Source organism: Streptosporangium sp. NPDC049046, from assembly GCF_040649155.1.
In the GTDB taxonomy this organism is placed as follows: Bacteria; Actinomycetota; Actinomycetes; order Streptosporangiales; family Streptosporangiaceae; genus Streptosporangium.
This window is the reverse complement of the sequence record NZ_JBEZEZ010000008.1, coordinates 170286-227956: the sequence shown is the minus strand read 5'-3', so window position 1 is coordinate 227956 and position 57671 is coordinate 170286. Positions and strand designations below refer to the sequence as shown.

The window sequence follows — 57671 nt, the reverse complement described above, 5'->3', positions numbered from 1 at the left end:
GCTCGTCGGCGCGCTGCTGTCGGCCGCCGTCGGCTACACCGAAGGCGGGCGCCTGTCCCGCGACACCCCCGGCTGGAGGGTGATCTCCCACACCCTCGTCCTCGCCGCACCGCTGACCGTGCCGATCACCGTCGCGCTCGCGCTGGCCACCGATCCGCGCCCCACCACCGCCTCACTCGCCGGGTTCGCGTACGTCGGCCTGGTCTCGATGTTCCTCGGCTTCATCCCCTGGTACGCGGGCCTGGCCATGGGCGGCATCGCCCGCGCCGGGCAGACCCAGCTCGCCCAGCCGCTGCTGACGCTGCTGTGGGCCTGGCTGCTGCTCGGCGAGCTCTTCGGTCCCGTCACCATCGCGGCGGCGCTGGCCGTCCTCGCGTGCGTCGCCCTGACGCAGCGGGCCCGCTCCTGAGGCGTCCCTGACGGATGTGACGCACAGCCGCGAAAAGTGAGACGAAGCTGTCACAGTGGTGCGGCCATGGCGGACCCGACGATCCAGGAGGGCGGTTTCCGGGCGCTCCCGCCGTGCTTCCCGCACGATCATCGGGTCCTGGTGGAGCACGCCCGCGACGCGGGTCTCGCCAGGGAGGCGTCGTACCGGCTGCCCGCGAAGGCGAGAAGCCGGGTGAAACCGCTCTGAGCTGGGAAGATCCACCATGCGCGCACCCGCATGACCACGGAGGACGGCAGATGGCCGATCAGCCCCATGACCCACCGTGAGGGGGAGGACCCCTCGGTGCCACCCGCCGGCCCATCCCCCTCGCCCGCGTCCGACGCGCCTTCCGCGCCTGACACGCCCGACGCGCCTGACACGCCCGACGCGCCTTCCGCGTCCGACGTGCCTTCCGCGTCCGACGTGCCTTCCGCGTCCGACGTGCCTTCCGAATCCGTTTCGGCTCCCGCGTCCGGCGAGCCCGTTCCGGACCCCCTGCGCGGCCCGTCGTCCGCGCCCGTTCCGGCTTCCATGCGCGGTGGTGAGCCCGTTCCGGCGCGAACACCCGAGACGAGGTGCGTACAGCGGCGCGGCCATGCCGCTCTCGTGCTGCTGACGCTGGCGGCGGGGGCGATGGACGCGGTCGCCTTCCTCGGGCTCGGTGGTGTCTTCACCGCGAACATGACCGGCAACCTCATCCTCTTCGCCCTCGCCGGCCGCGAGGACTGGGTGCTCCACGCGTTGCGGTCCGGCCTCGCCTGCGCGGGGTTCTGCGCGGGGCTTCTCATCGGCTTCACGATGCCCGGGCGTCACGAGGGGAACGCGTTGTGGCCGTTGGCCGTCATCAGGCTTCTGTGGGCCGACCTGGCCCTCCAGAGCGCCTTTCTCGCCGGCTGGGCGCTCAGCGGGGGCGCACCCGGCCCGGCCGCGATCCTCGCGCTGATCGGGGTGGGATCCTGCGCCATGGGCATGCAGGCCGCGGCGGCCCGCCGGGTCGACCTCGCCGGTATCACGGCAACGTTCGTCACGGGCACCCTCACCTCGCTGTTCGAGAGCTCGGCGTCGGGCTGGTCCACCGACAACCGGCGTCGCGTCGCCATCGTCGTCGCCCTCGTCCTCGGTGCCCTCTGCGCGTCCCTGCTCCTGCGTTTCGCGCCGCCCTGGGCCGGTGTGGTCGCCCCGGCCTTCACGCTCCTCGCGCTCGCCGTCGCGCACCCGTACGGGTTCCGGGGACGACCGGACCGGGGGAGCCGGTGATGATCCGCCGTTTTCCGGTTTCCGGACGGGAAGAATGGATATTCCACGGTGGGTCGGTTGTGGGCCTGTCGCTCGAACGGTGAATCGCTTAGAAATGGGGTTGGGACTCCGACTCTCAGCCTCGCCGATCACGACGGCCGAGGTGAGCGGAGATCCTCCGGTGAACCTAAGGAGATGACTCGTGGGCATGGGCCTCGCGGTGGGAGATGTGGTCGAGGACTTCGAACTCCTCGACGAGACGGGCACGCCGAGGCGGCTCAGCGAGTTTCTGGCCAAGGGGCCGGTGGTGCTCTTCTTCTATCCGGCGGCGATGACCTCCGGGTGCACGCTCGAGAGCTGTCACTTCCGCGACCTGGCCGCCGAGTTCGCGGCCGAGGGAGCGACCAGGATCGGGATCAGTCGCGACCAGGTCGAGCGGCAGGCGAGGTTCGCCACGTCCAACCAGCTGGGCTTTCCCCTGCTCTCCGACCCCGATGGCACCGTCGCCCGTCGCCTCGGCGCCCGCCGTACCGTCGCGGTGGGACCGTTTCTCACCCGCCGGATGACCTTCGTCATCGACGTGGACCACCGCCTCCTGGAAGTGATCCACAGCGAGACCTCCATGGAGGCGCACGCCGACCACGCGCTCGAAGCCCTCCGCTCCCGCCCACGTCCCTGACCTTCACGGGTCCCGCGGTGCCCTCCCGCCGCGGTGGACGCGGCGGTCAGGGGTGCAGGGGGTGGGTGTACACGAGGCGGAAGCGGTCGCCGGGGATGACGATGTCGCTCGTCTCCACCGGGCGGTCCCCCGCCCAGTGGGTGCGTTCGACGTGCAGGACCTGGACGCCCGCGGGCAGGGCGAGGGCATCGCTCTCGGCCGGTTGCGGGACGCGGGTGTAGACCTGCTCGACGATCTCGGTGATCTTGACGCCGACCGCCGACAGGCGGGCGATCAGGCTTCGGGGGCCCTCCTCCGTGATCTCACCGAACTCGGCGGGCTCGTAGGAGGTGGCGAGCTGGATCGGCTTGCCGTCGCCGCGGAAGACGTAGTGGGTGCGGGTGACCGGGGCCGATTCGTCCAGCCGCAGGCGGTGGGCGATGTCGGGGGTGGCGTCGGCGGGTTCGGCCCGCCAGTCCCAGGTGGCCCGGGTGCCCTGTGACTGGATGTCGGCGCCGAAGGGGGTGGGGTGGTCGTGGAAACGCCATCGGTGCAGCGGGAGCAGCACCGGCTGCTCCCGTACGTAGTGGCCCGAGCCGACGCGGCCGACGATGAGGCCCTCGGCGGCGAGCACGCGCAGCGCGTGCCGGGCGGCCGTCTCGCCCACGCCGTATTTCCTGGTCAGCTGGGCGCGCGAGGGGATCGAGGTGCCGGGGGGAAGGGAGCCGTCGACGATCTGGCGCCGGATGTCGGCGACGACGCGCAGGTAGACAGGATCGGAGCTTGCCACGTGTCCATCCCTGGGGGTCTGGGGCGTTGCCCCATCCTGCCGTATTCGATACGCGACGCAGGGTAATGGACCCGATTTGGAGCTCCAACTTTACCGTTGTCCCCAGAGGGATCCAAAAATATCTCAGAGACCCTGTAACGCCCGCGTAAGGACCGCCGATTCAACGGTAGAGGTCGTCGATGTGTGTACCCCCGAGCACATATCGGCGGCCTCTTTCTCGTTCGGGGAAGTCCGTGTCGCCGCCAAAGTGGACAAAAGCCTTATTTGTCTATAAATGGGTCAAGAGTGTGGTTGCCGGGGTCCGCCGCCGTGACGGCGTATATCCACGTGTACGGTGTGCAGCGGGCACCTCGGGGGGATGTTCGCTCTTGGGCTCATCGGTGGACGGAGGTTAGGCGGGGTGGCGGGGTCCACCGTTTCAGCGGATCCGGGTAGCGTTCGGTCTATGGCAGCGCCAACTGGAACCTCCGACGCCCCCTTCGGCCGCATGCTGACCGCCATGGTCACACCGTTCACACGTGACGGAGCGGTCGACTACGAGACAGCGGGGCGCCTCGCCACCTACCTGGTTGACGAGCAGCGCAACGACGGCATCGTCGTGAGCGGTACGACGGGGGAGTCCCCGACGACCACCGACGACGAGAAGGAGCGTCTCCTGCGCGCCGTCGTCGAGGCGGTCGGTGATCGCGCCACGGTCGTCGCCGGAGCCGGGACCAACGACACCCACCACAGCGTGGAGCTCGCCAGGTCCGCCGAGCGCGCCGGGGCCCACGGTCTCCTGCTGGTGACGCCTTACTACAGCAAGCCTCCCCAGGAGGGGATCTACCGCCACTTCGTCACCGTGGCGGACGCGACGGCCCTGCCGGCCATGCTCTACGACATCCCCGGCCGCAGCGGCGTGCCGATCCTGAGCGAGACGCTCGCCAGGCTCGCCCGGCACGAGCGGATCGTCGCGGTGAAGGACGCCAAGGCCGATCTGTTCGAGGGGACGCAGGTCATCGCGTCCACCGGCCTCGCCTACTACTCGGGTGACGACACGCTCAACCTGCCGTGGCTGTCGGTGGGAGCCGTGGGGTGCGTCAGCGTGATCGGCCACGTCGCGGGCGCGGAGATCGCCACGATGATCGAGGCGTACCGCTCGGGGGATGTCGCGGGTGCGCTCGCCGTCCACCGCAGGCTGCTCCCCGTGGTCTCCGGGATCATGATGCAGGCCGGCGGCGCGATCATGGCGAAGGCGGCGCTCTCCCTGGTCGGACGGCCCGCGGGGCCGATGCGGCCACCCCTGGTGGAGGCGACCGGGGAGCAGCTCGCCAGGCTGCGCGAAGACTTGATCGCGGGCGGTGTGAAGCTGCCCGACGAAGTTGTGACGTGAGACAAGACACCGCGGCCCTCACCGGCCGCATCCGGGAGGAACGAGAGTTTGCGCGAGAGAAGACACAAGGGTCCGCTGGGGGACGGAGTGCTCGGCGAGGGAGTAGTCCTGCTGCCCACGAGGGCTTCCGTCGCATGTGAGACCTCTGAGAGAGGTGTGGCCGGATGAGTCACCCCCATCCCGAACTCGGGCTGCCGCCCGCGCTCGTCGACGGTGCCCTGCGCATCGTCGCGCTGGGCGGGCTCGGTGAGATCGGCCGCAACATGGCCGTGTTCGAGTACGAAGGCCGGTTGCTGATCGTCGACTGCGGGGTGCTCTTCCCCGAGCCCGACCAGCCCGGCATCGACCTGATCCTGCCCGACTTCGAGTACATCCGGGACCGCCTGGACGACGTCGAGGCCGTGGTCCTGACCCACGCGCACGAGGACCACATCGGTGCCGTGCCCTATCTGCTGCGCGAGCGCCGCGACATCCCGATCGTGGGATCGAAGCTGACGCTGGCGCTGATCGAGGCCAAGCTCACCGAGCACCGCATCCAGCCGACCAGACGTGAGGTCGTGGAGGGGGAGCGGCACAGGTTCGGGCCGTTCGAGTGCGAGTTCCTCGCCGTCAACCACTCCATTCCCGATGCGCTCGCCGTCGCGATCAGGACGCCCGCGGGCATCGTCCTGCACACCGGTGACTTCCGGATGGACCAGCTGCCCAGTGACGGGCGGCTGACCGACCTGGGCGGGTTCGCCAGGCTCGGCGCCGAGGGCGTCGACCTGCTGATGTCCGACTCGACCAACGCCGAGGTGCCGGGCTTCGTCACCAGTGAGCGGGAGATCGCACCGGTCATCGACGAGGTCATCCGCACCGCGAGCAAGCGGGTGATCGTGGCGAGCTTCGCCTCCCACATCCACCGCGTCCAGCAGGTCATCGACGCGGCGGAGAAGCACGGCCGCAAGGTCGCGCTGGTCGGCCGTTCGATGGTGCGCAACATGGGCGTCGCCCGCGACCTGGGATACCTGAGGGTCTCGCCCGGTTTGATCGTCGACGCCAAGGAGATCGAGGGCCGTCCGCCGGAGGACGTGGTGCTGATCTGCACCGGCTCCCAGGGCGAGCCGATGGCGGCGCTGTCACGCATGGCCAACCGCGACCACCCGATCCGGATCGCCGAAGGCGACACGGTCCTGCTGGCCTCCTCGCTGGTGCCGGGCAACGAGACCGCGGTGAACAACGTGATCAACGGGCTGTCCCGCTGGGGCGCCCGCGTGGTGCACAAGGGCAACGCGAAGGTGCACGTCTCCGGGCACGCCGCCGCGGGCGAACTGCTGTACGTGCTCAACCTGACGCGGCCGTCCAACTTCATGCCGGTGCACGGTGAATGGCGTCACCTGCGGGCACACGCCAAGCTCGCCGCGCTGACCGGGGTTCCCGACGACCACATCGTGATCGCCGAGGACGGCGTCGTGGTGGACCTGATCGACGGCCGGGCCAAGATCGTGGGTGCGGTTCCCGCCGGTTACGTCTACGTGGACGGCACCTCGGTGGGCGACGTCACCGACTTCGCGCTGAAGGACCGCCGCATCCTGGGCGAGGAGGGCTTCATCTCCATCGTCATCGTGGTCGACACCGCCACCGGCAAGCTCGCCGGGGGCCCGGAGATCCACGCCAGGGGATCCGGCATCGACCCGGCCATGTTCGACGACATCCTTCCGCAGGTCGAGAGGGCGCTGCAGGAGAACGCGGCCGACGGGGTGGTGGACATCCAGCAGGTCCGCCGCGTGGTCCGCAGGACCGTGGGGCGCTGGGTGAGCGACACCTACCGCCGTCGCCCGATGATCATTCCCGTGGTGGTCGAGGTCTGACCTTCGCCCCGTACGGCGGCCTCACCGGCCGCCGTACGGGCCCTGCCGGGGCATGGAAGACGCTTTCCGGCAGGCCAATGGGACATTCGTTGCCCTTCATTGCTTTTTGTGAAGTATCGACCGATATGGCGAAATGCGGCCGAGGGTCGATCGCTCCGGCGAGTCGGCGCGCAATCCACCACCCGTCTCGTTAACCTCCCTAGCATGGCCACCCGTACGTCTAAAGGATCCTCAGGAAAGCCCCCCGGGAAGGGGTCCTCCGGTCGTTCGGGCACCTCCCAGGCCCGTACGGCCTCCGCCAGGCGGCCGCCCGCCGCCCGGAAGAGGAGCACGAGCCAGGCCCGCAGGCCCTCGCCCCAGCACGACCCGATCAGCTGGGTGCTCATCATGATCGGCAAGCTGTTCATGGGCATCTGGATGCTCCTGGCGGGGGGCATCGGCAGCGCCGCGCGGGCACTGGGGCAGAACGCGCGTGAGCTCGACCCCGTCCACCGCCGCGACGGGCTCGGCCTGGCGGTGTTCGCCGGAGCGGTCGTGCTCGCCGCCATGACCTGGCGGAAGAACACCGGCACCGTCTCCACCGTGGTCGACGGCGTCATGCGCGGTGTCTTCGGTTCGCTGACCTGGGTGATCCCGATCCTGCTCGTGCTGCTGGCCTGGCGGCTGCTACGCCACCCCGACCAGAACGCCGACACCGGCCGGATGATCATCGGCTGGTCCGCCCTGACCATCGGCGTGCTCGGCGTCGTGCACGTGGTCCACAACACCCCGTACCCGTCCGGGGGAGAATCCGACGGCATGGACAAGGTCTCGGCCGCCGGAGGCATGGTCGGCTTCATCGTCTCCGCGCCCCCGGCGAGCATCCTGCCGTCCTTCATCACCATCCCGCTGCTGCTGATCCTGTCGGGCTTCGGCATCCTGGTGATCACCGCGACGCCGGTGCACCGGGTCCCCGAACGGCTGGCAGAGATCCGGCACATGCTCTTCAACCGGGATATGCCCCCCGCGCCGCGCGTGTCCAGGAAGAAGCCCTCCACCCGTAAGAAGCCGGAGTCCGAGGGCGACGAGCTCGGCGACCACGTCAAGCCCTACGACACGCCCCTGGTCGCCGAGACGCCCGGCGGGTCCCCGGAACACTCCCCGGAGATCGTGCCCGGCCTGGTGGAGGACGAGGCGGCGGAGGAGGCGGTGGTCAGGGCCGCGCCCCCCGAGCCGTCCCCGGCCCCGCGCAAGGTCGAGCAGCTCGTCCTGTCCTCCCAGGCCGGCCCGTACACCCTGCCCGAGCCGCAGCTCCTGCGTCCCGGCACCGCGCCCAAGCCGCAGACGAAGGCCAACACCGTCGTCGTCAACGCGCTGACCAGCGTGCTGGAGCAGTTCGCCATCGACGCCCAGGTGATCGGCTTCACCCGGGGGCCGACGGTGACGCGCTACGAGATCGAACTCGGCCCGGCGGTCAAGGTCGAGAAGGTCACCGCGCTCACCAAGAACATCGCGTACGCGGTCAAGTCGGCCGATGTCCGGATCCTTTCTCCGATCCCCGGGAAGTCGGCGATCGGGGTCGAGATCCCCAACACCGACAAGGACCTCGTCTCGCTGGGCGACATCCTGCGCTCCCCGGTGGCCCAGGCCGACCATCACCCGATGATCGTCGGACTCGGCAAGGACGTCGAGGGGCGCACGATAGTGGCCAACCTGGCGAAGATGCCGCACCTGCTCATCGCGGGCGCCACCGGCGCGGGCAAGTCGGTCTGCGTCAACGGACTGATCACCTCGATCCTGATGCGCGCCACCCCCGACGAGGTCCGCATGGTCCTCGTCGACCCCAAGCGGGTCGAGCTCAGCGTCTACGAGGGCATCCCGCACCTCATCACGCCGATCATCACCAACCCCAAGAAGGCCGCCGAAGCGCTGGAGTGGGTCGTCGGTGAGATGGACCGCCGCTACGACGACCTCGCCGCCAGCGGCTTCCGGCACGTCGACGACTTCAACAAGGCGGTCCGCACCGGCAAGCTGGTGGCGCCGCCGGGCAGCGAGCGCGTCTACCAGCCCTACCCGTACCTGCTGGTGATCGTCGACGAGCTCGCCGACCTGATGATGGTCGCCCCGCGCGACGTCGAGGACTCCATCGTCCGCATCACCCAGCTGGCCCGTGCCGCGGGCATCCACCTGGTCATCGCCACCCAGCGCCCCAGCGTGGACGTGGTCACCGGTCTGATCAAGGCCAACGTGCCCTCCCGGCTCGCCTTCGCCACCTCCTCACTGGCCGACTCCCGGGTCATCCTGGACCAGCCGGGTGCCGAGAAGCTCGTCGGGCAGGGCGACTCGCTCTTCCTGCCGATGGGTGCGAGCAAGCCCATGCGGCTGCAGAACGCCTTCGTCTCCGAGAAGGAGATCGGCGAGATCGTCGGGCACTGCAAGGCCCAGATGACGGTCGAGTACCGCGAGGACGTGTCCGTCGTGGCGACCGCGAAGAAGGAGATCGACGAGGACATCGGCGACGACCTCGACCTGCTGGTCCAGGCGGCCGAGCTCATCGTGACCACCCAGTTCGGCTCGACCTCGATGCTCCAGCGCAAGCTCAGGGTCGGCTTCGCCAAGGCGGGTCGCCTGATGGACCTGCTGGAGAGCAGAAACGTCGTCGGGCCCAGCGAGGGGTCGAAGGCGAGGGAGGTCATGGTCAAACCCGACGATCTGCCCGGCCTCCTGGCCGACCTGCGCGGGGGCTGACGGCACCGTACAGGGAACGGCACCCCCGCCGCACACCTTCCGCCCGGTTACTGATTGAATAGGTACCGCTACGCAACGTCGGGGGCTGGGAGGCGTGCGCCATGGGCATTGGAAGCGATCTGGCGGATGCCAGACGGTCGATGGGGATGACCGTCGGGCAGTTGAGCGCGCGGACACGCATTCGCGAGGTTCTCATCCAGGCGATCGAGAGGAACGACTTCTCGCAATGCGGGGGAGATTTCTACGCGCGAGGCCATATAAGAAACATCGCCAAGGTCGTCGATCTCGATCCCGAGACGCTGGTGCACCGCTACGACGAGCAGCACGGGGGCGTGCCGCTGCCGGTGCGGGCCTCCAGCGTCTTCCAGGCCGACATGCCCCTGAAGATCCGTGAGCGCCGCTCGCCCAACTGGACGACGGCGATGGCGGTGGCGCTGGGCATCGTGGTCATCTTCGGTGTGGTGCGGACCATGGGCGGGGGAGACACTCCCGTGGCGGATCTTCGTCCCATGCCGGTGCCCGCCGTACCGCCGCCCTCGGCGGGCTCGGGTCACGACTCACCGCGCCGGGCGGCGTCGCTGGCCGAGGGGAAGCGGCGCGACATGGTCGTCCTCCAGGTCAGGGCGAAGCGCACCTCCTGGCTCGACGTGCAGGACGCGGGCGGCCGGAGGATCTTCTCGGGGACGCTCGCGGCGGGCAAGACCTCGACCTGGAAGGCGAAGGTCGGCATGAGGGTCACTTTCGGTGACGGAGGAGCCGTCTCGCTGAAGGTGAACGGTAAGGACGTGGGTGCCCCCGGCCGCCGAGGACAGGTCGTCAACCGCTCCTACGAGGCTCCCGCGGCCAAGAAGCGCTAGGTCAGGCCATGGGGAACGCCTCACGCGCCGCGCGTCCGGGAAGGCCCGCGGAGCCCCGGGACCGCCCGCGACGGCGGCGTGCCCGGGGTGGGGCGGTGCCTGAACGGAGGCCTGGGCGGGGCCTCGATGGGGGCCTCAATGGGGGGAGGTGCATCGGGTAGTGGCCAACTCCCGATACCGTAGTGTTCACCATGTCATCCCGCCGAACCGCATCGCTGATCACGCTTGGTTGCGCACGCAACGAGGTCGACTCCGAGGAACTCGCCGCTCGCCTTGAGGCTGCCGGTTGGCAGCTGGGCGACGACGATCCCGACGTCGTCGTCGTCAACACGTGCGGCTTCATCGACTCGGCGAAAAAGGACTCCATCGACACGCTGCTCGCCGCGGCCGACTCCGGGGCCAAGGTGGTCGCCGCGGGCTGCATGGCGGAGCGATACGGCGACCAGCTCGCCGACGCGCTGCCCGAGGCCGCGGCCGTCATCTCCTTCGACGACTACACCGACATCGGCACGCGTCTCGACGATGTGCTGGAGGGCAGGCCGCTCGTCCCGCACAGTCCCCGCGACCGCAGGACCCTGCTGCCCATCTCCCCGGTGGAACGCGCCGCGGCCCCCAGGACCGGCATTCCGGGCCACGGCGAGCTGCCCGAGGGCCTGGCCCCCGCGAGCGGCCCCCGGCCGCTCCGCAAGCGCCTGGGTGACGGCCCGGTGGCGTCACTGAAACTCGCCTCCGGCTGCGACCGGCGCTGTACGTTCTGCGCCATCCCCGCCTTCCGCGGAGCCTACGTCTCGCGCGGTGCCGAGGAGCTCCTCGGCGAGGCCGCCTGGCTGGCCGAGCAGGGCGTGAAGGAGCTGGTGCTGGTCAGCGAGAACTCCACCTCCTACGGCAAGGATCTGGGCGATCTGAGGGCGCTGGAGAAGCTCCTGCCCTCCATCGCCGCGACCGAGGGCGTCGAGCGGGTGCGCGTCAGCTATCTGCAGCCCGCCGAGCTCCGCCCGGGACTGCTGGAGATCATCGCCTCGACCGAGGGTGTGGCCCCCTACTTCGACCTGTCCTTCCAGCACGCGAGTGGCCCGGTGCTGCGCCGGATGCGCCGCTTCGGTGACCCCCGGCGTTTCTTGGACCTCCTGGAGTCGATTCGTGCCCACGCGCCCGAGGCGGGTGTGCGCTCCAACTTCATCGTGGGTTTCCCCGGCGAGACCGAGGAGGAGTTCGGGGAGCTGGTGGGCTTCCTGGAGGAGGCCAGGCTCGACGTCATCGGCGTCTTCGGCTACTCCGACGAGGACGGCACCGAGGCGGCCTCGCTCCCCGGCAAGCTCGACCAGGAGATCGTCGACGCCCGGGTGTCCGCCCTCACCGAACTGGCCGAGGAGCTCATGGCTCAGCGGGCCGAGGAGCGGATCGGGACCGAGGTCGACGTCCTGATCGAGGAGGACCTGGGCGACGGCGGCTACGAGGGCCGCGCCGCTCACCAGGGGCCCGAGGTGGACGGATCCGTGACGGTCCAGGGCATCGGGCTGGTGCCGGGCCAGATCGTCCGGGCCGTCGTGGTCGACTCGGAGGGGGTCGACCTGATCGCCCGCATCAAGGCGGCCCCATGAGTGCGCCGCCGGGCCGGGAGAGCGTATGACCAACACGCCAGAGACCGGCACCGACTCGACAGCGGCATCCGCGCGCCCCAAGGTGAGCGCCTGGAACATCGCCAACGTCGTGACGGTGATACGGCTGGCGATGGTTCCGTTCTTCGCGGCCTGCCTCTTCCTCCCCGGAACCGGCTGGCGGGCCGCGGCGCTGGTGGTCTTTCTGGTGGCCTCGCTCACCGACCTGCTCGACGGCGAACTGGCCCGCCGTTACGGCCTGATCACCGACTTCGGGAAGATCGCCGACCCGATCGCCGACAAGGCCCTCATCGGCGCCGCCCTGGTCAGTCTCTCCATCCTGGGAGAGCTGCCCTGGTGGGTCACCGCCGTGATCCTGGGCAGGGAGTTGGGTGTCACCACGCTGAGGTTCGCGGTCATCCGGCACGGTGTCATCCCGGCCAGTTACGGCGGGAAGGTGAAGACCGTCCTGCAGATCGCCGCGATCGTCTCCTACATCTGGCCGGGCGTGCCCGACCTGATCCGCTGGGTTGTGATGGGCGCGGCGGCCCTCGTCACCGTCGTCACCGGCCTCGACTACGTGATCCGGGCGATCAAGCTGCGGCAGGTCGCGAAGCGGGCGCGGGCCAGATGAGGACGGGCGCCGAGTCTGTGAGGTGGGCCGGATGAGCCGACGCCCGCCCGTGACCGCCGAGATCCTCTCCCTTCTCGTCCGCAGGGGCGAGACGGTGGCGGTGGCCGAGTCGCTGACCGCCGGGCTGATCTGCGCGGCCCTCACCGGCCCTCCCGGGGCTTCGGCGGCCTTTTTGGGCGGGGTCGTCTCCTACGCCACCGAACTCAAGCACCGGCTGCTGAACGTTCCGGCGGACCTGCTCGCCCGTGAGGGGGCGGTGCACCCAGGGGTCGCCGCCGCCATGGCCGAAGGGGTACGCCTCCTCGTCGGTTCCACATACGGTCTGGCGGTCACCGGGGTGGCCGGCCCTGAGCCGCAGGATGGTAAACCGGTCGGCACTGTGCATCTCGCTGTTAGCGGTCCGGGAGGGCGGGTATGGCACCGGGATCCGCGGCTCTCCGGGACGCGCGATCAGATCCGGGAGGCGACCGTGAATGAGGCCGTAGACCTCCTCCGAGGTGTGCTGGAGGCGAACGTGAGGGAACATTCGGGATGATTACCGCGTTACGTCCCCAGCGAACATGCTCCACATGGTCTGCCGCGTTGTCGGTGGATACAGGTACGGTGGAACTGTGAGTGAGGTAAAGGTCAAGCGATGATGACGGCGAGGAGTATGTACCAAGGGTCGCGTTCGAAGAACGGGCGGCACGAACCGATAGCGCGGAGTGTCGTGAAGACGCCCGCGCCGGGGAGGGAGCGACAGATGGTCCTGCTGCGTCAGCTGCTCGGTGACGTGCTGCGGCGGCTTAGGGTGCGCCAGAGTCGCACCCTTCGTGAGGTGTCCACATTGGCTCGGGTTTCTCTCGGATATCTGTCCGAGGTGGAGCGCGGCCAGAAGGAGGCCTCTTCGGAGCTGCTCGCGTCGATCTGCGGTGCCTTGGGCGTGCCGCTTTCACAGGTTCTCCGTGAGGTTTCCGATCAATTTGCCTTGGCCGAGCTGCAGCATGCTCCGGTCCTGGCCAACGATGTTCCCGAACGGGAGCGTCTGCCGATTCCCGAAACCGTGCCTGATTCCGTGTTCCCCGAGGTCAACGACATGGTCGCCGCCTAGCCGGTCGGTTCTTCCGGCTGGCAGTGACGGCACCAGACGATCAGCCGTTCCTGCGGCTGTTCGCCCATCTCCCCACGACTGATCCGACGCCCGCAGCGCAGGCAAGGCCGCCCGGCCCTGCCGTAGACCCAGGTGCTCCGTCCCGGACGGAGGTCGCCCGTCGTCGTTCTACTCGGGCGTTCCTTGTTGGCGTCCAGCAGCCGCCGTGCGATCGACACGATCGCCCCCAGATCCTCAATGGCTCCTACGGGTCGCCACGGCGACACTCCGGCGAGAAAAAGCGTCTCGGCGCGATAGATGGTGCCGATTCCCGCCAGGTTGCGCTGATCGAGCAGCGCGACCCCGATGCTCGTTTCAGGCCGCCGTGCCAGCCGCCGTACGGCTTCGGTCTCGTCCCAGTCCTCCCCGAGCAGATCGGGTCCGAGGTGCCCGACGAGCAGTTCCTCCCGCTCGGTCGCCACCAGATCGACCATGCCCAGCCGTATCCCCGCCGCCTGCCATTTCGCGTTGGCGAGCACCAGGCGGACGACATCGCCGCCGGGCAGCCCACGTCCCGCGGGTGAGATCTGCCAGTGGCCCTCCATCCGCAGGTGGGTGTGGACGGTGAGCCCGCCCTCGACCCTGGTGAGCAGATGCTTGCCGCGCGAGACGGTCTCCAGCACCGCGCGTCCGGTCAGGTCGGCGGTGGAATGGCGGGGCACGCGGAAGTCCGAGCGGGTGAGCACCCGTCCGTCGAGCGCCCGGCCGAGCCGCAGTGCGGAGCGGTGGACGACGTCACCCTCGGGCACGGCGCCCGCCCCGAGACGTGGGCCGCTCCCGTGCGGTGAGCCGGTCGAGTGAGACGGATGGATCCCGCGAGCCGGACCTGTCTCGGGTGGCGGGGCGGTCGAGTGAGACGAGGTCTCCTGAGATGAGCCGGTCTCGGACGGGAGGCCGGTTCCGGAAGGACCCGGCCGGCCGGAACCCTGTGGGCGGCCACCCCGGCACGGTCAGTCCCAGGCCGCGGGGTCCGCGGACAGGCTGCGGACCCGCTCGGGGAGGGCTCCGGTGGCCACGTTCTCCAGGGTCACCTCCTCCAGGATCGCCCGTTCGCTGGCGCGCAGCGCGATCCAGACCTGCTGCAGTGATTCGGCGGGACCTCGGTATCCGACGTGCTCGGGCCGCTCCCCCCTGACATTGGCGAGCGGGCCGTCAACGGCGCGGATCACATCGGCGAGGCTGATCTCGGCGGGCGGGCGGGCCAGTACGTAGCCTCCCTCCGGGCCGCGCTGGCCGCGAACCAGTCCGGCGCGGCGCATCTGAAGCAGGATGTTCTCAAGATACTTGGGAGGCATGTCCTGCTCTTTGGCCAGCTCACCCACCGTGGTAGGGCCGTCACCCGCGGCGGCGAGTTCGGCGGCGGCACGGAGGGCATAGTCGACACGAGCGGATAGGCGCATGTAGCCGATTATCCCGCCTGCTATTGGTTCCTTACGCGCGAGGGGCCGAAGGAGGTGAAATCACCCCCGTCGCTCTCGGTGACGACGGGCACGTAGAGCGACGCGCCGGTGTGTCCCGGCGGGTGCGTGACACGGTGGTGAGGTGCCGTCGCGGGGGTACGGTCCGGCGGCGGAGCGAGGCGGCCGGTGGGGATCTCCTCGGGTTTTCGGAAGTGATGTCGCAGCTCAGAGGTGTGTCGGGGGTGTGTGCCACGAGGATGAGACGCCTTTGGGTGCTCTCGTGGGCCCAGTGGTACCACCGCGCCGCGGCTCACTCGGTAGGGGGCGGTGTGATCCGTTCCAGATCGTGCCAGATAGGCGAAATTCCCGATATATTCGTAATGTCGGAAGCGTGGACACCTCCGCCCCGGCTCCGGACCGGGTCGTGGCGATGGTGTCCGTGTCGAAGTCTGCCCCACCCCGGCCGTGAGGGCTTGCCGGAAAGAATCTCTGCCGCTTCTGGGAGCGTTCCACGCACCGGGCAGGCGTCGCGGCCCCTCGCCCTACGGGCGTCGCGGCGGCGGGTGCGGGAGACGTGCGGTGAAACGGCGACGAGCGGGAGAGGCGGCGCCGGCGTGTCCTCCGTAGCCCTCGCGGGGTGAGGGCGGGGCTAAACTGTCAGGAAGCCTTATTAAGAATAGAGTTCTTATTCTTGATTGAAAGTAATCGCGACGGGGAAGCGACGAGCAAAAGAGGAAGCGGCGAGCAAGAGAGCATGCGTATGGAGCGACGTCCTGGCGTGCCCAGGCTACTGAGGGAGATCAACGACAGGGCCGCCCTGGAGTTGCTGCTCGCTTCCGGACCGCTGACGCGGGGGCAGATCGGCGAGCTCACGGGCCTTTCCAAGGTGACGGCGTCGCAGACACTCGCCCGCCTGGAAGGGCGCGGGCTGGTGGAGGTGGCGGGGGAGCAGGCGGGAGGCCGGGGGCCCAATGCCGCCCTTTATGGGATTATTTCCTCCTCGGCCTATGTGGCGGGTCTGGACGTCGGCCCGGAATTCGTCACGACCGCCATCGCCGATATCCACGGGGAGATCATCGCCGAGGTGCAGGTGGCACCGAAAGGACACGACGATCCGGTGGCCCTCGTGCACAGCGCGGTGGTCAAGGCGTGCCGGTCGGCCAAGGTCGCGCTCTCCAAGCTGCGCTCGGTCGTCATCGGCACCCCCGGCGTGGTCGACCCCCGCACCGGGGACGTGCGGTTCTCCTTCGACCTGCCGGGCTGGCACGAGGGCATCCACGAGGCGCTCGCCCGTGACCTGCGCCGCGACGTCAGGATAGAGAACGACGTGAACCTCGTCGCCATCGCCGAGCGCACCCTCGGTGCCGCCCGCGAGGTCGACGACTTCGTGCTCCTGTGGGTGGGGCGCGGCATCGGTCTCGGTGTCGTGCTCGGAGGCCGGCTGCACCGGGGCCGCTCCGGCAGCGCGGGCGAGATCGGCTACCTGCCGGTGCCCGGGGTGCCGCTGGCCGAGGACGTGCGGGCCGTGCCGGGCAGGTTGCCGTCGCTCGCCGGGGGCCTGCAGTCCCTGGTCAGCGCCGAGGCGGTCGCCGAGCTCGCCGCGACGTACGGCTTCGAGGGGGAGAGTGCCGCCGAGTGCGTCGCGGCGGCGGTCGCGGCGGGGGAGCGGGGGGAGCCCTTGATCAACGACATCGCCGGGCGGCTCGCGCTGGGGGTGGCGTCGGTGTGCGTCGTGCTCGACCCCGGGCTCGTGGTGCTCGCGGGGGAGGTGAGCAGGGCCGGAGGCGACGAGCTCACCTCCAGGATCGAGGAGGCGGTGGCGAGGAGCTGCCCGGTCAGGCCGCAGGTGGTGGCGAGCGAGGTGGAGGGCAACCCGGTGTTGCGCGGGGCCGTCATCGCCGCACTGGAACAGGCGAGGGAAGAGATCTTCACCTCCTGATCCTCCTGATCCTTCTGACTTCTTGAGGGCCCGAGGTTCTGTCGCCGGGCCTTGAGTCCTCGGCGATTCCTTGGCCGGGAGTTCCTGGGGCCCGGTTCCTGGAGCGGGAGTCCTTGGCCGGAAGTTTCCAAGGTCCGGTTCCTGGAGTCGGAATCCCTGGCCGGAAGTTTCCAAGGTCCGGGCTCCCGAAGCTGGAATCGCTTGCCCGCGACCCCCGTGCCGATGAGTCCGGCCGGTTCGGAGCTCGCGCCGTTCGGTGCGCTCTTTCGGGCATCGCGGACGGTCGTCACCGTGCCCTGACCGGTTCGTGGCAGGTCGCTTGTCTCAGGCGTGTCTCGTGTGTAGCATTCTGGTTGTTTAAATAAACAAGAAACTTTCCTAATAATTAAGCGTCGAGATCGCATGCCGGAGGCGAGGAGGCCCCGGCGCCTGCCCGAGGTGAGCCACCCCCGAGGGAGACGGACAGGATGTCGCACAGTCCTTTCGACCTGCGGGGAATTCCGCTGGCGCTCCACCTGAACGGCCCCGTCGACGTCCTCGCGCTGACGGAGGCGTGCGCCGACGTGGCCGGCAGGCATCCGGTGCTCGGGCGCGTCAGAGTCACCCGCGCGGAGTCGACCCCGGAGCGCTACCCCGAGCTCGCCACGGCGGAGGCCACGCGCCCCTTCGACCTGGAACGCGGCCCGTTCGCCCGGTTCACGCTGGTCACGGTGGGTCCCGAGCGCGTCAGGCTGCTCTTCACCGCGCACGGACGAGTGTTCGACGCGGCCTCCAAGGACGTCCTGGTCCGCGACCTCGCCGACGCCTACTTCTCCCGGGCGACCCTGCCGGTGCCGACGCCACACTCCTCGCCGGTCTCGCCGTCGTACGGCTCGGCGCAGGCCGTCCCGTCCACGCGGACGGGACGGCACAGCGGCTCGGAGGCGGACCACGAGGCGTCTCCGGCGACGCCCTGCGGAGCCGAGGAGTTCTGGGAGGAGCGCGACCGCGAGCCCGCGGAACCGATCCTGCCCGGGCTGCGCACAGTCCCGCGCGGCACCGGCCCCGGAGAGATCGTCGAGATGGTCCTCGGTGGCGTGGAGTCCGGGGCCCTCACCGAGGCCGCCACAGAGCTCGGTGCCACCAGGTTCGAGTTGCTGCTCGCGGCTGTGGGCGTGCTGCTGCGCCGCTACGGTACCTCCGCGTCACCGCTCGCCCTCGATCTCGGCACCCGCACGCGCGAGACGCGCGACCGCGTCGGGCCCTTCGTGGCGAGGGTGCCGTTCGTTCCGCACCCCGGCCTCGAAGAGGGTTTTCCCGGCTATCTGCGTGCGGTCCGGACCGAGCTCCAGGCCATGTACCGCTTCCGGCACGCGCCTCCCGAGCCGCCCTCCTCACCGGTGCTGCTCAGCTACCGCAGAAGGACGGCCGTCCCTGAGTTTCCCGGTGTCGGGGCGGGTGTGGAGTGGACCGTCTTCAACGGGGCCGCCCACGGCGCGCTGCACGTCCAGGCCGTGGACGCCGGGTCGAGCCTCACCCTCGGCCTGCGCTTCAACCCCACCGCGATCGGCCACGACGATGTGTCCGCGATCGCGGGTCACCTGCGCGTGCTGCTGCGCGCCGTCTCCGAGCACCCCCGTGCGAAGGTCGCGGATCTGGTGGCATCGGCCGATTCCATGCCCGGAGAATCGGCCGATGCCACGCTTGAGGAGAAGCCTCCCGCGACCGGCCCACTCGTCCCGGACCTCGGGAAGGTGACGTAACCGTCCGTGAGGGAAAGGGCGATCACCCCGCAGGCGAGGGTGGCCGATGCCGTCAGACGCCCAGGAGCTCGGCGGCGGCCTGGGCGTTGGCGCGGGCGGCGCCGTAGGTGGCCAGGTAGGTGACACCCTCGGGACGCCAGATCGGCAGACCCATCTCGACGACCGTGGCGTCGGGGCGGGCGGCCAGCAACGCGGAGACCACCGACTGGCTGGCCTCGTAGCGATGGGCGTCCTTGACGACGACGATCAGGGAGCGGCCCGAGGCGCGCTCCAGGATGTCCGCCACGTCGGCCATCTCCGGCTTGACCCGCAGCACCTCCGCCTGCGGCAGCAGCGGCGTGAAGCCCCACGGTACGTCGCCGACCGCGATGGTCGGCGGGGTGTCCACCTCGACCACCAGCGGGTCGACCGGGGGCGGGGCGGAGCCGGTGAGGCTGACCGCGCGACGGGCGGCGGTGAGACCGATCACGTCCCGCTCGGCCTCGCCGGTGCGTGGCGTGCCGAACCAGGCGCGCAGGGCGGCGACCCGCTCGGCCGCCGCCTCCAGGCGGGCCACGGGAAGCCGCTCGTCGTGGACGGCCGCGACGATCTCGTCCACGATGAGGCGGACGTCGCTCTCCGTGGGGATCGGGCCGAGACAGAGCAGGTCGGCTCCGGCGGCGAGGGAGAGCACCGAGCCCCCGGCGAGACCGTAGGCGGCGGTGACGGCCCCCATGTCGAGGGCGTCGGTGATGATCACGCCCTCGTAGCCCATCTCGCCGCGAAGCAGGCCGGTGAGGGCGGCGGGGGAGAGCGTCGCGGGAAGCGCGCCGGTGACGGCGGGGACGCGTACGTGCGCGGTCATGATGGATCTGGTCCCGGCCTCGATCGCGGCGCGGAAGGGGGCGAGCTCGCGCTCGCGCAGCAATTCCACGGAAGCGTCGACGAGCGGGACCTCCAGGTGGGAGTCCTGCCGGGTCGCACCGTGGCCGGGAAAGTGCTTGACGCAGGCGGCCACTCCGGCCGCCTGCAGGCCGTGGACCGCGGCGACGGTGTGCCGGGCGACGAGCGCGGTCTGTGACCCGAACGAGCGGGTACCGATGACCGGATTGTCGGCGGCGGTGTTGACGTCCGCGGACGGCGCCATGTCCAGGTTGATGCCGCAGCGGGCCAGTTCGTCGCCGATGGATCGGTAGACCCGCCGGGTGAGCTCGACGTCGTCCACCGCGCCGAGGGCGGCGTTGCCGGGGTACGGGCTGCCGACGTGGTAGGCGAGCCGGGTGACGTCACCCCCCTCCTCGTCCAGCGATATGACCGGATCGGCGGACGCGCGCAGCCGGGAGGTGAGAGCGGACAGCTGGGCGGCGTCGGCGATGTTGAAGCCGAAGAGCGTGACGCCGCCGAGACCGTTCTCCAGCTCCCGCAGGACCCACTCGGGTGCCTCGGTGCCCTGGAACGCGGCGAGCAGCGTGCCGGCGGCGAGACGACGCAGCCCCTGGTCGCCGCGATCCGCGATGAACTCAGACATGGCGGTAGGTGTTCCTTACCTGAGATGTGGGGGTGTCGGACATGGAAGTGAGCAACAGGAAAACGGGCAGGGCCGGCACGGCCCGCGCCTTGTGGGTGCGTGCCGTGCCGGCACCGATGGGGTCAGCCCTTGACGGCGCCCGCGACGAGCCCGGAGACCATCCGCCGCTGCACCAGGAGGAAGAAGACGATGACCGGGATGGTCATCAGCGTGGAGGCGGCCATGATGCCGCCCCAGTCCACCGACCGCTGGCTGACGAAGTAGCGCAGCGCCACGGGCATGGTGAAGTTGCTCTGGTCGCCGATGAGCGTCAGCGCGAAGACGAACTCGTTCCACGCGGTGATGAACGAGAAGATGCTGGTCGCCACCAGCCCGGGGGCCACCAGCGGGAACAACACCCTCCAGAAGGTGGCGAACCGGCTCGCGCCGTCGATCCAGGCGGCCTCCTCCAACTCCTTGGGCACCGCCGCGACGAAGGTGCGCAGCATCCAGATGGCGAACGGCAGCGTCATGGCGACGTTCACCACGACGAGGCCGAGGAGCTGGTCGTACAGCCCGGCCCGCCTGACCATCAGGAACAGCGGGATGAGCAGCGCCTCGCCGGGGACCATCTGCACGATGAGCAGCAGGATGAGGAACGAAGTGCGTCCGCGGAAACGGAAGCGGGCCACCGCGGTCGCCGCCAGCAGGGCGAACACCGCGCCGACGAGCACGGTGCCGATGGCGACGATGGAACTGTTGAGCAGGTAGCGCCAGATGGAGTGGCCCGCGACGCCCTCGGTGAAGACCCGCTTCACGTGTTCGAGCGTGGGGTCGGTGGGGAACGGGATGAAGTCCGTCGTGAAGATCTGCTCGCTGCTCTTGAAGGCCGTGCTCACCATCCAGTAGACGGGGAACACCGCGAACAGGAACACCAGGACGGCTGTGGTGTTCAGACCGATCTTGCCGAGCGTCCTGCGCCGCTTGGGGCCGCTCCGCGTCCCGGACGCGGGCCGCCGTCGCCGGGATGCCCGTGTGTCGTAGGTGGTCATCGCACGTCCTCCGTCTTCACGATCTGGCGGACGTAGAAGAAGGTGATGACGAGCAGGATCAGCGTCAGCACCACGGCGATCGCCGCGCCCATGCCCATCTTGGGCGGCGCGCTGAATGCCTGGGTGAAGGCGAACAGCGACAGGTTGAACGCCTCCCGGTTGGACGTGCCGCCCGCGAGCACGAACAGCTGGGTGAAGACCTTGAAGTCCCAGATCACCGAGAGCACCGTCAGCACCGCGAAGACCGGCTTCAGCAGCGGGAAGGTGATCCTCCAGAAGATCCGCCACGCGGAGGCGCCGTCCACCCTGGCGGCCTCGTACAGCTCCTGGGAGATGCTTTTCAGCCCGGCCAGCACCGAGACCGCGATGAACGGGAACGACGCCCAGACCACCGCGATGATCAGTACGACGTAGATGGTGAACGCGTCGTTGAGCCACGGCTCGCCGGTCCAGTCGGAACGGCCGAACAACAGGGAGGAGAACCAGTCGGGCAGCGCGTTGAGCACCCAGTTGATCACGCCGGATTCGGCGTCGAACAGCCAGCGCCAGATGATCGCGGTGGCGATCTGCGGGGTGGCCCAGGCGGCCATGATGCCGACGATCAGGAAGGTCGACATCTTCTTGCCCAGCTTGTGCAGGAGCAGGCCGACCAGCGTGCCGAGGATCAGGGTGCACGCCACCGTGACGACGGCGAAGACGACGGTGTTGCGGAGGGACGTCCAGAACAGCTCGGACTCGACCAGCTTCTGGTAGTTCTCGACGCCGACGAACTCGGCCGGTACCCCCCGGATCTGCCGCAGTCCCACGTTCTGGAAGGACATGACGACCATCTGGTACAGCGGGTAGAGCAGCAGGCCGGCGATGACGATCAGGCCGGGGACGAGCAGCGCGTAAGGGACTGCCCAGGCGGGCAGACCCCTGGACCCGCGCGGGGGCGTGGTGCCTCGGTGCCCCCGCGCCGGGACGGAGGGGGAGCCCCCGTCCCGGGCGATGGTTGAGGTGTTCGCCATGGTTACTGGTTCAGGATCTCTTCGAGTTCCTTGTTGGCGTCGGTCAGCGCGGTGTCGACGTCCTTCTTACCCTCGATGACCGAGCGGGCCGCGCTCTGCAGGACCGCCTTGGTGTCGTTCGCCTCGGCCCAGTTGGTGTCGTTCGGGAAGCCCTTGGCGACCTTGAAGGTCTCGGCGAACGGCGCCTGCACCGGGTCGGCGGCGTACTCGGCCAGAGCCTCGGGGTAGAGCGGCAGCAGACCGCCCTCCTTGGCGTAGCGGGTGCCGAACTCCTTGCCGGCGGCGAGCTTGACGTACTCGGCGGACAGCTCGGCGTTCTTGGTGTCCTTCCAGATGGCGATGTCGTTGCCGCCCTGGAAGGCCGGGGCCGGGCCGCTGCCGTCCTTGGCCGGGAGCGAGAAGAAGGCCATCTTCGAGTCGTCGACCTTGCCGCCGCTCTGCTCCTTGATGGTGGTGATGTCCCAGCCGCCGGTCACGTACATGCCGACCTTGCTGTTGGCGAAGCGGGTCGCGATGTCCACCGAGTTCTGGGTGAGGGCGGACTTGCGCGAGACGCCGTGCTTGGTCACCAGGTCGGTGTAGTACTGGAAGCCCTCCTTGAAGCCGGGGTCGGTCAGCTTGCCGACCCACTTGCCGCCCTCGAAGGCGGCGAAGTCGCCACCGGCCGACCAGACGAACGGCGAGAGCGACATGTTGGCGTCGGAACCGCCGTTGAAGGCGAAGCCGTCGACGTCCTTGCCCTTCTCCGCGACGATCTTCTTGCCCGCCGCGACGAGGTCCTCCCAGGTCTTGGGGACCTCGATCTTCAGGTCCTCGAACCAGTCCTTGCGGTAGAGGACGGCGCGGGTGCCGCCACCCCACGGGGCGGCGTAGATCTTGCCGTCCACCGTCTCGTAGCCCCACAGGTTCTGCGGGATCTGCTGGAAGTCGGGTGCGCTCTTGACGACGTCGGTGATGTCGGTCAGCGCGTCCTGCGCGACCCAGGCGGCGACCTGGTCGTTGCCGAACTCGGTGACGTCGGGGCCCTCGCCGCCGGCGAGGGCGGCGGTCCACTTGGCCTGCGCGTCGGGCCAGGGGACCCACTGGACCTTGACGTCTGCGCCGGTGGTCTCCTTGAACTTGGCGTTCAGGTCGGCCATCAGCTTGTCCTGCTTCTCGTCCGGAGCGCCGAGGCGCCAGACGGTCAGCGTCTGACCTGCGAACTTGGGGCCGGACGCGGCGGGGGCCGTCGCGTCGGAGCCGGCGGCCGGAGCGGCAGGCTCGCTGCTGCCACACGCGGCGAGACCCAGGGCGAGGGCGGCCGTGGTGGCCGTCGTGGTGGCGATTCTCGCGAACTTCACTGGAGTTCTCCCTTTCAGGCTTTCGCCGGGGTTTGCGCTCATCTGTTATGGCCGGGGTCCCCGTGACCCTCTGCACTCAATGGGAGCTGTCGGGTTTACCGCAACCCGCGGCTCCGATCGCTTGCCTGCGGGCTGACTAGGGTTAAACTAACAAGAAACTTTCTTAAAAGAAACGATCGTTAGCGGATCGTGACGGGGAGGACGACCTTGCCCACACGCCCGGGGACCCCCCGGCTGCTGCGCCAGCTCAACGACCGCGCAGCGCTGGAACTCCTACTGTCCAGCGGCCCTCTCACCCGGGCCGAACTGGGAGAATATACCGGGCTCTCCAAGGTGACCGCCGGTCAGCTGCTGTCCAGACTCCAGGATCGCGGCCTCGTCGCGGTGGTCGGCGAGCAGGCGGGCGGACGCGGACCCAACGCCGCCCTCTACGGGGTGGTGCCCTCCTGCGCGTACGTGGCCGGGCTCGACGTGCTGCCGGACAGGATCAGCGCCGGGGTCGCCGACATCACCGGCACCCTCGTCGCCGAGGTCGCCGCGGATCCCAGCGGGCACGACGACCCGGTACGGCTCGTGCGGAGCGCGCTCGGCCAGGCGTGCGAGGCGGCGGGCATCGGCGTCGACCGGTTGCGCGCCTTCGTGATCGGCACCCGGGGCGTCGTCGACCCCGGCACTGGTGACGTGCGTTTCTCCTTCGACCTGCCCTCCTGGCACAACGGCGTGCTCGCCGAGCTCCGCCGCGACCTCGGGGTCCCGGTGACGATAGAGAACGACGTGAACCTGGCCGCGCTGGCCGAACGCGCGTACGGAGCGGCGCTGGGCGTCGACGACTTCGTGCTCGTCTGGGCGGGGGTCGGCCAGGGACTCGGCGTCATGCTGGGCGGACGGCTGCACCGCGGCTTCACCGGCGGCGCGGGCGAGATCGGCTGGCTCCCCGTCCCCGGCGAACCGCTCCCCACCGACGTGAGCGAGCCCCAGTCGGGCTCGTTCCAGCGCCTGGTCGGCGGTGACGCCGTGGCCGGGCTCGCGAGCGCCCACGGCATCGGCTTCGCCCCCGGGGCCGACCCCGACGCCGACTCCGTGGGAGAGCACGTCCGTACCGCCGTCGCCCAGGGTGCCGAGGCGTTCCTGGACGAGCTGGCCGGGCGGCTCGCCATCGGCGTCGCCGCCGTCGCGGTGGTCCTGGACCCCGGGCTCATCGTGCTCAGCGGCGACGTCGGCAGGGCCGGGGGAGACGCGCTCGCCGACAGGGTGCAGGACGCGGTGGCCCGGTTCTGCCCGAGCCGGCCCAGGGTCATGGTCTCCCGGGTCAGGGGAAACCCCGTGCTGCGCGGTGCCTTGGTGTCGGCGCTGCACCAGGCCCGTGAGCAGGTGTTCTCGGACACGGTCTGACGTCCCGCGCGATCTTGCCCGCTGTTCCCGGACACGGTCCGATATCCCGCACGATCTTGTCCGCCGCCGGGCCCACTCCCCGGTGCGCCCTCTCGCTCGTGGCGGGCGGGTCCGCGCACGGTGGTGCTTGGGGAAGAATTACGGTCATGCGCGACATCGTTCTGATCTCCGATGCCCGAGTCGTCTCGATCCCCGTCGAGGAGTCGGGCGAGCGGCTGGTGGATGTCCGGGGACGGCTGCGGATGGACGGGCGGCTCGCCGACCCCGCGGGAGCCTTCGCCCACCTCAGGCTCGGGCTGCTCACCCGGCTGGAGGAGGCCCAGGCGCAGCTGCCGGGGGGATACCGGCTGCTGATGGTGGAGGGGTACCGGCCACCGGCGACGCAGAAGGAGATCTTCGACGGCTACTCGGCGGAGCTCAAGACGCTGTATCCGGAAATGTCGCCCGCGGAGCTGCGAGCCGCGGCGAGCCGCTACGTCTCGCCCGTCGAGATCGCCCCGCACACCGCGGGAGCGGCGGTCGACCTCACCCTGTCCACCGAGGACGGGACCGAGGTCGACATGGGCACCCGGCTCAACGCCACCCCCGAGCAGAGCGACGGCGCCTGCTACACCGACGCCCCCGGGCTGTCCCCCGAGGCCCGCCACCACCGCAAGCTCCTCGGCACCGCCCTGGAGGCGGTAGGACTGGTCAACTACCCCACCGAGTGGTGGCACTGGTCCTACGGCGACCGCTACTGGGCCCTGGCCACCGGCTCCCCGGCCGCCCTCTACGGCCCGGTCTCCATCTGACCTCGTACGACACCGCCGGGCAGCGGTGCCTCGCGGTCACGGAGTGGATGCCGCATCCTTCAAAAGGTTCGCGCGCCGGAGCAGGGGGCGGTCGGCGGCGGTGCCGATCAGGGTGCCCGCGTGCCCGGTCAGCACGGTGCAGCCGCTCGCGTCGCACAGGTCGGTCCATCCGGCCGGGGTCGCCACCGGCAGTCGCGTGCGGATCCTGCCGTCCGCGTCCGCCAGGTACAGCCGGCCGTTCATCGCGGTCAGGGCCACGGCGCCGGAACCGGCCTCGACCAGGCTCCAGGCCGAGGTCTCCGGGTCGAGCAGCCACAGGCCGTCCGCGGCGGCGGCGAACAGCTCGCCGTTCACCATGCCCAGGCCGACCCCGTCGCGGGGCCCGTCGGCGAGGGTGATCCAGCCGTGCTCGGGGTCGCGGTAGACGAGCCGGTCGTCGGCGGTGAGACCGTACAGGCCGATCGGGTGGACGGCGGTGGCCTCCCTGGGGGTGGCGAGGGCGACGAGGGCGGGGGCGGTGCCGGCGGGGCGCCAGCGCAGGTTCTGGCCAGAGACCTCGCGGGCGAGCAGCGAGCCGCCGGAGGTGGCACCGTACAGCAGGGAGTCGAACACGGTCAGCGCCCGGATCTCGTCCGCGGCGCCGATGGTCTCCCAGTCGTCCGCGCGTATCGAGAGCCGGTCCAGCACGTTGCGGGTGATCCGGTCCACGACCGGGTCGTGCAGGGTGTTTCCCCAGTTCACGGTGGAGGCGGTGAAGACCGTCCCGGCGCCGAGGCCGAAGACGCCCATCGTCGCCATGCCACCCTGGCCGTACCGGTGCCAGTGGCGCAGGTCGGCGGTGGCGAGGATGACGAAGGACGGCGGGGTGCCGTCGCGTCCGGTGGCCACCGGCACGCCGTCCTCCTCGACGAAGTCGCAGGCGTCCGTCTCGTAGCCGATGGCGCCCTTGCCGAACGTGTCGCCCTCGTCCAGCTTGGTGCCCTCGAACACCCAGTGTTCGGGGAAGCGGACGGTGTAGGTCTCCTCGTGCATGAGCCGCATGTACGGGCCCCACGTCCCGGCGCCGCGCCGGAAGCTCACCCCGGTCAGGCCGTTCTCCGGGCGGTTCACCGGCGCGCTCGACCACTCGACCGTGGTGAGGGCGGGATCCACCGCGGCCATCGGGTCGGCGACCGCGTCGCGGTAGCAGACCATGGTGCGCCCCTCGTCCTCCAGCCGGAACTGCCACCAGCAGGTGTTGCCGGAGAAGACGGCCATGTTGCCGCCCCGGCGGACGAACTCCTCCACGCTGTCGCGCATCCCCGCCGACCAGTACTCGTCGTGTCCGCTGATCATCAGCAGCCGGTGACCGGAGAGCAGCTCGCGCCCGGAGTGCAGGTCCAGGGCCGAGCAGTAGTCGACGTCGTACCCGGCGGGGCCCAGCCAGCGGATCATGCCCTCCTCCCAGCGCTCGGGCGGCGGCCCGCCGCCCGGCCGGTCGAAGGAGACGCGCGCGGCGCGGGTCGGCTGCTCGGTCCAGTAGATGGACTCGCCGGGGATGCCCGCCCGGTTGTAGGCCTGCCAGGTCGGGAACGGGATCGACAGCAGGACCGGTGAGCGGGGACGGGCGGCCCGTACGACGAAGTAGACCTCGCTGCTCTCCTCGTCGGCGCTGAAGATCGCCCGGTAGAGCGAGCTGCGCCAGCCGGGGGAGACCCCCAGCGTCCACAGCGGCCCGGTGAACTCCCCGTCGAGCACGGCCAGGTCGGTGGCCACGTCCTCGACCAGCACCGAGCCGCGCAGCGGGGCGCGGGAGGCGCGGGCGAGATGGAAGCGGAGCGCGCCGCCCTGGACGCAGGACGTCGACTCGGCGTAGGCGTGGATCGTCAACCGACCGGCTCCAGCACCTCGCGGAACGCGGCCTCGACCAGCAAGGACTCCAGGTCGAGCAGGTAGCGTTCCATGGCGGGGCGGGAAAGACAGCCGGTGTCGGCGGTGAGCGAGACGCCCAGCCCGCCGGGCTCGTCGGTCACGTGCAGGCAGAAGCGGCAGTTGAGCCGTTCCTGGCTGAGCGGCCAGGTGAGGGTCGTCTCGTCCAGCGCCCGCCGCACGCTTCGCTCGTCGGGGGAGGCGTCCACCCGGTCGGTGAAGCGCATGTCGTTGAAGCAGCAGTACGGGTGGATCCGCACCCCCCGCTCCCGGCCGGCCCGCTCGGTGAGCCGGTCCCGGTCGTCCGGGTCGTGGTATGCGGACCGGTAGGCGCGCAGCGCGGCGGGCTTGGCCGCGCGCAGCAGCTCGGTGAAGCCGCCCTCGCGCAGGTCCAGCACGAACAGGCCCTCCTGGGAGAGCGTGGTGACCGCGTTGACGGTGTCGCCGCGGAAGCGGTTGCTCACGATCGGCAGCATCACGCCCAGGTCGTGGCCGGTCACCCTTCCGGCCAGCGCGGACGCGGCGGCGAGCAGGACGGTCGAGGTGGCCGCGCCGCGCACCGCGGCGATCCGCCGCACGGCCAGGTCCATCGCCCGGGAGACCAGGTGTGCCCGCCAGATCGGGGGATCCTCGGCGGCGCCGTCCGTCCGCCGCTCGAACACGGTCGGGGGGATGCGCCGGTACTCGCTCGCCCAGTGTTCCGCGGCCACCGCCGCGACCTTCAGACCGTGCTGCGAGCCCTGCCAGCGGGCCAGCTCCAGCGGTGAGGGCGGGGTCGGGCCGGGTACGGAGCCGCGCAGCAGGAGCAGCCGCAGGTCCGTGATCGCCACCTCGGCGCCGAGGCCGTCGGCCGCCAGGTGACAGAAGACGAGCACGATGTGGGTGACCTCGTCGCGGTCGACGACGAGCCCGATCCTGAGCGGCCATTCGCCGCCGTAGTCGAACGCGGTCTTCGCCAGCGCGTCCCGCAGCCGCTCGGGGTCGCCCTCCGACACGGTGACCGGGATGGAGCCGTCGGCGATGAGCACCTGCCACGGCTCCGCGCCGTCGTTTGCGCGGGAGCCGCCTTCGCGGGGTGTCGTGCCGCTCGCGTGGACCGCCTTTCCGTACGGCGTCGTGCCGCCCGCGTGCGCCGCGTTCCCGTGCGGCGCCTCGCCGAGCCTGGTGCGCAGGGACTCGTGCCGTTCCACCAGGGTGCGCAGCACCTCGGCCGCTCCCGCCACGGTGAGCGGCCTGGCTCTCCTGGGTACGGCGAGCACGCGGCCGAAGTTGAAGTAGTGGTCGTCCGGTGCCGTCTTTCTGATCGTGTCCCAGATGGCCCGCTGCCCCCAGGTCAGCGGTGCCATTCCCGAGCGGCTCCCCGAGAACCGGATGTCCATGTGTCTCCCCCGTTCGGAGCTGGGTTCAGGAACGCGCGCGTCGCGCCTCGTTGATGTGGCGTTCCAGCGCGTCGAGGTCGTCGAGCAGGTCGAACCCGTCGCCGGACAGGTCGATCTCGATCCCGAACTCGGTCTCCACCGCGTCGATCAGCCGCATCTGCGCCAGGGAGGTGACCCCCAGCGCGGACAGCGGGACCGTGGCGGCGAGTGCCTCCCCGGCCGTGACCGCTCCGTCGGACGCCGAGGCGACCATCGCCGCCAGCCGTTCCCTAACCATTGCGGGCCCCTCTCCTGCGGTCTCCGGCGCCGCTCGCCGGGATCCGGATCCAGTTGTCGAACATTTCCGGACTTTTCATGAACTTCTCGCGCTGAGCGGGCGCAGGTCGGTCCAGACGCGGTCGATGTGGGCGAGGCACTCCTCCTTGCTGCCGGAGACGCCCTCCTCTCGCCAGCCGTCGGGAAGGTCCCGGCCGTCCGGCCAGATCGAGTACTGCTCCTCGTGGTTGACCACGACGCGGTGACCCATCTCAGCTCCCGGTTTTCATGAGGCGCTCGGCCTCCTCGTCGGACATCTCAGCCAGCTCGGCGACGAGCAGCTCCTCCACCGCCGCCGCGAGGTCGGCCACGGTGCTTCTGGCGAACAGGGTGCGGATCGGCACCTCCACCTCGACGGCGGCGCGGAGCCTGGCGACGGCACGGGTGGCGAGCAGCGAGTGCCCGCCCAGCGCGAAGAAGTCGTCGAAGGCGCCGACCTCCTCGACGCCCAGCACCTCGCCGAAGATCTCGGCCACCAGCTCCTCGGCGTCACCGCGCGGGGCGGTCCTCGTCCGGGAGCCGGCCTCGGGCGCGGGCAGCGCGGCCCGGTCGAGCTTGCCGTTCGCGGTCAGCGGCAGGACGGCGAGACTCACCCAGGCGGCCGGGACCATGTAGGCGGGCAACGTCGCCGCCAGGTATCCGGCCAGCTCGTCTCCCGTGGCCGTGCCGACGACGTAGCCGACCAGCGTCTCCCCGCGGACCGCCACCGCCGCCTGGCCGACGCCCGGGTGGGCGAGCAGCCGCGCCTCGATCTCGCCGAGTTCGATCCGGAAGCCGCGTACCTTGACCTGGTCGTCCAGGCGGCCCAGGAACTCCAGCCGCCCGTCGGACCGCCAGCGCGCCAGGTCGCCGGTCCGGTAGATCCGCTCTCCGCCGAGGGCACCGGGGACACCGGGATCACCGGAGACACCGAGGGTGGGGAAGCGCTCGCCCGTGAGGTCCGGTCTGCCCAGGTAGCCGACGGCCACCCCGGCCCCGCCGACGCACAGCTCACCCGGCGCTCCCGGCGGCACGGCCTCACCGGAGCCGTCCAGAAGCAGGACCGAGGTGTCGGCGATCGGGACGCCGATGGGCGGGCGTCCGGGGGAGCCGTCCAGTTCGGCGGCGGTGGCGATGATCGTCGCCTCGGTCGGGCCGTAGGTGTTGATCAGCCGCACCCTGTCGCCGAAGCGTTCCCGCCAGCGGGTCACGGCCGCCTCGTGCACCTGCTCGCCGCCGAGGATCACCAGCCGCAGCGTCGGCGGCCAGGAGATCTCGTCGATGTCGTCGACCAGCGCGTGCCAGTACGCGGTCGGCAGGTCGAGCACGGTGACCTGGTCGAGGTGGTCGGGCAGGGTGACGCCGCCCTCGGGCAGCAACTCCAGCCGGGCCCCGGCGGCCAGCGCCGGATAGATCTCCTCGGCGTGGGTGTCGAAGCTCAGCGAGGCGAACTGGACCACCCGGTCTTCGGGGCCCAGCTCGTACGCCTCGCGCATCCACGCGACGCGGGCGGCCAGGTTGTGGTGCGAGACCACGACCCCCTTGGGCGTTCCGGTGGATCCGGAGGTGTAGATCACGTAAGCGGCCGAGCCGGGCGCGGGGACGTTCACCGTGCCGTTCAGCATGGCGGGAGGGCGTTCGTTCGTGTGCGCGCGTGGCGTTCCAGGCGGCAGGCGGTCGCCCAGGTCCGCCGAGGTGAGGACGAGGGAGGCGGCGCTGTCGTCCAGCATAAAGGCGAGCCGCTCGGCGGGATGGTCCGGGTCGAGCGGCAGGTAGGCCGCCCCCGCCCGCCAGACGGCGAGCAGGGCCGCGACGGCGTCGGGCGACCTGTCCAGGCAGACGCCGACCACGTCGCCGGGCACGACCCCCCGCCCCCGCAGCAGCGCCGCGAGCTCGTCCGCGCGGGCATCCAGGTCGGCGTAGCCGAGCGTGGCGCCCCCGCATCCGATCGCCGTCGCGTCCGGCGTGTCCCGTACGGTCGCCGCGAACAGGGCGGGCACCGGGAGCGCGGGTGGTCGCGCGGGTCCCCGCGAGAGGCGCCGCAGCAGGGCGTCGTCCTCCCCGGTGCGCAACGGAAGCTCGGAGATCCGGTCGCCGGACGCCTCCGGCAGCGCGGTGAGCAGCAGGCGGAACCGCGCGGCCATCGCCTCGATCGTGGACCGGTCGAACAGTTCGGCGTCGTAGACGAAGCTGAGCGTGAGCTCGTGCTCGTCCTGCCATGCCTCCAGCATCAGTTCGAGCTTGGCCTGCCGCATGCCGTGTTCGAACCCCGTCGTGGTCAGCCCCGCGAAGGCGTCGCGGGGCCGGCCGACGTCCTGGGTGTGCAGGATGAGCATGGTCTGGAACAGCGGCGTGCGGGTGAGGTCGCGCTCGACCCTCAGGGCCGCCACCAGCTCCTCGAACGGCACGCCCTGGTGGGAGAAGGCGTCCAGGACGCCGATCTGGGTCTCACGGAGCAGCTCGGCGAAGGTGGGGTCGGCCGACAGGTCGCCGCGCATGACCAGGGTGTCGCTGAGATAGCCCACGACCGGTTCGAGCTGGACCCGGTCCCGGCCCGCGGTGGCCGTACCGACCAGGATGTCGCTGTGCCCGGTGTGCCGTGACAGCAGGACCTGGTAGGCGGCGAGCAGGACCATGAACATGGTCGCGCCGTGCTCCCTGCCCAGCCGGGCGAGGGCGGCGGCCTCCGCCGCGTCCAGCCGGACGTTCGCCACGTCGCCGCGCCTGGCGGCACCCGCGGTGCGCGGCCGGTCGACCGGAAGGTCCAGCGGGGTGGGGTCGGCGAGCCTGTCCCGCCAGTAGCCGAGCAGGTCGCCGAGATCGCGCCCGCGCTGCCAGAGGGCGACGTCGCCGAACTGGAGCGGGACCGGCGGCAGGGCGCCGGCGCCGGAGTACAGGTGCGACACCTCGTCGAAGATGAGGTTGAGCGACCAGCCGTCGCCGAGGATGTGGTGCAGCACGACGCACAGGACGTGGTCGTCCTCGGCGATCCTGATCAGTGTGACCCGCAGCGGCGGCCTGGCGCCCAGCTCGAAGGGCGCGTTGGTCAGGGTCGCGACCAGCTCCAACGCCCCGGCCTCGCCCGCCGCGTCCGTCTCCTCGACAGCCACCGGCCCCGGCGGGTCGACGACCACGACCGGCACCCCGTCCACCTCGGGAAAGCGGGTGCGCAGGCTCTCGTGCCTCGCGACGGTCCCGGCGAGGGCGCCGGCGAGCGCGTTCCGGTCCAGTGGCCCGCGCAGCCGCCTGACCAGGCACATGTTGTACGACGCGTCATCGGGATCGAGCCGGTTGAGGAACCAGAGCCGCTCCTGCCCGAAGGAGAGCGGCGGGACGGTTCCCTCCGGCCGAGGTCGCGGCCCGTCGCTCCTGTCGCCGGACGCGGTGGCGATCGGTTCTGCCACGGACGCGGTGGCGATCAGGTCCGCCACGGACGCGGTGGCGATCAGATCCGCCAGCGCGGCGACCGTCGGCCGCAGGAACACCTCCCGCACGGGCACCTCCATCCCGGACAGCGCCGTCAGCCGCGCGGTGACCATGGTGGCCAGCAGCGAGTGGCCGCCGAGGGTGAAGAAGTCGTCGTACGCCCCGACCTCCGCGGTCCCGAGCACTTCGGCGAAGACCTGCGCGACCATCCGTTCGCCCGGGGTGCGGGGGGCGATCGCGTCCGGTGAGGGCGCCGCGTCCACGTCGGGGAGCGCGTTGCGGTCGACCTTCCCGTTGGGGGTGAGCGGCAGCGTCTCCACCTCGACGAACACACTGGGCACCATGTAGCCGGGCAGCTCGCGCGCGGCGTGTTCCCGAAGGCCGTCGAGCGCGCCCGCGCCCTGCGCGCGGCCCGTTTCCGTGCCGTCCGTTCCCACGTGACCTGCTCCGAACCCGCCTGTTTCCGCGCGGCCCGTTTCCGTGCCGTCCGGTCCGGTGGCCGCGGTGTCCGCGTCCGTCTCAGAGAGAGCGGCGGGTACGGCGAAGGCGACCAGGCGGTCTCCGCGCACCACGACGACCGCCTGCCGCACGCCGGGGCAGGCGTCGAGCACGGCCTCGATCTCGCCCAGCTCGATACGGTGACCCCGCAGCTTGACCTGGTTGTCGGTCCGGCCGAGAAACTCCAGGGTGCCGTCGTTACGCAGGCGGACACGGTCTCCCGTCCGATAGTGTCGCGAACCGCCGGGGCCGGGGACGAAGCGCTCAGCGGTCAGGGCGGGGCGGCCGAGGTAACCGGTCGCGACCCCCTCGCCGCCGATGAGCAGCTCCCCGGCCACCCCGATCGGGCACGACCCGCCGCCGAGGTCGACGACGTGGACGACGGTGTTGGCGATCGGGCGGCCGATGACGATCTCGCCGGGGTCCTCGGGAACGTCCCAGGCCGTGGACCAGATGGTGGTCTCGGTCGGCCCGTAGACGTTGACGAGCCGGTCGACCCGGGGACGCAGCTCGCGGGCGAGCCGGGGGGCGAGCGGCTCGCCGCCGGTCAGGCCCACCACGCGCGGCAGGTCGCCGGTGAGCAGGACGCGCCACCCCGAGGGCGTCGCCTGGACGTGGGTCACGCCCTCGTCCCGCACGAGCCGGGCGAGCCGTACCCCGTCGCGGGCCGTCTCCGCGTCGGCGACGACCACCCGTCCTCCCGTCACCAGCGGCAGGTAGAGCTCCAGGGCGGAGATGTCGAACGACAGCGAGGTCAGCGCGAGCCACACGTCCTGCGGCGAGGACCGTACCAGGTCACGCATGGCCAGCAGGAAGTTGGTCAGTGCCCGGTGGGGTACCACGACGCCTTTCGGCCGGCCGGTGGATCCCGAGGTGTAGAGCACGTACGCGGTGTCGTCGGGAAGCGGCCGGGCGGGTGCCGCGGGGACCAGCGCGCCGGTCGCTGTGCCGGTCGCTGTGCCGGTCATTGGGCCGGTCGCCTCGCCCGTCACCGCGTCCGTCATCGGGGGGAGGTCGTCGAGGCCGGTCAGGACGAGCGCCGCCGCGGAGTCCTCGATCACGTACGAGACGCGGGCCTCGGGGTAGTCGGGGTCGACGGGAAGGTAGGCCGCGCCGCTCATCGCCACGCCCAGCAGGGCGACGAGCATGTCGGCGCCGCGCTCCATCCGGACCGCGACGAGTGAGCCGCGCCCGATCCCGGCCGCGCTCAGCCGCCCGGCCAGCTCCGCCGCCCGCCCGGCCAGCTCCGCGTACGTCAGTTCCCGCGCGGCGGGTCCGTCCACCGGCGCTCCCTCGCGCACCGGTTCGTTCGCGGTGAGCGGGGTGGTCCCGGCCGGCGTCGCGGCGGGGGCGGGTGTGGCGCGTACCGCGATCGCGTCGGGGGTCGCCGCGACCTGTTCGAGCAGCAGGTCGACGAGTGTGAGCTCCGGTAGTTCGGTCGCGGTGTCGTTCCACTCCTCCAGCAGGTCGAGCTCGGCGTCCGGCAGCATCCGCAGCGAGCTCACCGGAGCGCCCGGATCCGCCACGGCGGCCGTGAGCAGCTCCTGGAAGCGGGCGATGATCCGTTCCACGGTCTCGTGGTCGAACAGGTCGGTGCTGTAGATGGCGGTGCCGTTCAGGGCGCCGTCCTCGCCACGGTAGAGGTCCACCGAGAGGTCGAGCCGGGCGCGGGCCCAGCCGTTGGGGAAGTACGTGGCGTCGAGGCCGGGCAGCGGCTCGTCCGGTTCGCCGTGGGTGTGGAAGGCGAACAGGGTCTGGAACAGGGGAGTGCGGCTCAGGTCCCGTTCCACGTCGAGATCGGCCACGAGGCGCTCGAAGGGGACGTCCTGCCGCGAGAGCCCGTCCAGCACGACCCTGCGAGTGCGCCTGAGCAGCTCCTCGAAGGTGGGGTCGCCGGAGACGTCGCAGCGCAGGGCGAGGGTGGTCGAGAGGAAACCGATCATGGTCTCCAGTTCGGTGCTGCCGCGACCGGCCGAGGGGGTGCCCACGCAGAAGTCGCTCTGGCCGGTGTGCCGGTGCATCAGGACCTGGTAGGCGGAGAGCAGCACCATGAACGGTGTGCACCGGGTGCGGCGGGCGAGGTCGCCGATCGAGGCGGTCAGGTCGGGGGCGATCCGGAAGTCGACCTGGGCGCCCGCGCCGGTCCGCCGGGCCGGGCGCGGCCGGTCCGTGGGGAGTTCCAGGGGAGGCACCCCGGCCAGCCGCTCGGTCCACCAGCGCAGCTCGGAGTCCTCGGGACGCTGGGCGCGGGCGTACTCGCCGTACTGCAGGGGCAGTTCGGGCAGCGGGGCGCCGCCCCGGCTTCCGTAGTGGACGGCGACCTCGGAGCGGAGCACGCTCAGCGACCAGCCGTCGCCGTTGATGTGGTGCAGGACGACGCAGAGCACGTGATCGGCGGGGCCGAGCTCGATCAGCGAGACGCGGAACGGCGGCGCGGCGGCCAGGTCGAAGGCCGTGTTGGTGAGCGTCGAGACCAGAGCCGCGGCTTCCCGCTCGCCGGGGGCGGTGAGGTGCTCGACCGTCACCGGCGACGGCGGCTCGACGATCGCGACGGCCTCCCCGGCCACTTCACGGAACCGGGTCCTCAGGCTCTCGTGCCGTGCCGCCACGGCGGTGAAAGCAGCGGCCAAAGCGATCTTGTCAAGGCGACCTTTCAACCTGTAAACATAGGATGTGTTGTAGGCCGAGTCGCTGGGGTCGAGCTTGTGGAGAAACCAAAGCCGTTGCTGACCGTACGACAGGGGGTATTCCGTCCCTGTTTGACCGGTTGGAACGGTCTCCGGTGGGAACACAAAGGGCTCCTTTGTCGGCCACGGGCCCGTTAGTTCACGCAATCGCGTTGGAGGTTGGTACGCAAAAAACCCACTCTGTGCCTATTTGACCAGTTAAGTGGGCGTCGGGAAAGGTCTCTTTCTGGAAAGAAACCTTTCAGTTAGCTCCGCGGTCGTCAGTGTTACACCTTCGTCCTGAGGGCGCAAGGGTCACTTTCGCGCGTTTTCAGTTCCTTTGTGAACCCCCTCCCCAAAGTCTTGTGTGAGCCTTACGATCATGTAAGACTAGCGCTCGATTTTAAATAGTAAAGATTCTTTCCTGTTGTGCCTTCGGTGCTCGCACACATCGAACGCGCATACATCCGATCTTTAATGGGAGGTTCACTTGGTGAACCTGACCGTCCCCCAGTTGCTCAGGGACCGAGCCCTCGCCGACCCCGAGGGGGTCGCGCTGATCGTGCACGGCTCGGCTCGGCTCACCTATCGCGAGTGGCACGAGCGGTCCACCGCGCTCGCGAACAGCCTGGTCGCACGGGGCGTCACCCGAGGCGACCGGGTGGGTCTGGTGTTCGGGGCCGCGGACTGGGCGGACTACGCCGTGGCGTTCTGCGGGGTGCTGGCGGCAGGGGCGGTGGGCGTACCGCTCTCCGACCGCCTCGCCCTCGATGACCTGCGCCTCATGCTGGAGAACTGCCGCGCGACCGGCGTCGTGCACGCCCCGGGTCTCGCGGTGCCCGAGGTCGGCTGGAGCGCCACGGTCGACGGTCTGAACGTCGAAACCTCCTATGAGAAGGCCGATATCGCGCCTCCGGAGCCCGGAGATCTCGCCCAGATCCTCTACACCTCCGGTACGACGGGCCGTCCCAAGGGGGTCTCGGCGACCCATGCCAATCTGGCCTACGGCTGCGGTGCCAAACGCCGCCCGTTCGCGCACTCCCGGCATCTGGTCCACGCCTTCCCGATCGGGACCAACGCCGGGCAGGCGATGCTGATCAACGCGCTCGACGCCCATCCGGCCGTCGTGACGCTGCCGCGCTTCACCCCGGCCCGTTTCGCCTCGCTGATCGAGTCCTACCGTGCGGGAACGGTCTTCCTCGTCCCCGCGATGGCCATCGAGCTGATCAACGCGAAGGTGGCCGAACGGCACGACCTGTCCAGCGTGCTGCTGCTCGGCTCGGCTGCCGCGCCGCTGCCCTCGGCCGTCGCCCAGGCGCTGACCACGGCCTTCCCCAGAGCGACGATCACCAACTACTACACCTCGACCGAGGCGGCCCCGGCCCAGACGGTGATGATGTTCGACCCGGACCGGCCGGGAAGCGTCGGCCGCGCCATCGCCGGAGGACGGGTCAGGATCGCCACCGCGGAGGGGGAGCCACTGGAGGCGGGAGAGACCGGGGAGGTCTGGATGCGATCCCCCGCGGCACCGCGCGCCTACTACGGCGACCCCGAGAACGGGACCTTCCGCGGCGGCTGGGTGCGGATGGGCGATCTCGGCTACATCGACGCCGAAGGCTATCTCTACCTCGTCGACCGCGAGAGCGACGTGGTGAAGTCCGGGGCCTTCAAGGTCTCCACGATCCACATCGAGGAGGTCGTCTACCGGCACCCCGCGGTGATCGAGGCCGCCGCGTTCGGGGTTCCCCACCCCGTGCTCGGAACCGTCGTCGCGGTGGCCCTCGTCACCGAAGAGGCCCTCGCGCCCGAGGATCTGCGGATCTTTCTCAAGGACCGCCTCGCCCCGCACGAGTTGCCCGCGCACGTCATCACGGTCGACGCCCTGCCGCGCAACGCCGGCGGCAAGGTCGACAAGAAGGCCCTGCGCCGGATGACGGAGAGCGAGTGATGGCCGGTCTCGCCGCCGAGAACACTTCACGGAACGAGGTGGCGGAGACCTCGGAGACCTCGCGGGAGAACACGTCCGCGGGCCTGCCGGAGGTCACGTTCACCCAGCAGGGGATGTGGGTGACCGAGCAGAGCGTGGGCGGGGGCGCCGCCTATCACATGCCGATACTCGTCCACCTGCGCGGCGATCTGGACACCGGAGCGCTCCTGGCGGCCTGCGCGGCGGTGGTCGCCCGGCATCCGATGCTGCGCGATGTGGTGGCGGAGGTGGACAACGAGCTGCGGCTGGTGCCGGGAGCCGAGGTTCCCGTACGCCGGGTGACGATCCCCTCTTCCGCCGACGTCGCCGCGGGGGTGGCGGGGGACACGCGCGACCTTTCGCCCTCGCCGCATTCGCCTTCCCGGGACGGCGAGAGCGGTGAGGACGGCGAGCGGTACGGGCGGGCCGTGCGGGAGGAGATCCTGCGCGCGTTCGACCTGGAGAAGGGGCCGCTGGCCAGGTTCACCCTGTTCGAGATCGGTCCCGGACGGAACCTCCTGCTCTTCGTCGCCCACCACCTGATCTTCGACGGGCAGTCGAAGGACATCCTGGTGCGCGATCTGGCCGCCTTCTACAACGGCGAGCCGCCGCCCCCGCTGCCGGAAATCGACCACGGGCGGGCCGAGCGCGACCGGGTGGCCGCCCTGCTTCCCGCCGCGCGCGAGTTCTGGAAGCCCCGCTGGCGCGATCCCGGCGAGACCGTCGTTCTCGGCCGCGCGCTGAGATCCCGGCGAGCGGCCCAGGGCCGGGTACTGCGGTTCACCGTGAACCCGTCGATCGAGCCGGACCCGTCGCGGGACCTCTCCTCCACCCCCGTCCTGACCCGGTTCGAGGTGCTGCTCGCCGGGCTGCACACCCTGCTCCTCGGCTACGGCAACACCGCGGTCACCACCGCCGTCGACCTGTCGACCCGGACCCCCGAGGCCGCGGGACACATCGGGCTGTTCGTCAACGAACTCCCGGTCGCCTCCGGTCCGTCCCCCGAGGCGACCTTCCGCGAGTTCGCCACCGCGCTGCGCACCGAACTGAGGGAGATCTACCGCTTCCGCCAGGTGCCGCTCTCCCGGGCGATGCCCCGCCTCAGACCGCACGCCGCGCTCGTCCCCGTCTCCGTCAGCTACCGCACCCGCCGCGACACGGACCCGGTGTTCACCGGGCTCGACGCGTCGGTGGAGTGGACCGTCTTCAACCACGCGGTACGCGGCGCGCTGCACCTGCAGTGCGTGGACGGTCCCGGCGGGCTGGAGATCAGCCTGCGCCACGACCCCGAGACGGTGCCCGACGCCGCCAGGGTCGCCGACGACCTGCGTCTCCTTCTGGAACGCGCCACGCACAACCCCAACCTGACACTGCACGAAATTCTGGAGGACGAGATGGGTTCCGTCACCACGCTGAACGACCAGGTACGCGAGATCTGGGAAGAGGTGCTCGGCATATCACCGATCGCCGATGACGACGACATCTTCGATCTGGGGGGCCACTCCCTCACCATCACGCAGATCATCGCCCGGATGCGCAAGCGCCTGGACATCGAGGTCTCCCTCGACGACTTCTTCGACAACCCGACAATCGCCGGGATCGTGGACTCCCTCGGCGATGACTGAGATCCTCGACGGCCTCCGTCTCTCCCGCCTCGCCGACGACGACCTGGAACTCCTGCTGTTGGTGAGGCACTTCGAGCTCAAGCTCCTGGAGCTGTACGGCAGGGGCGACCTCAACGGCACCACGCACACCTGCCTCGGCCAGGAGTACGTCCCGGTCGCGCTGCGATCCCTGCTCGGCCCGGCCGACCACGTCTTCAGCAACCACCGGGGACACGGCCACTACCTGTCCAGGTTCCGCGACCCGCACGGCCTGCTCGCCGAGATCATGGGCAGGGAGGGCGCGGTCTGCGGGGGTGTCGGCGGCAGCCAGCACATCCACCGCGACCGCTACATGTCCACCGGCGTTCAGGGTGAGAGCATGCCGGTCGCCGCCGGTGTCGCGCTGCACCTCAAGCGCTCCGAGCCCGGCACCCTCGCCTGCGTCCACATCGGCGACGGCACCTGGGGCGAGGGCGCGGTCTACGAGGCGCTGAACCTCGCCGCGCTCTGGCGGCTCCCGCTGCTCGTCGTGGTGGAGAACAACGGCATCGCCCAGTCCACTCCGACCGCCTCGCAGATGGCCGGGACGGTGGCCGGCCGGGCGGCGGCCTTCGGCATCGCGCACCGGCTGGTCGTCTCCACCGACGTCAACGAGATCCGCCTCTCGCTGGAACGCGAGATCGCGCGGGTGCGCGAGGGGCAGCCCCTGGTGGTCGAGTTCGTCACCCACCGCCTCGGGCCGCACAGCAAGGGCGACGACATCCGCCCGGCCGACGTCGTACAGGCCGCGAGGGAGAACGACTGGTACGCCCGCTACGCCCACGACCACCCCGAGCACTTCCACCGGCTCGACGGCGTCGTCAAGGCCGAGGTCGAGGCCGTCGCCGACGAGGTGGCCGCGCGCCCTCTCTCCCGCTGGGAGGGATCGTGCGTGTAGCGGAGAACCTCAACGCGGCCCTGCACGGGCTGCTGAACGACGACCACACCGCCTACGTGCTCGGCGAGGACATCCTCGACCCGTACGGCGGCGCCTTCAAAATCACCAAGGGGCTCTCCACCCGCTTTCCCGAGCGGGTGATCGGCACCCCGATCAGCGAGGGCGCGCTCACCGGCGTCGCGGCGGGACTGGCGCTCGCCGGTAACACGGCCGTGGCCGAGATCATGTTCGGCGACTTCGTGGCGCTCGCCTTCGACCAGCTGTGCAACTTCGCCGGCAAGTCGGTGTCGATGTACGGCAGGCGGCTGCCGCTGCGAATGGTGGTGCGCTGCCCCACCGGTGGCGGCCGGGGCTACGGTCCCACGCACAGCCAGAGCCTGCAGAAGCACTTCGTCGGCATGCCGGGACTGTCGCTGTACGAGATGTCCCCCTTCCATGACAACCGCGCGGTGTTCGCGGCGATGCTGGAACGGGGCGAGCCGTGCGTGTTCTTCGAGGACAAGGTCCTCTACACCCGGCAGATGGAACGGGTGGACCCGCTGTTCCTGATGCGCCGCGACGGGGACCTGGCCGTGGTGGACATCCGCGACGCGGGTGACCGTCCCGACTGCGTGGTCATCGCTCCCGGCGGAATGGTCCACCGGGTGCTGGGCGCGATGCGCTCCCTGATGATGGAGGAGGAGATCTCCGCCCGGCTGCTCGTCCCCTCCCGGCTCTACCCGCTGGACGTCGACACGCTGCTGCCCCACCTCGGGGACGTCGTCCTGGTCGCGGAGGAGAGCACCGCCGGGGGCACCTGGGGCAGTGAGGTCGCCCACCTGCTGCACGCCCGTCTCTGGGACCGTCTGCGAGGACCCGTCCGCCTCGTCCACTCGCGGGACTCCGTGATCCCCACCGCCGCGCACCTGGAGAACGAGGTCCTGGCCGGGGAGTCCACGATCCACCACGCCGTACGGGAGGCTCTGCGTGGCTGACATCCACGTTCCCAAACTCAACAACAACGACACCGAGTACCTGGTCGTCGAGTGGCTCGTCGGGAACGGAAAGCCCGTCGTCGCGGGAGAGCCGATCGCCGTACTGGAGACCTCCAAGGCGGCCGACGAGCTGGAGGCGGGGGAGAGCGGCTACCTGCACCACGTCGCCGCCCTCGACAGCTGGATCGCTCCGGGCGCGCTCCTCGCCCGCATCACCGCCGAGGCGGTTCCGCAGCCCGCCCCGGTCACCGACGTGCCCGCGCCGGTCACCGGCGTGCCCGCCCCGGTGGTCTCCGAGGATGCGGCGCGGCAGCGGGACGCGCCGGTGGCCGAGCCGGTCGTCACCGCTCCCGCGCGGGTGGCGATGGAGGAGCTCGGCGTCTCCCACGCCGAGGTCGCGTCCCTGGGCCTCGCCGTCGTCCGCAGGACCGACGTGGAGGCCCTGGTCCGCCGCCGTACCGGGCAGACGGCCTCCGACGTGCACGAAGACGTGCACGAAGACGCGCGGAAGGGGCGGCAGGACGCGCGGGAGTCGGCCGCGGACCCGGGCGCGCACCGCCTCTCGCGGGTGCAGCGTGCCGTCGCGCGTGCCGTCACCACCTCGCACGCGACCATCCCCGCCGCGTACACCGTGGTGAAGTTCGAGGTGGGCCCGCTGCTGGAGCGGGCCAAGGGGCTGAGCAGGGAGGTACGCAGGCCGGTCGGGCCGGCGGAGCTGTTCGTCCAGGCCGTGGCCGCGCTGCACCCGGCGTTCCCGCTGTTCTTCGCCTCGGTCGACGGTGACCGGGTACATCCGGCCGACGCCCCGCGCGTCGGCGTCACCTTCGACATGGGAGAGGGCCTGTACGTGCCGGTCGTCCACGACACCGGCTCGCTCAAGGCCATCGCCGACGCGCTCATGCGCTACCGGCTCGCCGCCACCGAGGGGGACTTCCGCGAGAAGGACCTCACCGGTGCCAACATCGCCGTCACCCTGCACACCGACGCCGATGTCATCCTCGCGATCCCCCTCATCTTCCCCGGTACGGTCTGCGCTCTCGCGATCACCTCGCCGCAGCCCGAACCGCGACTCGCCGAGGACGGCACGGTGACGATGAGAACCGTCGCCAACATCGGCCTCGCCTACGACCATCGGCTGATCAACGGACGGGACGCCGCGCTCTTCCTCGCGGCCCTCCGGATGGAGTTACAAGCGTGACCGAGACAACACTGTCGGACGCCAAGAAGGCGCTGCTCGCCAGGCGGCTCAAGAGCCGCGGAGAGTCACGGGCCACCGTCGCCCGCCGCGCCTCAGGAACCGTCCCGCCCCTGTCCCACGCCCAGGAACGCCTGTGGTTCCTTGAGCAGTACCGGCCGGGCACCACCACCTACACCGTCCCCGTCGCGGTGCGTCTGCGCGGTGAGCTGGACGAAGACGCGCTGCGCCGGGCGCTGGACGAGCTCGTCGCGCGCCACGAGGCCCTGCGGACGCGGTTCCTCACCACCGACGACGGCACCCCGGAACTCGTCATCGACGAGCCGGGTCCGGCCGCGCTGCGCGTCGTCGAGGCGGACGGCGTGGACGCCGCGATCGAGCTGCTCGACGCCGACCTCGCCGTCCCGTTCGACCTGGAGCACGGCCCGCTCTTCCGCACCGTGCTGGTGAGGATCGCGCCCGACGACCACGTCCTCCTCATCGCCGCCCACCACACCGTCATCGACGGCTGGTCCAGCGACCTGCTCATCCGCGAGCTGCTCGTCCTGCACGACGGCGGGACCCCGCCGCCCGCACCGGTCGGCTACGGCGACTACGCCCTCTGGCAGCGGGGCCGCGACCACCGCCGCGAGATCGACCACTGGCGCGACCGGCTCGCCGGGCTGCCCGCGATCGAGCTGCCCACCGACAGGCCGCGCCCCGCCGAGCAGCGCCACGAGGGAGCCGCCCTCGACGTCCGGGTGGACGCCGACCTCACCAGGCGGCTCACCGAGCTGGGCGCCGAGGCCGGCGCCACGCCGTACATGACGCTGCTCGCCGCCTTCCAGGTCCTGCTGGCCCGCTACTCGGGACAGACGGACTTCGCGGTCGGCTCCCCGGTCGCCGGGCGCGGGCTGCCCGAGCTGGACGGGGTCGTCGGCATGTTCGTCAACACCCTGGTCCTGCGCGCGGACCTGGCCGACGACCCGTCGTTCACCACCTTCCTCGCCAGGACGCGCGAGAGCGCCCTGGACGCCTACGCGCACCAGGAGCTCCCGTTCGACCAGCTGGTCAACGAACTGAACGTGGTCCGTGACGTGAGCCGGTCGCCGCTCGCGCAGGTCACCTTCGCGCTGCAGAACTTCAAGGCGGGCGAGGAGGACGGGCGCGTCTCCTACCTCACGCTCCCGGCGAGGACGACCCGCTTCGACCTCGGCCTCTACCTGTTCGAGAGCCCGGACGGGCTGGTCGGCCACCTCGCCTACAGCACCGCGCTCTTCGACCCGGAGACCGTGGAACTGCTGGCGGCGCGCTTCGAGACGCTGCTGCGCTCGATCGTGGCGGACCCGGACACGCGGGTGGGCGAGCTGTCGCTGCTCTCCGACGAGGAGCGGGAGAGGGTCCTGGGCTTCGGCTCGGGTCCCGCGCTCCGGCCGTCGGGTCACGACCTGCTGCACGACCTCGTCACCGCGCGGGCCGCGCTCACGCCCGGTGCGACGGCCGTGGTCCACGAGGGCTCGCCCGTCTCGACCACGCTGCCCGCCACGCGCGGCGGCTCAGGGCCGGGTACGGCGTCGACGGCGGGCGGCTCGCTGACGTACGCCGAGCTCGACGAGCGTTCCACCAGGATCGCCGCCCTGCTGAGGAACCGTCACGGCGTGGGCCCCGACACCAGGGTGGGCGTCTTCCTCGACCAGTCCACCGACCTGGCCGCGGCCGTCATCGGCGTGCTGAAGGCCGGTGGCGCCTACGTGCCCCTCGACCCCAAGCAACCCCGTGACCGGCTGGCGTACATGCTCGCCGACGCCGGAGCCGTCGCCGTCCTGACCACCTCCGCCTTGTGTGACCTGCTTCCCGACGTCGCCGGCGCGCCGACGATCCGCCTGGACTCCGAGGCGCTTGACGAGACCGGGTTCGAGCCACCGGAGGTGTCGCCCGGCCATCTCGCGTACGTGATCTACACGTCGGGGACCACCGGGCGGCCGAAGGGCGTCGGGGTGCAGCACCGGCAGGTGCTCAACTATCTCGCCGGGGTCGAGGAGCGCTTCGAGGTCGAACCCGGCGGGGTCTACACCCTGCTGCAGTCGCTCTCGTTCGACTTCGGGGTGACGATCTTCTACCTGTCGCTCATGACCGGCGGAGAGCTGCACCTGGCCGACCCGCAGGCCCCCGCCGAGGAGCTCGCCGGGCTGCTGAGCGGCACCGACTACCTGAAGATGACCCCCTCCCACCTCGCCTCGCTGCTCGCCGCGGTGGACGACCCCGCGCAGCTGCTCCCGCGCAAGCTCCTCGTCCTCGGCGGCGAGGCCTCCCGGTGGAGCTGGGCCCGTGAGCTGACCGCGCACACCACGGTGGTCAACCACTACGGCCCCACCGAGGCGACGGTCGGCATCTCCACCCACGCCGTCACCGGCGAGCACGAGCGGGCGCTGAACCTGCCGATCGGCAGACCGCTGCCCGGGGCCGCGGTCTACGTGCTCGACGAGCACCTGCGGCTGGTCCCGCCCGGCATGACCGGCGAGATCTACCTCGGCGGCGACCGGCTCGCCCGCGGATACCTCGGGCGGCCCGGCCTGACGGCCGAGAGATTCCTGCCCGACCCGTACGGCGGGCCCGGCGCCCGCATGTACCGGACCGGTGACCTCGGCCGGTGGCTGCCCTCGGGCGACCTGTGCTTCCTCGGCCGCCGCGACCTGCAGGTCAAGGTCAGGGGCTACCGGGTGGAGCTGCCGGAGATCGAGTCGGTGCTCGCCGACCAGCCGGGGATCGCCCACGCCGTCGTCGACCTGCGCGGGGACCGGCTGGTCGCGTACGTGGTCGGCGAGGTCGCCGGAGATCAGATCAGCGTCAGCGAGCTGCGGGCGCGGCTCGGTGAGCGGCTCCCCGAGTACATGATCCCCGGGCGGTTCGTCTGGCTGGACGAGCTGCCCCTGAAGTCGCACGGCAAGGTCGACCGGGCCAGGCTGCCCGAACCCGACGAGGCGCGGCCCGACCAGGAAGCCGGATTCGTCCCGCCGGAGACGCCTCTCGAAGAGGCGATCGCCGAGGTGTGGGCGAAGGTGCTCGGCCTGGTACAGGTCGGCGTGCTGGACGACTTCTTCGACCTGGGCGGTCATTCGCTGCTCGCCGCACAGGTGGTCGCCCGCCTTCGGAAAGCCATTCCTGAAGGCGGGCGCCAGGTCACGATCCTGGACCTGTTCAAGCACCGGACCGTCCGCGAGCTGGCGCGGCTCGTCGAGACGGCCGACGACGGCCCGCGCATGCTGCTGCACCGGCTCACCCCGGCCCGCGCGGCCACCTCGACCCTGGTCTGCGTGCCGTACGGCGGCGGCAGCGCCGCCATCTACCAGCCGCTGGCCGACAGGCTGCCCCAGAACTGGGCGCTGCACGCGGTCGCCGTCCCCGGCCAGGAGATGGGGCTGATCGAGGAGACCCGGCCGGTGGCGGAGGTCGCGCAGGGCTGCGTGGACGAGATCCTCAAGGACATCCGAGGCCCGCTCGCGCTGTACGGGCACTGCGGGCTCGGCGTCATGCTGACCGTGGAGATCGCCCGTCGTCTGGAGGCCGCGGGCCGCCAGGTCGAGGCGATCTACCTCGGCGGCATCTTCCCCTTCGCCCGCCCCACCTCGGTGCTGGCCAAGCTGTCGAACCTCACCGACCGCCTCCGCAGCGACCAGGTCTGGGCGAACGCCCTGCAGGCCGCGGGTCTCGACGTGGAGGACCTGGAGCGCGACCAGCTCAAGCTGATGATCGACAACCGTCGCAAGGGCACCAAGGAGGCGGAGCGCTACTTCACCCGCCTCTTCGAGGAGGGCGTCGAGCCGCTCAAGGCGCCGATCATCTCCGTGGCGGGCGACCGCGACCCGGCCACCGAGTTCTATCAGGAGCGCTACCGCGAGTGGCATCTTCTCACCGGCTCCACGGCCGTGGTCGTCCTCGACGAGGCCGGGCACTTTTTCCTGAAATATCGGGCGGAAGAGCTCGCGACCATCGTCACCGGCACCCACCGGGCCATCGCCTCGGGTGACACGGCCAAGCTGGCCCGCACCGACCGGTCCACCTGGTGGCTCGGCGGCGTCTCCACCCAGGACGACCTCGCCGAAGTCGCCCCGGCGACGACGGCACCCGCGATCACCGGTGCGGGACCGGTCGCCCCCGCCGGTCCTGACTCCGCCGGTCCTGACTCCGCGGCGTCCGCCCTTCCCGGCTCCGGCACGGGCGGCGCGCCACCGGGGACGACAGACCCGCTCGCGACGGGCACCCCGGCACGCTCGGGACCTCCGCCCAGCATGAAACGGTTCGCCGTCGTGGCGGCCGGGCAGCTCGTCTCGATCGTCGGGTCGTCGCTCACCGAGTTCGCCATCCCGCTGTGGATCTACATCACCACCGACTCGCTCGCCAGGTTCGCCCTCTTCTCCGTCCTCGCGCTCGTTCCCGGCATGCTGGTCTCCCCGCTGGCCGGAGCCCTCGTCGACCGCCACGACCGGCGCAAGATCATGATCGCCGGAGACATCGGCGCGTTCGGCACCCAGCTGACACTGGGCATCCTGCTGTGGACCGGCAACCTGCAGATCTGGCACATCTACCCGCTCCTGGTGCTGCTGTCGATCGCGCTGACCTTCCAGCGCCTCGCCTACAACTCCGCCATCCCGCAACTGGTGCCCAAACGCTTCCTCGGGCACGCCAACGGTGTGGTCCAGATGGTCACCGGTACCGCTCAGCTCGTCGTCCCGCTGGCCGCGGTCGGCCTGATGGCCGCGATCGGGCTGGAGGGCATCCTCGTCCTGGACGTCGCCGCGTACGTCTTCGCGATCAGCGTGCTGCTCTTCGTCCGCTTCCCGAAGACGATGGCGTGGAAGCGCAGGGAGTCGCTGGTCGCCGAGATGGTCGAGGGCTGGAAGTTCTCCTGGGGCAACCGGGGCTTCCGCGGCATGCTGTTCTTCTTCGCGGTGCTGAACATCTTCCTGTCCCCGCTCTTCCTGCTCATCTCACCGCTCGTCCTGGGCTTCGCCACCCTGGACGACGTCGGCCGGATCTCCTTCTTCGGCGGTCTCGGCGTCTTCCTCGGCGGCCTGACCATGACCGTCTGGGGAGGCCCGCGACGGCAGCGGCTGCGCGGCGTCATGCTCTCCACCCTCGTGCTCGGCGTCTTCTGCCTGGTCACCGGTCTGCAGCAGAACCTGATCCTGATCGGGATCGGCGCCTTCGGCATGTCGTTCTGGCTGACCATGCTCAACGGCGTCTACGCGACGATCATCCAGGTCAAGGTGCCGCAACGCTTCCACGGTCGCGTCATCGCGCTCAACACGCTCGTCGCCTGGTCGACCCTGCCGGTCGGCTTCGGCCTGGTCGCCCCGTACGGCAGCGAGCTGTTCGAACCGCTGATGCTCCCCGGAGGGCCGCTGGCCGACACGGTCGGCCTCGTGCTCGGCACCGGCGAGGGCCGGGGCGTCGGCCTGATGTACGTGCTGTTCGCCGTCGCCATCGTGGTCACGGCGCTGGTCGCGATGCGGACCCGCACGCTGTCCAGGTTCGACACCGACGTCCCCGACGCGCTCCCGGACGACCTGGTCGGCTTCCAGGCCATCCAGAGGCGCCAGGAGCGCGAGCGTGAGGAACGCGAGCGCGGCGAGCCGACAGCCGAGGTGATCTCGATTCGGAGATGACGTCCTTCCCACGCCCGAAGGCGGGGTCTCCACGCTGAAAGCGATCACTTCTCCCGGCCGGCCGGCAGAGGCGCGGTCTTTCATCAGGACTCAAGGCCCGGGAACACAGAGTGCTCACCTGTCGGCGGCCACCACCGGGAGTCCGCCGAATGGCTTACTCCCGGAACCGATCAGGAAGACGACGACCCCGTCCTGAGCGGCGTAACCCCGGCCCTCTTTCGGAGAGGGCCGGAAGGAACGGGCGAAGAGAAAACGGACGGGGCGCGGTCGACGACCACGCCCCGTCCTCTCATGCCTGTCCGGCTACCCGCGCGGCGTCAGTACGCCCAGCCACCGGGGGCGAAGTCCTCCCAGTGGTAGAAATCCCAGTAGTACCCACCGTTGACCTGCGCGAGCTGGCTCTCCTCCAGCTCGGTGCCGATCCCGGCCAGCTCGGACAGCTGAGGCTTGGCCTTGGCCATCGTTGTTTCCCCTTTCGATCTGACAACGCGGCCAATGTCCCAATCTCCGGTTGCGAACCAGTGGTGGACGACTGCAATCGCCTCGCCGAGCACACGCGCCGACACGGGCAAGATCGGATGACAGGTCATGGAGCGCGCGTATCGATACGGGCGGGACCGGACAACGGGGCATGGAGCGCACGTATCGATACGAGGGCCGGATGACAGGTCACGTGGCACGCGCGTCGACGCGAGGTGGGGCCGGACGAAAGGTCACGGTGCTCTATGCCCGCAGACGCAGCCCTCTCGGGGTCGGGTGGAACCCGGCGGACTCCAGGGCCGCGCCCAGGGGGGAGTCGTTGACGGCGGTGCCGTCCGCCCGCTCGACGGTGAGCTTGCCCAGGGCGCCGTCGCGCACGGCGAGCGCGAGGGCGTCGACGGCGGGCTGGAGACGATCGTCACCCGAGAAGGAGAGCAGGGTCTTGCCGCCGCGCTCGACGTAGAGGGCGAGGTGCCCGTCGACGAGCACCACCAGGGACCCGGCCTTTCTGCCCGGCTTGTGGGACACCTCCCCGGGATGGGCGGGCCACGGCAGGGCCGCGCCGTACGGATTGGCCGGGTCGGCGGCCGCCAGCACCACCGCCCGCCGGGTGCTCGCTTCCGCCCTCTCCGGCTTCCGCGTGCTCCACGGGTCGGGCGCCGGCGCCGTGTCCGGCCCGGTGGGGGAGAGGGATGTGGAGCGCATCCGGTCGACGGCGCCGGGAAGGGCGAACTGGGCGCCGCCCAGCCCTTCCACGAAGTAACCCCTACGGCATCGGCCGCTCTCCTCGAAGGCGCGAAGCACCTGGTAGACGGCGGCGAACCCGCCCGGCAGCCGCTCGGCGGTCACCGCCCCCCTGGTCACCACGCCGTGTCGCTCCAGCAGCACCTCGGCCTGGGCGTGGGCGCGCTGGGTGGTGTCCTCCGCGAGGGCGGGCAGTGCCCACCAGCGCCCGCTCACGGTGGGCGGGCCGCTCCTCGTCGGCAGCACCGCCCGACGGCGCCTGGTCGGGGCCGGGCGGTGCGCGGGGCGTCCCGTTCCGAGGACGGCCCGCAGCGGCGCGAGCGTGTCGCCGGTGATCCGGCCCGACCACACCAGATCCCACACGGCGGCGGACAGGGCGCGGTCATCCGGGACGGAACCGGTCAGGAGCGCGCCGACCCGGCTTCCCAGCTCGCGGAAGAACAGCGCGCCCCCGCCGCCGAGAACCTCCAGCACCGCCTCGTGCACCGGCGTCAGGGTGACGTCGGCGGGAGGGGGCATCAGCATCGGCGCGGTGTCGGCGAAGTAGAGCGACACCCAGCCGTCACCGCCTGGCAGGGACCCCTGCCCTGCCCAGACCACTTCGCCCGAGGCGGTCAGCTCGTCCAGGAGCGACGGGTCGTATCCGGGCACCCGCGAGGGCAGGATGAGCGTCTCCAACGCCGACGCGGGCACCGCCGCACCCTGCAACTGCTCGATCGCGCCCACCAGCGCGTCGATCGGCGGCCTGCCCCGTGGGGGAGAGCCGCTGATGCCGTGCCAGGCGGGCGCGAAGGCGGCCAGGGTCTCCGGGGAGACCGGCTCCACCTCCTTGCGGAGCCTGGCGAGGGACCGGCGGCGCAGCATCCGCAGCACCCCCGCGTCACACCACTCCTCACCGCGGCCCCCCGGCCTGAACTCCCCGCTCACCACCCGCCCCGAGGCGGCCAGGCGGCGCAGCGCCTCGGTGACGACCGCGGCACCGAGGCCGAACCTGGCCGCGGCGGTGCTCGCGAGGAAGGGGGCGCGCGTACGGGCGTGCCGGGCGAGCAGGTCGCCCAGCGGATCGTCGACCGGCTCCAGGAACGCGTGCGGCACACCCACGGGCAGCGGCACGCCGAGCGCGTCGCGCAGCCGGGCGGCGTCCTCGATCGCCGCCCACCGCTCCTGCCCCGCCACCCGCACCCTGATGGCCCGCCGGGAGCCCTCCAGCGCGGTCAGCCACGCGGGGTCGCCCTCGCGCACGCCGACGTCCTCGGCCACGAGGGGGCCGTGGGAGCGAAGCAGGTCGGCCAGATCCTCGGCGTCGCGCAGCGGCCTGTCCAGCCGGGCCAGCTCCCGCTCGGTGTCGGTGATCACATCGAGGTCGAGCAGCTCGCGCAGGTCCGCCTGGCCGAGCAACTCGGCCAGCAGGCTCGTGTCGAGCGCGAGCGCCTGGGCGCGTCGCTCGGCCAGCGGGGCGTCGCCCTCGTACATGAACGCGCCGATGTAGTTGAACAGCAGCGACGCCGCGAACGGCGACGCCTGGCCGGTCTCGACCTCCACCAGCCGGACCCGCCGCGCCTCGATGTCACGCATCAGCCGGACCAGCCCCGGCACGTCGAACACGTCCTGGAGGCACTCGCGCATCGTCTCCAGCACCACCGGGAACGACCCGTAGCGGCCCGCCACGCTCAGCAGGTGCGAGGCGCGCTGCCGCTGCTGCCAGAGCGGCGACCGCCTGCCCGGCACGCGGCGCGGCAACAGCAGGGATCTTCCCGCGCACTCGCGGAACCGCGCCGCGAACAGCGCCGAGCCGCCCAGCTCCTCGGTGACGATCCGCTCGATCTCGTCCGCGTCGAAGATCGCGACATCGGACGGAGGATCGGAGAGCGTGTCGGGAACACGCAGCACGATCCCGTCGTCGGAGTGCACGGCCTGCACGTCGACGCCGTAGCGCTCCCGCAGCCGCCGCCCGATCGCCAGCGCCCACGGCGCGTGCACCCGGGCACCGTACGGGGAGTGCACCACCACCCGCCAGTCGCCCAGCTCGTCGTGGAAGCGCTCGACCAGCAACGTCCTGTCGTCCGGCACGTAGCCGGTCGCCTGCCGCTGCTCGGCCAGGTAGGAGAGCAGGTTGGCCGCGGCGAACTCGTCCAGTCCCGCCGCCCTGATCCTCTCCAGGGCGCCCTCCCGCGCCGCGTCGCCTGCTTCGGCCCTACCCGTCTTCCCGTCCCCCGCTTTCGCTTTCCTCCTCTCTCCGTCTCCCGTGCCTCCCGCTCCGGTCTTCCCCGTCCCTCCCGCTCCGGCGCTTCTCGCCTCCGCCGCTCCGTCTTCGGCTTTCGCCGCTCCCGTCCCCGGGCTCCGGGCGCCCCCGCCTCCCACTCCGGCGTCCGCGCCCGCCGCCGACATCTCGCGGAGGAACGCGCCGATGGCCCTCCCCAGCTCCGCGGGCCGCCCCGCGGTGTCGCCGTGCCAGAACGGGAGCTTTCCCGGCTGGCCGGGGGCGGGCGTGACCAGCACCCGATCGGCCGTGATCTCCTCGATCCGCCAGGAGGTCGCGCCCAGCACGAACACGTCACCGGCCCGCGACTCGTAGACCATCTCCTCGTCCAGCTCGCCCACCCGGGAGGACTTCTCCCCGACCAGGAACACGCCGAACAATCCCCGGTCGGGGATCGTGCCGCCGTTGGTGACCGCGAGCCGCTGGGCTCCGGGACGGCCCCGCAGGGTGCCGGTCACCCGGTCCCAGACGATGCGCGGCCGCAGCTCGGCGAACTCCTCGCTCGGGTATCGCCCGGCGAGCATGTCGAGCGTCGCCTCCAGCGCGCTCCTGGGCAGCGTCCGGTAGGGGGCGGCCCGCCGCACGACCTCCTCCAGCTCGTCGACCGTCCACTCGTCCAGCGCGGTCATCGCGACGATCTGCTGGGCGAGCACGTCGAGGGGGTTGCGCGGGTAGCGCAGATCCTCGATCTCCCCGCTCCTCATCCGCTCGGCCACCACCGCCGTCTGGACCAGGTCCCCCCGGTATTTGGGGAAGATCACGCCGCGCGAGACGGCCCCCACCTGGTGCCCGGCCCGGCCGATCCGCTGCAGGCCGCTCGCCACGCTCGGCGGTGCCCCGACACACGCCACCAGGTCGACCGCGCCCATGTCGATGCCGAGCTCCAGGCTGGAGGTCGCGACCACGGCGGGCAGCCGCCCGGACTTGAGCGCCTCCTCGATCTGGGAGCGCTCCTCCTTCGACACCGAACCGTGGTGGGCTCTCACGATCTCAGGGACGACCCCCTTGGCCGCACCGGCCTGCGCCATCATCGCCGCAGGGGTGGAGATGGAGGCCGGTGGCACGGGGAACCCCTCGGCCCAGTGCACCGGCTCCGCTCCCACGCCCTCCTCCGCCGCCCGCTCCCCGCCGTCGTCCCGTCGCTCCCACGCCAGCTCGTTGAGGCGGGTGCACAGTCTCTCCGCGAGCCGCCGGGAGTTGGCGAACACGATCGTGGAAGCGTGGTCGCCGATCAGCTCGAACAGCCGCTCCTCCACATGCGGCCAGATCGACCGCCTGGCCGGGGTCTCCGTCAGCCAGCGGTCGTCGTCGGGGGCGGGGGCGGGGGGAGGCGTGTCGAGCTCGGTCATGTCCTCGATCGGGACGACCACCTCGACCGCGATCTCCTTCTCGGAGGGCGGCTGGACCACTGTCGCCGGGCGCGTCCCACCCAGGAAGGCGGCCACCTCGCTCACCGGGCGCACGGTCGCGGACAGGCCGATCCGCTGGGCGGGCCTGGGCAGGAGGGTGTCGAGCCGCTCCAGGCTGAGGGCGAGGTGCGCGCCGCGCTTGGTGGCCGCCACCGCGTGCACCTCGTCGACGACGACCGTATCCACGTCGCGTAACGCCTCGCGGGCCTGGCTGGTGAGCAGCAGGAACAGCGACTCGGGGGTGGTGATCAGGATGTCGGACGGCCTGGTCGCGAACCGGCGCCGCTCCTCGGGGGAGGTGTCGCCCGACCGGATCGCCACCGAGATCTCCGGCACCGGCAGACCGAGGCGCCGCGCGGTCTGCCTCAGCCCGGCGAGCGGGGCCCGGAGGTTGCGCTCGACGTCGACGGCGAGAGCCTTGAGCGGCGACACGTACAGGACCCGGCACCGCCTCGCCGGCTCGCCGTCCCCGCGAGAACGCCCCCGCCCGCGTCGCGAGCCCGCACCGCCCGCCTGACCCGTACCGGAGGTCTCGGCGTCGGGGGGAGGGGCGGAGGCGAGCCGGTCGAGCGACCACAGGAAGGCGGCGAGCGTCTTGCCGGAGCCGGTGGGCGCGACCACCAGGGTGTTGTCACCCCGGGCGATCGCCGCCCACGCCCCCTCCTGCGCGGCGGTCGGCGCGGAGAACGCCCCGGTGAACCAGTCTCTGGTCATCCGGGTGAAGTGGTCGAGCGCGCCGCCCGTGCCCGTTGTCTCGCTCATCGCCGCCCCCCTGGCTCCCGGTCCGGCCGACCAACCGGGTCACCGCCCATACTGCACGGTCCCACCGACAGAACCCGCCACCGCCGACCGGCGGGCGGGAGTGGACGGACCGCGCGTCACCTGCGGACACACGAACCGGCCTCGCGGCAGGAACGAGGGAGATCACGCCTCCCGGGGGTCTTCCCGACGCCCTGCGGCCATGACATGGCGTCCGGGATAGGTTGGCCCCCTGTCGTCACGGACACGACTTTGACGAACACACGACGCATTGAGTGGTGAGCTAACGGTGAGCATCGACCATCAGGCCATCGAGGCGACACGCGAGCGGATCAAGGCGGAGCACCTCAGGGAGCACCGCCCGCCGAGCAGCGCGAGGGGGTTGCACCACTTCGCGCTGATCTCCTCCGACGTCGAGACGACGATCGCGTTCTACCAGGACCTCCTGGAGTTCCCGCTCACGGAGATCTTCGAGAACCGCGACTACCGGGGGTCGAACCACTTCTTCTTCGACATCGGCAACGGCAACCTCCTCGCCTTCTTCGACTTCCCCGGCCTGGACCTCGGCCCCTACAAAGAGGTTCTCGGCGGGCTCCACCACATCGCCATCTCCGTCGATCCCTCCACGTGGGAGCGCCTGCGGGGCAAGCTGGAGGCGGCGGGAGTGCCGCACCAGGTCGAGAGTGGCGCGTCCATCTACTTCGCCGACCCCGACGGCGCACGCCTGGAGCTGCTCGCCGACCCCCTCGGAGAGATGTACGGCTCCCGAGTGCTCTGACGACTCCGCCTCCTCACCCCGGACCTTGGCCGCCCGCGTTCTCACCGGCGACGGCCCTTCCCCCGTACGTCTCCCGTCCAGGTCCCGGCGGACCTGGACGGGAAATCGGGAGACGGGGTGGTTCGCGGTCAGGCGGCGTCTCGGAACGGGCTCCCCCACCCCGGAGTGGACCCATACTTGGGGTATGCGCCTGTCGGAATTCTGGAAGCGGATGAAGTCACACTTCGGTGACCGGTACGCCGATTCATGGGCCAACGACTACGTCATCGCCGATCTCGGCGGTCGGACCGTGGTCCAGGCGCTGGCCGACGGCGTGGGGGCGAAGGAGGTCTGGCACGCCGTGTGCGGGGTGACCGACGTCTCACCCAGGCTCCGCTGAGAGCCGGTCAGGATTCGGGAAGCGGGACGAGGAGCCTCTCCACCACCTCGGCCGCGTGCGCGGGATCGTCGGCGCTCTCCTCGCCGTCCGGTGCCCACAGGAACAGCCAGCCGTCCTTGACCGGCGTGGCGAAGACGATCGTCTGCCGGTGACTGTCGGGATGCCACACCCACAGCACGGGGGCGGTGCCGCCGAGGGTGCGGCTCACCATCCCTCGTTGTCGCAGTTCGGCGGCGAGGGAGTCGAGATGGGCTAGGCGTTGCTGTGTGAACGCGTTGGGCACGTCGGGCACCTCGGGTCGTTTCCCCTCAGGATCACCCCAGGTCAGCCCGGTTACAACAGGCTCCAGGTAATTCTTGGAAATGTCGCCTTTCGGATGGGTTCCGGGTTCTCCGGGGCGGTTCTCCCGCCGCCGGTGCCCACGGCGCCTGGCGCCACGCGCCTCGTCGGCGGCCCCGCCGCCCGTGCCTGGTTGCGTAGACCTATGGCGTTCTATGCCAGTTACCGGCTATTCATGTGTTTCGTAGCCATTCGTGCCCGATGATGCCTGTCGCACCCGGTGTCACGCACGCCTCGCCGGCGGCTCCGCCGTCCGCGCCCCCGTGTTCGTCGGACCGCCACGCGACATCTGGACCGCCAAGGTGGACCCGCCGTCCGCGCCCGCTCGTGTTCGTCCGCGTCCGTCTGTGTTCGTCGGCGTCCGGTCGTGCCCGGTCGTGCGCGGGTGACCTCCGCGATGGTTCGCGACTCCCGCAACCCGTGGTGCCAACGGGCGGCGATCGAACAGTCGTTCGGCTATATTGAACAGGCCACCACTCCTGGCGTGCCCTCCCGAAATTGTCGGCGGCACCCCGTAGCTTTCTGGCAACCGATCCAACCCGCGACCCTTCAGGGGGCTCCCATGGCAGCTAACGACCGCGAGAAGGCGCTTGAGACCGCACTCGCTCAGATCGAGCGTCAGTTCGGCAAGGGCTCGATCATGCGCCTGGGCGACGAGACCCGGGCTCCCATCGAGGTGATTCCCACCGGCTCCATCGCGCTCGACGTGGCCCTCGGCATCGGCGGTTTCCCACGCGGCCGCATCGTCGAGGTCTACGGTCCCGAGTCCTCGGGCAAGACCACGGTCGCCCTGCACGCGGTGGCCAACGCCCAGCGCGGCGGCGGCATCGCCGCGTTCATCGACGCCGAGCACGCGCTCGACCCGGAGTACGCCCAGAAGCTGGGCGTCGACACCGACGCGCTGCTCGTCTCCCAGCCCGACACCGGTGAGCAGGCGCTGGAGATCGCCGACATGCTGATCCGGTCCGGCGCCGTCGACCTGCTGGTCATCGACTCGGTCGCCGCACTGGTGCCCAAGGCCGAGATCGAGGGCGAGATGGGCGACAGCCACGTCGGCCTCCAGGCCCGCCTGATGTCCCAGGCGCTGCGCAAGGTCGCCGGCGCGCTCAACAACACCGGCACCACCGCGATCTTCATCAACCAGCTCCGCGAGAAGATCGGCGTGATGTTCGGTTCGCCCGAGACCACGACCGGTGGAAAGGCGCTGAAGTTCTACGCCTCGGTCCGTCTCGACATCCGCCGCATCGAGACGCTGAAGGACGGCACTGAGGCGGTCGGCAACCGCACCCGGGTGAAGATCGTCAAGAACAAGATGGCCCCGCCCTTCCGGGTGGCCGACTTCGACATCCTCTACGGCGTCGGCATCTCCCGCGAGGGTGGCCTGATCGACATGGGCGTCGAGCACGGTTTCGTCCGCAAGTCCGGCGCCTGGTACACCTACGAGGGTGACCAGCTCGGCCAGGGCAAGGAGAACGCGCGAAACTTCCTCAAGAGCCACCCGGACATGGCGAACGAGATCGAGAAGAAGATCAAGGAGAAGCTGGGTGTCGGCCCGCGCCTTGACAGCCCGGCCGCCCCGTCGCCCGTCCCCGCGGCTTCGGCCCCGGCCGCCGCGTCCGGTCGTGCGGCCGGTGCCGCGTCTTCCGCCGGGTCCGGTCGCGGCTCCAAGGCCGCCACTCCCAAGCCGGGTGACGCCTGAGTCCGGGCTGATCGATGACGACGGGACCTGACTCCGGTCCGGCCGACCAGGCCGGGCCGAGAGACTGGGGCGCCTGGCCCGACGAACCTCGGGCGGCCTCACCGGGCAGACGTGGGCGCGACTTCGGTTCGTCCGCTTCTGAGGAAGGGTTCCGCGAGGAGACCGCGGAACCTGCGGGCGACGCACCCCGCGGCCGGAGGAAACGTGCCTCCCGTCGTGGCGGGCGGCGCTCAGGGAGGGCTACCCCGGGTTTCCTTCCCGAAGGATCCGACGGCCCCAACGGACCAGGCGGGTCCGACGGATCGGCCGAGCGGGCCGGGGCGAGCCGGAAGTCCGAGGCCGACCCGCAGGCGGTGGCGCGAGGCATCTGTCTGCGGCTGCTGACCATGGCGCCGCGCACCCGAGCCCAGCTCGCGGAGGCGCTGCGCAAGCGTGAGGTGCCACAGGAGGCGGCGGACGCCGTGCTGGACCGCTTCTCCGAGGTCGGACTCATCGACGACGAGGCGTTCGCCGCGGCATGGGTGAGTTCACGCCACGCCGGGCGAGGGCTCGCCAGAAAGGCCCTCGCCTCGGAGCTCCGCCACCGCGGGGTGGAAGAGGAGACCGTGAAGGAAGCGGTGGATCAGCTCGATCCCGAGGAGGAGGCGGAGACCGCCCGTCGCCTCGTTCGGCGCAAGCTCTCCTCGACCCGAAGCCTGGAGCCCGCGGTCAGGACTCGCAGACTGGCCGGCATGCTCGCCCGGAAGGGATACGGCCCCGGCCTGGCCTTTCGCGTCATCCGCGAAGTGCTGGAGGACGAGGGTGCGGAAACATCGTCATTCACGGATGATTCGGGCTATTCGCTTGACTAGTCCAAAGCAGCTTGACAGCGGGTCTTTGCTTGCTCGTTACCTCTCTGA

At 70.8% G+C, this 57671-nt stretch carries 40 protein-coding genes and 1 pseudogene (1 of these 41 only partly in view); 26 read left to right on the top strand and 15 right to left on the bottom strand.

The window, feature by feature from the left end; genetic code table 11:
- The 4 genes from AB0B96_RS13850 to AB0B96_RS13835 form a co-directional block, all read left to right on the top strand.
- Window positions 1-409, top strand: the 3' portion of a protein-coding gene (locus AB0B96_RS13850; RefSeq protein WP_362898574.1) for a DMT family transporter. It extends 578 nt beyond the left edge of the window; 409 of the gene's 987 nt are visible here — the last part of the coding sequence; its start codon lies beyond the left edge, outside the window; its stop codon occupies window positions 407-409.
- A gap of 66 nt (window positions 410-475) precedes the next feature.
- A complete protein-coding gene (locus AB0B96_RS13845) occupies window positions 476-637 on the top strand; it encodes a hypothetical protein (protein WP_362898572.1) in 162 nt (53 codons plus the stop codon).
- A 399-nt stretch (window positions 638-1036) separates the two neighbouring features.
- Window positions 1037-1687 (top strand): YoaK family protein, encoded by a 651-nt coding sequence (locus AB0B96_RS13840; protein ID WP_362898570.1) that lies wholly within the window; start codon window positions 1037-1039, stop codon window positions 1685-1687.
- 187 nt (window positions 1688-1874) lie between these two features.
- Window positions 1875-2345 (top strand): peroxiredoxin, encoded by a 471-nt coding sequence (locus AB0B96_RS13835; RefSeq protein ID WP_362898768.1) that lies wholly within the window; start codon window positions 1875-1877, stop codon window positions 2343-2345.
- Between the two features lie 46 nt (window positions 2346-2391).
- Here AB0B96_RS13835 and AB0B96_RS13830 read toward each other — a convergent pair whose 3' ends face one another.
- Complete coding sequence (locus AB0B96_RS13830) at window positions 2392-3114, bottom strand: GntR family transcriptional regulator (protein ID WP_362898568.1); 723 nt, start codon at window positions 3112-3114, stop codon at window positions 2392-2394.
- Window positions 3115-3559: 445 nt separating this feature from the next.
- Between AB0B96_RS13830 and dapA the strand changes: the two genes are divergently transcribed.
- The 8 genes from dapA (at window position 3560) to AB0B96_RS13790 (ending at window position 13242) form a co-directional block, all read left to right on the top strand.
- The gene (gene dapA / locus AB0B96_RS13825; RefSeq protein WP_362898566.1) at window positions 3560-4486 is read left to right on the top strand and encodes a 4-hydroxy-tetrahydrodipicolinate synthase; all 927 of its coding nucleotides are present in this window, start codon (window positions 3560-3562) and stop codon (window positions 4484-4486) included.
- A 164-nt stretch (window positions 4487-4650) separates the two neighbouring features.
- Entirely contained in the window at window positions 4651-6336 is a 1686-nt protein-coding gene (locus AB0B96_RS13820; protein ID WP_350944687.1) for a ribonuclease J, read from the top strand.
- A 204-nt stretch (window positions 6337-6540) separates the two neighbouring features.
- Entirely contained in the window at window positions 6541-9063 is a 2523-nt protein-coding gene (locus AB0B96_RS13815) for a DNA translocase FtsK (RefSeq protein WP_362898563.1), read from the top strand.
- Between the two features lie 101 nt (window positions 9064-9164).
- Window positions 9165-9920 carry a RodZ domain-containing protein gene (locus AB0B96_RS13810; RefSeq protein ID WP_362898561.1) on the top strand — a complete coding sequence of 252 codons (756 nt, stop codon included), beginning with the start codon at window positions 9165-9167 and terminating at the stop codon, window positions 9918-9920.
- Window positions 9921-10111: 191 nt separating this feature from the next.
- Complete coding sequence (gene rimO, locus AB0B96_RS13805; RefSeq protein WP_350944682.1) at window positions 10112-11521, top strand: 30S ribosomal protein S12 methylthiotransferase RimO; 1410 nt, start codon at window positions 10112-10114, stop codon at window positions 11519-11521.
- Window positions 11522-11546: 25 nt separating this feature from the next.
- On the top strand, window positions 11547-12152 hold the full coding sequence (gene pgsA, locus AB0B96_RS13800; protein ID WP_362898559.1) for a CDP-diacylglycerol--glycerol-3-phosphate 3-phosphatidyltransferase: 606 nt from the start codon (window positions 11547-11549) through the stop codon (window positions 12150-12152).
- A 31-nt stretch (window positions 12153-12183) separates the two neighbouring features.
- Window positions 12184-12687: a nicotinamide-nucleotide amidohydrolase family protein gene (locus AB0B96_RS13795; protein WP_362898557.1), complete on the top strand. Its 504-nt coding sequence runs from the start codon at window positions 12184-12186 to the stop codon at window positions 12685-12687.
- Window positions 12688-12894: 207 nt separating this feature from the next.
- On the top strand, window positions 12895-13242 hold the full coding sequence (locus tag AB0B96_RS13790) for a helix-turn-helix transcriptional regulator (protein ID WP_350944677.1): 348 nt from the start codon (window positions 12895-12897) through the stop codon (window positions 13240-13242).
- On the opposite strand, the gene AB0B96_RS13785 is transcribed toward AB0B96_RS13790, so the two are convergent.
- A complete protein-coding gene (locus AB0B96_RS13785; RefSeq protein ID WP_362898555.1) occupies window positions 13239-14030 on the bottom strand; it encodes a DNA-formamidopyrimidine glycosylase family protein in 792 nt (263 codons plus the stop codon). The two genes, AB0B96_RS13790 and AB0B96_RS13785, sit on opposite strands and share 4 nt — an antisense overlap.
- Before the next feature lie 201 nt (window positions 14031-14231).
- Entirely contained in the window at window positions 14232-14681 is a 450-nt protein-coding gene (locus AB0B96_RS13780) for an Rrf2 family transcriptional regulator (protein WP_326637143.1), read from the bottom strand.
- A 760-nt stretch (window positions 14682-15441) separates the two neighbouring features.
- Between AB0B96_RS13780 and AB0B96_RS13775 the strand changes: the two genes are divergently transcribed.
- Both AB0B96_RS13775 and AB0B96_RS13770 read left to right on the top strand, forming a co-directional pair.
- Window positions 15442-16620 carry an ROK family transcriptional regulator gene (locus AB0B96_RS13775; RefSeq protein ID WP_350944675.1) on the top strand — a complete coding sequence of 393 codons (1179 nt, stop codon included), beginning with the start codon at window positions 15442-15444 and terminating at the stop codon, window positions 16618-16620.
- 467 nt (window positions 16621-17087) lie between these two features.
- Complete coding sequence (locus AB0B96_RS13770; RefSeq protein ID WP_362898553.1) at window positions 17088-18362, top strand: condensation domain-containing protein; 1275 nt, start codon at window positions 17088-17090, stop codon at window positions 18360-18362.
- Window positions 18363-18414: 52 nt separating this feature from the next.
- Here the strand turns inward: AB0B96_RS13770 and AB0B96_RS13765 are convergent, their stop codons facing one another.
- The 4 genes from AB0B96_RS13765 to AB0B96_RS13750 form a co-directional block, all read right to left on the bottom strand.
- On the bottom strand, window positions 18415-19869 hold the full coding sequence (locus AB0B96_RS13765; protein ID WP_362898551.1) for a glycoside hydrolase family 3 protein: 1455 nt from the start codon (window positions 19867-19869) through the stop codon (window positions 18415-18417).
- Window positions 19870-19991: 122 nt separating this feature from the next.
- Window positions 19992-20900 (bottom strand): carbohydrate ABC transporter permease, encoded by a 909-nt coding sequence (locus tag AB0B96_RS13760; protein ID WP_362898549.1) that lies wholly within the window; start codon window positions 20898-20900, stop codon window positions 19992-19994.
- The gene (locus AB0B96_RS13755; protein ID WP_362898547.1) at window positions 20897-21910 is read right to left on the bottom strand and encodes a sugar ABC transporter permease; all 1014 of its coding nucleotides are present in this window, start codon (window positions 21908-21910) and stop codon (window positions 20897-20899) included. The genes AB0B96_RS13760 and AB0B96_RS13755 overlap by 4 nt, the downstream gene beginning before the upstream one ends.
- A 2-nt stretch (window positions 21911-21912) precedes the next feature.
- A complete protein-coding gene (locus AB0B96_RS13750; RefSeq protein WP_350944669.1) occupies window positions 21913-23250 on the bottom strand; it encodes an extracellular solute-binding protein in 1338 nt (445 codons plus the stop codon).
- A gap of 207 nt (window positions 23251-23457) precedes the next feature.
- On the opposite strand from AB0B96_RS13750, the gene AB0B96_RS13745 reads away from it, so the two are divergent.
- Window positions 23458-24642, top strand: coding sequence for an ROK family transcriptional regulator (locus AB0B96_RS13745; RefSeq protein WP_362898544.1), 1185 nt, complete (start codon window positions 23458-23460; stop codon window positions 24640-24642).
- Window positions 24643-24788: 146 nt separating this feature from the next.
- Window positions 24789-25433 carry a M15 family metallopeptidase gene (locus AB0B96_RS13740; protein WP_362898542.1) on the top strand — a complete coding sequence of 215 codons (645 nt, stop codon included), beginning with the start codon at window positions 24789-24791 and terminating at the stop codon, window positions 25431-25433.
- Window positions 25434-25469: 36 nt separating this feature from the next.
- Here the strand turns inward: AB0B96_RS13740 and AB0B96_RS13735 are convergent, their stop codons facing one another.
- The 5 genes from AB0B96_RS13735 to AB0B96_RS13715 form a co-directional block, all read right to left on the bottom strand.
- Window positions 25470-27302 carry a N,N-dimethylformamidase beta subunit family domain-containing protein gene (locus AB0B96_RS13735; protein ID WP_362898540.1) on the bottom strand — a complete coding sequence of 611 codons (1833 nt, stop codon included), beginning with the start codon at window positions 27300-27302 and terminating at the stop codon, window positions 25470-25472.
- Window positions 27299-28720 (bottom strand): hypothetical protein, encoded by a 1422-nt coding sequence (locus AB0B96_RS13730; protein WP_362898538.1) that lies wholly within the window; start codon window positions 28718-28720, stop codon window positions 27299-27301. The genes AB0B96_RS13735 and AB0B96_RS13730 overlap by 4 nt, the downstream gene beginning before the upstream one ends.
- A 25-nt stretch (window positions 28721-28745) precedes the next feature.
- Window positions 28746-28997, bottom strand: coding sequence for an acyl carrier protein (locus AB0B96_RS13725; RefSeq protein ID WP_362898536.1), 252 nt, complete (start codon window positions 28995-28997; stop codon window positions 28746-28748).
- A gap of 75 nt (window positions 28998-29072) precedes the next feature.
- Window positions 29073-29246: an MbtH family protein gene (locus AB0B96_RS13720; RefSeq protein WP_350944658.1), complete on the bottom strand. Its 174-nt coding sequence runs from the start codon at window positions 29244-29246 to the stop codon at window positions 29073-29075.
- 1 nt (window position 29247) lies between these two features.
- Entirely contained in the window at window positions 29248-35730 is a 6483-nt protein-coding gene (locus tag AB0B96_RS13715; protein WP_362898534.1) for an amino acid adenylation domain-containing protein, read from the bottom strand.
- 367 nt (window positions 35731-36097) lie between these two features.
- Here AB0B96_RS13715 and AB0B96_RS13710 point away from each other — a divergent pair, with 367 nt between their 5' ends.
- The 6 genes from AB0B96_RS13710 to AB0B96_RS13685 are packed head-to-tail and all read left to right on the top strand — an operon-like array spanning window position 36098 to window position 47925.
- Window positions 36098-37552, top strand: a complete 1455-nt coding sequence (locus AB0B96_RS13710; protein ID WP_362898532.1) for a class I adenylate-forming enzyme family protein — start codon at window positions 36098-36100, stop codon at window positions 37550-37552.
- Window positions 37552-39195 (top strand): condensation domain-containing protein, encoded by a 1644-nt coding sequence (locus AB0B96_RS13705; protein WP_362898531.1) that lies wholly within the window; start codon window positions 37552-37554, stop codon window positions 39193-39195. The genes AB0B96_RS13710 and AB0B96_RS13705 overlap by 1 nt, the downstream gene beginning before the upstream one ends.
- Entirely contained in the window at window positions 39188-40111 is a 924-nt protein-coding gene (locus AB0B96_RS13700; protein ID WP_350944652.1) for a thiamine pyrophosphate-dependent dehydrogenase E1 component subunit alpha, read from the top strand. The genes AB0B96_RS13705 and AB0B96_RS13700 overlap by 8 nt, the downstream gene beginning before the upstream one ends.
- Window positions 40102-41085 carry a transketolase C-terminal domain-containing protein gene (locus tag AB0B96_RS13695; RefSeq protein ID WP_362898529.1) on the top strand — a complete coding sequence of 328 codons (984 nt, stop codon included), beginning with the start codon at window positions 40102-40104 and terminating at the stop codon, window positions 41083-41085. The genes AB0B96_RS13700 and AB0B96_RS13695 overlap by 10 nt, the downstream gene beginning before the upstream one ends.
- Window positions 41078-42283 carry a 2-oxo acid dehydrogenase subunit E2 gene (locus tag AB0B96_RS13690; protein WP_362898527.1) on the top strand — a complete coding sequence of 402 codons (1206 nt, stop codon included), beginning with the start codon at window positions 41078-41080 and terminating at the stop codon, window positions 42281-42283. The genes AB0B96_RS13695 and AB0B96_RS13690 overlap by 8 nt, the downstream gene beginning before the upstream one ends.
- Complete coding sequence (locus AB0B96_RS13685) at window positions 42280-47925, top strand: amino acid adenylation domain-containing protein (RefSeq protein ID WP_362898525.1); 5646 nt, start codon at window positions 42280-42282, stop codon at window positions 47923-47925. The genes AB0B96_RS13690 and AB0B96_RS13685 overlap by 4 nt, the downstream gene beginning before the upstream one ends.
- Before the next feature lie 317 nt (window positions 47926-48242).
- Here the strand turns inward: AB0B96_RS13685 and AB0B96_RS13680 are convergent, their stop codons facing one another.
- Window positions 48243-48386 carry a hypothetical protein gene (locus tag AB0B96_RS13680; protein ID WP_350944646.1) on the bottom strand — a complete coding sequence of 48 codons (144 nt, stop codon included), beginning with the start codon at window positions 48384-48386 and terminating at the stop codon, window positions 48243-48245.
- A gap of 262 nt (window positions 48387-48648) precedes the next feature.
- Window positions 48649-53580 carry an ATP-dependent helicase gene (locus tag AB0B96_RS13675; RefSeq protein ID WP_362898523.1) on the bottom strand — a complete coding sequence of 1644 codons (4932 nt, stop codon included), beginning with the start codon at window positions 53578-53580 and terminating at the stop codon, window positions 48649-48651.
- A gap of 286 nt (window positions 53581-53866) precedes the next feature.
- Between AB0B96_RS13675 and AB0B96_RS13670 the strand changes: the two genes are divergently transcribed.
- Both AB0B96_RS13670 and AB0B96_RS13665 read left to right on the top strand, forming a co-directional pair.
- Window positions 53867-54355 (top strand): VOC family protein, encoded by a 489-nt coding sequence (locus AB0B96_RS13670; RefSeq protein ID WP_350944643.1) that lies wholly within the window; start codon window positions 53867-53869, stop codon window positions 54353-54355.
- A 184-nt stretch (window positions 54356-54539) separates the two neighbouring features.
- Window positions 54540-54734, top strand: coding sequence for a DUF3046 domain-containing protein (locus AB0B96_RS13665; protein WP_350944641.1), 195 nt, complete (start codon window positions 54540-54542; stop codon window positions 54732-54734).
- Between the two features lie 7 nt (window positions 54735-54741).
- Here AB0B96_RS13665 and AB0B96_RS13660 read toward each other — a convergent pair whose 3' ends face one another.
- Window positions 54742-55017, bottom strand: coding sequence for a hypothetical protein (locus AB0B96_RS13660; protein ID WP_362898520.1), 276 nt, complete (start codon window positions 55015-55017; stop codon window positions 54742-54744).
- A gap of 618 nt (window positions 55018-55635) precedes the next feature.
- On the opposite strand from AB0B96_RS13660, the pseudogene recA reads away from it, so the two are divergent.
- Window positions 55636-56622, top strand: a pseudogene (gene recA, locus AB0B96_RS13655) (recombinase RecA); the annotation flags it as partial.
- Between the two features lie 164 nt (window positions 56623-56786).
- Complete coding sequence (gene recX / locus AB0B96_RS13650; RefSeq protein ID WP_362898518.1) at window positions 56787-57623, top strand: recombination regulator RecX; 837 nt, start codon at window positions 56787-56789, stop codon at window positions 57621-57623.
- Window positions 57624-57671: the final 48 nt, after the last annotated feature.

What these genes read in the sequence shown, in the direction of transcription:
- AB0B96_RS13845 (WP_362898572.1), top strand. Translation starts at nt 476, where the DNA reads ATGGCGGACCCGACGATCCAGGAGGGCGGTTTCCGGGCGCTCCCGCCG.
- AB0B96_RS13780 (WP_326637143.1), bottom strand. Translation starts at nt 14,681, where the DNA reads ATGCGCCTATCCGCTCGTGTCGACTATGCCCTCCGTGCCGCCGCCGAA.
- pgsA (WP_362898559.1), top strand. Translation starts at nt 11,547, where the DNA reads ATGACCAACACGCCAGAGACCGGCACCGACTCGACAGCGGCATCCGCG.
- AB0B96_RS13725 (WP_362898536.1), bottom strand. Translation starts at nt 28,997, where the DNA reads ATGGTTAGGGAACGGCTGGCGGCGATGGTCGCCTCGGCGTCCGACGGA.
- AB0B96_RS13760 (WP_362898549.1), bottom strand. Translation starts at nt 20,900, where the DNA reads ATGACCACCTACGACACACGGGCATCCCGGCGACGGCGGCCCGCGTCC.
- AB0B96_RS13665 (WP_350944641.1), top strand. Translation starts at nt 54,540, where the DNA reads ATGCGCCTGTCGGAATTCTGGAAGCGGATGAAGTCACACTTCGGTGAC.
- AB0B96_RS13675 (WP_362898523.1), bottom strand. Translation starts at nt 53,580, where the DNA reads ATGAGCGAGACAACGGGCACGGGCGGCGCGCTCGACCACTTCACCCGG.
- AB0B96_RS13755 (WP_362898547.1), bottom strand. Translation starts at nt 21,910, where the DNA reads ATGGCGAACACCTCAACCATCGCCCGGGACGGGGGCTCCCCCTCCGTC.
- AB0B96_RS13680 (WP_350944646.1), bottom strand. Translation starts at nt 48,386, where the DNA reads ATGGCCAAGGCCAAGCCTCAGCTGTCCGAGCTGGCCGGGATCGGCACC.
- AB0B96_RS13810 (WP_362898561.1), top strand. Translation starts at nt 9,165, where the DNA reads ATGGGCATTGGAAGCGATCTGGCGGATGCCAGACGGTCGATGGGGATG.
- AB0B96_RS13705 (WP_362898531.1), top strand. Translation starts at nt 37,552, where the DNA reads ATGGCCGGTCTCGCCGCCGAGAACACTTCACGGAACGAGGTGGCGGAG.
- recX (WP_362898518.1), top strand. Translation starts at nt 56,787, where the DNA reads ATGACGACGGGACCTGACTCCGGTCCGGCCGACCAGGCCGGGCCGAGA.
- AB0B96_RS13720 (WP_350944658.1), bottom strand. Translation starts at nt 29,246, where the DNA reads ATGGGTCACCGCGTCGTGGTCAACCACGAGGAGCAGTACTCGATCTGG.
- AB0B96_RS13765 (WP_362898551.1), bottom strand. Translation starts at nt 19,869, where the DNA reads ATGTCTGAGTTCATCGCGGATCGCGGCGACCAGGGGCTGCGTCGTCTC.
- AB0B96_RS13820 (WP_350944687.1), top strand. Translation starts at nt 4,651, where the DNA reads ATGAGTCACCCCCATCCCGAACTCGGGCTGCCGCCCGCGCTCGTCGAC.
- AB0B96_RS13835 (WP_362898768.1), top strand. Translation starts at nt 1,875, where the DNA reads ATGGGCCTCGCGGTGGGAGATGTGGTCGAGGACTTCGAACTCCTCGAC.
- AB0B96_RS13700 (WP_350944652.1), top strand. Translation starts at nt 39,188, where the DNA reads ATGACTGAGATCCTCGACGGCCTCCGTCTCTCCCGCCTCGCCGACGAC.
- AB0B96_RS13740 (WP_362898542.1), top strand. Translation starts at nt 24,789, where the DNA reads ATGCGCGACATCGTTCTGATCTCCGATGCCCGAGTCGTCTCGATCCCC.
- AB0B96_RS13730 (WP_362898538.1), bottom strand. Translation starts at nt 28,720, where the DNA reads ATGGACATCCGGTTCTCGGGGAGCCGCTCGGGAATGGCACCGCTGACC.
- AB0B96_RS13775 (WP_350944675.1), top strand. Translation starts at nt 15,442, where the DNA reads ATGGAGCGACGTCCTGGCGTGCCCAGGCTACTGAGGGAGATCAACGAC.
- rimO (WP_350944682.1), top strand. Translation starts at nt 10,112, where the DNA reads ATGTCATCCCGCCGAACCGCATCGCTGATCACGCTTGGTTGCGCACGC.
- dapA (WP_362898566.1), top strand. Translation starts at nt 3,560, where the DNA reads ATGGCAGCGCCAACTGGAACCTCCGACGCCCCCTTCGGCCGCATGCTG.
- AB0B96_RS13815 (WP_362898563.1), top strand. Translation starts at nt 6,541, where the DNA reads ATGGCCACCCGTACGTCTAAAGGATCCTCAGGAAAGCCCCCCGGGAAG.
- AB0B96_RS13790 (WP_350944677.1), top strand. Translation starts at nt 12,895, where the DNA reads ATGGTCCTGCTGCGTCAGCTGCTCGGTGACGTGCTGCGGCGGCTTAGG.
- AB0B96_RS13795 (WP_362898557.1), top strand. Translation starts at nt 12,184, where the DNA reads ATGAGCCGACGCCCGCCCGTGACCGCCGAGATCCTCTCCCTTCTCGTC.
- AB0B96_RS13770 (WP_362898553.1), top strand. Translation starts at nt 17,088, where the DNA reads ATGTCGCACAGTCCTTTCGACCTGCGGGGAATTCCGCTGGCGCTCCAC.